We start from the raw sequence: 56,353 nt of genomic DNA on the forward strand, positions 1-56,353 counted from the left end.
CGGGCGCAGCAGGTAATAGCTGACCTGCGACCAACCCCACGCACGCGGCCGCACCAGCGGTGACAGCAGGAAGGTCTTGCCCTGTGCCGGGCTGTCGGCGCCGTGGTTGAGCAGGTGATCGACCACCACCGCGCCGCCGGTGCTTTGCCCGAACAAGTGCCAGGGCTGCGGCAATTGCAGGGCCCGAGCCTGCTCGAACAGCGCCTGCACCACGTGCTGGTACACGGCGAAATCATCGATGCTGGCGCGCGCGCCACTGGATAACCCATGGCCCGGCAAGTCGCAGGCGATGACCACAAAGCCCTGGTCCAACGCCCACTCCACCACATGGCGATACAGGCCCATATGGTCGTAGAACCCGTGGAACATGAACATCGTCGCCACCGGCTGCGGCGGCCACCACACCTGCGCGACCACCGCAAACCCATCGACCTCGAAACGCCCCAGCCGGCTTACCGCCGGCACTTTGCGCGCCGCCAGGTCCAGGCCGTAGAAGCGCTGGTAGACCCGCGCCTCGGCGCTGAGCGGTTGCGCATCCACCAGGGGCCGCAAGCTTTCGCGCAGATGATCAGGGTCAAAGGTAACGGGCATAAAGGGTTCCAGACTGACGGTGAAGATGAATATCGAGCTGCGATATTCATCTGTCAGGACAAGCATGGCAAGCTACGCGACCTGCGAGGATAGATCTGAATGCGACAGCCTTACCGTACCGCCCTGTTCGCCAGCCTGATCCTGATCATCTGCGCCGGTGTGCTGTGGGCGGCCTATGACTGGTTCCAGGGCCGCTACCTGCGCGCGTTCAGCGAACACACGGCGGTGTTCTCCGGCGACGCCCTGCGCCTGCCCGCCGAACTCGCCGGCACGGGCCCGATCCGCCTGGTGCACTTCTGGGACCCGGCCTGCCCCTGCAACGTCGGCAACCAGCAGCACCTGGGCGAATTGATCGAGCAGTACGCGCCCCAGGGCGTGGAATTCTATGCCCTGCAAAAACCTGGCAGCCACGGCCGGTTGCCCGACAACCTGCGCAAGATGAAAACCCTGACCGCCCTGCCCGGTGCCGACCAAGTACCGGCCAGCCCTGCGGTGGGCATTTGGGATCGCACCGGCAAGCTTGCGTATTTCGGCCCCTACAGCGAGGGGCTCACGTGCAATTCGAGCAACAGCTTCATCGAGCCGATCCTGAAGGCCCTGGACAGCGGACGTGAAGTGAATGCCACGCACACCCTGGCGGTGGGCTGCTATTGCGCATGGAGCAAAGCGCCAAACTGAACGCAGGCTGTTCAACGGACAAACTCCAATCACCCGGTCAACCGGCTGCTGTATCGTACGTTTTCGCAGAGAGTGTAAGCGTAGGAATACATGAGCCAGTTAACCATCATCCTCTGGATGCTGAACGTTATCGTCGACACCTCCGGCCAGCTGGCCTTCAAGGCCGCCGCGTCGGCCAGTGCCGAGCATGACGGTATCGCCCACTGGAAACACATGCTCAAGCGCCCGTGGATCTGGCTGGGCGTGATCTGCTACGTCTTCGAATTCGTATTGTGGCTGGCGTTCCTGACGCTGGTGCCGTTGTCGGTCGGGGTGATGCTGGGCTCGATCAACATCGTCGTGATCATGATTGCCGGCCGTTTCCTGTTCAAGGAGAGCCTGAGCAAATGGCGGTTGATCGGCATCATGCTGATCGCCTGTGGCGTGACCGTCGTGGGGTTTGAATGATGAAGCGCTTCTATATCCTCGGTTTCCTCGCGCTGATCGTTTTCGACACATTGGCGCAGGTGAGCTTCAAATTCGCCTCGGTGCACGCCGAGCCGCTGACGTTGGACGCCGCGTGGCTGGTGCGCGTGTTTGGCGCACCGTGGATCTACGGCGCGTTCGTCGGCTACATCGGCGCGTTCTTCACCTGGATGACCTTGCTCAAGTACGCCCCGGTGGGCCCGGCGTTCGCGGCGTCTCACCTGGAGCTGATCAGTGTCACGCTGATCTCCGTGTGGCTGTTCGACGACACCCTGACCCTGCCGAAAATCGTCGGCGGCGCGCTGATTATTGCCGGGATCCTGTGCCTGGCGCGTAGCGAAGACAAAGACAGTCAACAGGTCGAGGTCGAGCCGTCGCAGGCCCCCGCCTCATGACCCGCCGGTGGGAAATCCCACCCACCGCAGGCCTGCCCTTGCGCTGGCGGGATTTGCTCAACCTCTCGGGCGACCTGGCCCCGGCGCTGGCCCGTCAATTTTCGCTGCCACTCCCCACCCTGACCTGCTCCGGCACCGCAGCACTGATTATCGCCCTGCGCGTCTTGCAGCAACGCATGCCCGGCCGCACCCGGCTCATCGTGCCGGCCTACACCTGCCCGCTGGTGGCGCTGGCCGCCCACTACTGCCCGCCGCTGCGCGTCGTACCCTGTGATTTGCAGCCCGACAGCATCGACCTGGACGAGCAGCAACTGGCACAGCTGTGCGATGAAAGCACCTTGGCCGTGGTGGTCACCCACCTGGCCGGGCGCGTGGCGGATGTCGACGCGGCCAAACGCATTGCCGGCGCGGTCGGCGCGGCGATCATTGAAGACGCCGCGCAAGCCATGGGCGCACTCGACGATGGCCGCAGCGTCGGGCTCAAGGGCGATGTGGGGTTTTTCAGCATGGCGCTGGGCAAAGGGCTGACCACCGCCGAAGGCGGCGTGCTGTTCAGTCGCGACCCGGTGCTGCATCAGGCGCTGCACCGCCACTGCCGACAGGACCTGCCCTTCAGCCTGCGCTGGGAGCTGCAACGCAGCGCCGAACTGTGGGGCTACGCCCTGCTCTATCAACCACGCGGCCTGCATTACGTGTATGGCAACGCGTTGCGCAAGGCGCTGGCCAATGGGGATGAAGTGGCCGCAGTGGGCGATGACTTTTCGGTCTACGACATCCCGCTGCACCGCCTGGGCGGCTATCGCCAGAAGGTCGGCGCGGCGGCACTGGCTCGCTTGCCGGACCACCTGCAACAAGGCCGCGCCCGCGCTTTGCGCCGTGCAGCGCGCTTGAACACCTTGCCCGGCGTCACGGTGATCATGGACAGGCCAGGGCAGCAAGGCACCTGGCCATTCCTGATGGTGGTGATGCCCTCTGCAGACGCCCGCGATGCGGCCATGGCCCGGCTGTGGACCTCAGGCTTGGGCGTGACCCGCCTGTTTATCCACACCTTGCCGGGCTACGCCGAGGTACTGCCGCTGTTGCAGCCGGGTGGCGATATCACTCGAGCCCAGGCCTTCGCTGCCCGCACGCTGTCGATCAGCAACAGCCATTGGCTGAGCGATGCGCTGTTCGAGCAGATAGTCGACCAACTCAAGGTTATCGTCGCCAGGCCTGATTGATGTGTGCCACCAGGCGACTGTTCAGAGCGTTCTGCTGCTGTTGCCAGATCTGCACCTGCGCCTCAGGCAAGGCTTCCTGGCCGTCGGACGCACTCAGCCAGCGCTTGAATCGGCTTTCATAGTGGTAGGCCGACACATCGCCGGTGATGTCTGCGCCGATGACCTGGCCCTGGCAAGCGCTGATCAGGTCAGTCAAATGGTGCTCCAGAAACTCACCCTGGTCCCAGTTGGTGTTCACCACCTGCGGGCTCAGCACGTCTTTATCGATGGACAGGTACACCGGCAGCGAGCGGTCAAACTGCGCCAGGAACGCACGCATCAACTCATCCGGGTTGCCGAAGGCGCGATTGCTGCGACCGGCGCCGATCCAGTTCATCCAACGGGTATCGACGTTGACGTTCCAGTAGGTCAACTTGCGCTTGAGCAGCGGCGACCAGTGATTTTCCCAGGCATGGCCCAGGCCGATGTCCTGCGAGCCAATGCCGAGTACATGCACATGCTCGACCTGGCGCAAACGGCTGGCCCAGTAGACCCATGAGCCGCAGTGGATACCGAACGGGTAGCGCATGTTGTCCGGGTGATTGTCACAAATGATCAGCTGGAATTTCTGCTGCATCGGCAGGCGGTTCAGCAACAGTTGGCTGAGGTGGTGATAGTCGCCGCTGCCGGTGAACACACAGCCGTAATCGCTGGGCATCTGCGCGTCCAGGGCCGTTTCCAGCGCATTGAATTGCGCCCAGCGACAGCCAAAACGGATCTTTTCCTGCCAGTCCTGCAGCGCCAGGGTGATCGCGCCGGGAATATCACTGACGGCGCCATCGAAGTCCAGAATCAGCGGGGCTCGGTCCGTGTTCATTCGGTTTTCTCCTGGTGCCACTGCCCCTCGCCTTCAAAGTGATGGCGCAATCGCTTGCCGAGCGTGCGCAACAGTGGGTTGCGTATCCACACCAGGTGGCGGGTCAAGGTGAAGTCCGCGCCGAGGCTGGCCTTGACCTGCGGGTCGGTCCAGCCCGCCACATAAAACTTCAGGCCATTGGCCACGGCGTACTCCAGGTTCACGAACCAGCTGACGAAGTACAGGTTGAACTCCAGCGCCTGCGGGTAGTTGAGGCCAATGTACTTGTCGAGCAGCTTGTCGCCCTCCACGTAGCACAGGTTGTAGCCGATCAGTTCATCGCAGTGCCAATAGCAGAACACGCGCCCGTTGCTGTCGGCGTCCCTCAGCAGGCTGCTGAAGAACTCAGGGGTGAGCAGGTCGAAATGGATCTCGCTCTGGTCGTACACCGCCCGGTACAGCCCATACAAATGCGCCAGCCAGGCTTCATCGTTGAAGCGCGCATCGCCGGTGTCGAGGATCTCCACGCGCAACGCCTCACGACTGCGCAGCTTGCGTCGGATATTGCGACGCCGGCTGTGGGACAAACGCGCCAGGTACTCATCAATCGTGGTGAAGTTGATCGGCACATACGCCAGCGCCTGGCCCTCGAGGCTGATAAAGCCGCGTCGGGTGCAGTCATCGATCAGCGCTTGCGCGTAGCGGTTGTCCGCCTCGCTGAGCAGTGGGGAGTTGCACGGCACGTCTTTGACGATGGTGAGTTTGCGCTGCGGCGCACACCCATGTTGCAGCCACTGCGCGAGGTCCTCGGGCGCCACCCCCTGGGGCAGCGGTGAGTATTCACTGACGGTGGTGCCCACGAAGCAGCTGTCGATTCGCAGCCAGCGGTTCCAGAAGCGATAGCCGGGCCAACCGCGCACACGCTTGACGAACGCATCGTCGGCGGTGGTCAACAGGTCGAACGGGGTAAAGAAATAGGGCAGGCCCTGGTCCGATAGCCGTGCATCAAAGCCCACCGGCGGGTGCTGCAAAAAGCGCCCGATCAGTGACTGCGCTTCCAGGCTGCACGCGTAGGCAACCTGGGGACGGCTGGAGTCGGGCATCGGTTGCATGGCGCAAGTCATGGCAAAAAGCTCAAAGATGACAGGTGCAATAATAGCCGCTTCGGGGCGTTCCCCACTTGAACCTCGGCTGTCGGCGAGACGCATCAAGATGCAATACCAGCATTTCCCGCAGTGTCCACCAAACCGATTAGACTCCCTTGACCTTCAAGGTGAATGACTCAAGGACCGTCCATGAAACGCAGCCTGACCGTGCTCGCTATCCTGATTGCCGCCCTCCTGGCCGGCGCCGGCTGGTATGTCTACAGCAAGCAGCCGACCCGCCAGGGCACCGAAACACTGGCGAACCTGCAAGGCACGGTCACCGTGCGCTACGACGACCGTGGCGTGCCACACATTCGCGCCGAGAACGAGAGCGACCTGTACCGCGCCCTCGGCTACGTGCATGCCCAGGACCGTCTGTTCCAGATGGAAATCATGCGGCGCCTGGCGCGCGGCGAATTGGCCGAGGTGCTCGGCCCCAAGGTGCTGGAGACCGACAAGCTGTTTCGCAGCCTGCGCATTCGCGACCGTGCTGCCACCTACGTGGCGCAACTGGACCATGAGTCGGCGCACTGGAAGGCACTGCAAGCCTATCTGGACGGCATCAACCAGTATCAGGACAGCCACGCCAGTCCGATGGAATTCGACGTGCTGGGCATCCCCAAGCGGCCGTTCACCGCGGAAGACACCATCAGCGTCGCCGGGTACATGGCCTACAGCTTTGCCGCGGCCTTTCGTACCGAGCCCTTGCTGACTTACGTACGCGACCAGTTGGGCAGCGACTACCTCAAGGTCTTCGACCTGGACTGGCAACCCAAGGGTGCGCTCAACCTGGCCGACAGCGACTGGAAGACCCTCGGCGCCCTCGCCTCCCTGAGCGAGCAGGCCCTGGCGGACAACGGCCTGCCGCAGTTCGAAGGCAGCAACGCCTGGGCCATCAGCGGCAGCCGCACCAAGAGCGGCAAACCGTTGCTGGCGGGTGACCCGCATATCCGCTTCTCGGTGCCGTCGGTGTGGTACGAGGCGCAACTCTCCGCGCCGGGCTTCGAGTTGTACGGTTATCACAACGCGCTAGTGCCGGTGGCCTTCCTGGGGCACAACCTGGACTTCGGCTGGAGCCTGACCATGTTCCAGAACGATGACCTCGACCTGATCGCCGAGAAGGTCAACCCGGACAACGCCAACCAGGTCTGGTACCACGGCCAGTGGGTCGACATGACCCACAGTGAGCAGCAGATCGCCGTAAAGGGCCAGGCGCCCGTGACACTGACGCTGCGCCAGTCGCCCCATGGGCCGATCATCAATGACGTGCTTGGCGAGAACGGCGGCAACACGCCGATCGCCATGTGGTGGGCGTTCCTCGATACCCAGAACCCGATCCTCGAAGGCTTCTACCAGCTCAACCGCGCCGACACCCTGGCCAAGGCGCGCGCGGCGGCGGCCAAGGTCTCGGCGCCGGGGCTGAATATCGTCTGGGCAAATGCCAAGGGTGATATCGGCTGGTGGGCGGCGGCGCAGTTGCCGATTCGCCCGGCCGGGGTCAATCCTGGGTTTATTCTCGACGGCAGCACGGCACAGGCCGACAAGCTGGGGTTCTACCCCTTCAGCGCCAACCCCCAGGAAGAAAACCCGGCGCGCGGTTATGTGGTGTCCGCCAACGCCCAGCCGGTATCGCCCACCGGCATGGAGATCGCCGGTTATTACAACCTCGCCGACCGTGGCCAGCAGTTGAACACGCAGTTGAGCGACAAGAGCGTGAAGTGGGACGTGAATAACAGCCAGGCGTTGCAGCTCGGCACCACCACCGCCTTCGGCCCACGCCTGTTGGCACCGCTGCTGCCGGTACTGCGTGAAGTGGTCAAGGATCCGGCGCAGCTGAAACTGGTGGAGCAGTTGGCCACGTGGAAAGGCGATTACTCGCTGGACTCCACCAGTGCCACCCTGTTCAACCAGTTCCTGTTCAACCTGGCCGACGCCACCTTCCACCCGAAACTGGGCGATGGCATGTTCAAGACCCTGCTCGGCACCCGCGTGATCGACGCCGCCTTGCCTCGCCTCGCGGCCAGTGCCGACTCGCCGTGGTGGGACGGTAAGCGCGCCGACACGGTCAAGCTCGCCTGGGACAACAGCCTCGCGCACCTCAAGGCGACCTTCGGCGATGATCCGAGCCAGTGGCAGTGGGGCAAGGCGCACACCCTCACCCATGGCCACCCGCTGGGCTCGCAGAAGCCATTGGACCTGATCGTCAACGTCGGCCCCTTCCCGGCCCCCGGCACCCACGAAGTGCCGAACAACCAGTCGGCGAACATCGGCCCGGCGCCGTGGCCAGTCACGTACGGCCCGTCGACGCGTCGCCTGATCGACTTCGCCGACGTGGCCCACGCCCTCACCATCAACCCGGTCGGGCAAAGCGGCGTGCCGTTCGACAAGCACTACGGCGACCAGGCAGAAACCTACATCGAAGGGGGCTACGAGCAGGCGCATTTCAGTGACGAGGAAGTCACCGCGAATACGCGCGGCACGTTGAAGCTGCTCCCAGCCAGATAACCGCGATCACTGTGGGAGCTGGCGCATCACCTCTGTTTCCGCGAGGGACCGAGGTGCCTGTATCGCAGGCAAGCCAGCTCCCACAGGTCGACCCACGCTCACCCCCCTCAAACCGGCGCCGCAAAGTTGAGCCGGAACTGTTGCGGCGTCACGCCCAGCCGGCGGTTGAACACACTGCGCATGTGCTGCGCGTCACGAAACCCGCATTGGTAGGCGACCGTCTTCAACGGCGCCGGGCTACTTTCAAGCATCACCCGCGCCGCATCCACCCGCGCCCGCTCGACAAACTCCGCCGGAGTGATCCGCGCTTCACGGGCGAACACCCGCGAGAAGTTGCGCGCGCTCATGTTGGCAGCCTTGGCCAGGTCGGCGATGCCCAGGTCTCCGGTCAGGTTGGCCAGCACGTACAACTGCACCAGCGCCACCGCCGAGGTACTTTCAGCGTGAGGCGTCAGGAACGGGCTGAACTGCGATTGCCCGCCAGAACGCTGGGTGAACACCACCAGGCGCTTGGCCACACTCAAGGCGACCTCCGGGCCGTGGTCCTGGGCTAGCAGGTACAACGACAAATCGATACCCGCCGTGACCCCGGCCGAGGTGTAGAGGTTGGCATCCTGCACATACAGCCGATCGGCCTCGACCTGGGCCGAGGGGCACAACCGCGCCAGGTCGGCGGCATCATTCCAGTGGGTGGTGACGGTCTTGCCCTCCAGCAATCCGGCGCGGGCCAGCATGAACGCACCATTGCAGATCGAACCATAGCGTTGCGCCCGGCCAGCGGCGCCGCGCAGCCAATCATCGAACGCCGGGCCGAAATCCTCGAACGGCAATTGCGGGCCACCGGCTACCAGCAGCAGGTCATAGGCCTGCAGCGCCTCGCTGTAATGCCGGTGGGCCTGCAATGACAGGCCGTTGGAGGCGGCCATCGTGCCGTGGCCAAAACCGATGACTTCCAGTTGGTAGTGATCCGGCGGCGCCAGAAAACGGTTGGCCTCGCAGAACACATCCATGGGGCCGGTCACGTCCAGAGACTGGACGCCGGGGAAGATCAGGATGGCGACGGTTTTGCCCATGGGTGGTAAGCCTTGATTAACTGAATGAACACAAATCCCCTGTGGGAGCGGGCTTGCTCGTGAATACGGTATGTCAGTTGATACAGGTGTTGACTGAATCACCGCATTCGCGAGCAAGCCCGCTCCCACATTTTGATTTTCGCAGGCTTCGATGGATCAATCGCCAGCTACACCCTAGCCGATTTTGTCTTGGCACGATGTGGCAGCACATTGGCCGGGATCGCATCCTCGCCGCGATGGCCCGTTCGCGGGTGCGCGACCACACTGGACACCTCGGCGCCAACCCCGGCGCTTGCCTGAGGAGAACGACCATGAGCACCACCATCGCCGGCATCAAGATCCCGGACAGCGCCTTGGCCAAGGCCACTACCGAATACATCCGCGACATCGAATCCGACCTGCTCTACCACCACTCCCGCCGGGTGTTCCTGTTCGGCGCATTGAGCGGTGAGCGCAAACAGTTGGCCTACAACCCGGAGCTGTTGTACGTCGGCGCGATGTTCCACGACCTGGGCCTGGTCGAGGGCCATCGCAGTGACGACGAGCGTTTCGAAGTCGATGGCGCCAATGCCGCCGCCGCGTTCCTCAAGCCCTACGGCCTGAGCGATGACGATATCGAACAAGTGTGGCTGTCGATCGCCCTGCACACTACGCCGGGCGTGCCGCAACACCTGCGCCCGACCGTGGCGCTGGTCACCGCCGGCGTGGAAATGGACGTGCTGGGCATGGACTACGCCGCATTCAGCACTGTGCAGCGCGAAGCGGTGGTGCATGCGCATCCACGGGGTGAGGGGTTCAAGGAGTGCATCATCTGCGCATTTGCCGACGGCTTGCGCCATCGTCCGCAGACCACGTTTGGCAACGTGAAGACCGATGTGCTGGTGGATCAGGAGCCGGGGTTCAAGCCGATGAATTTTGTCGAGGTGATTCGCAAATCGCCCTGGGTAGCCTAACCCCCCGAACCCTGTGGCGAGGGGGCTCGTCCCCCGTTGGGCCGCGCAGCGGCCCCCTTCGGCCACCGCATTCTTTCAGACAGAATGCGGTATCCGGTTTTGGGGCAACTGCGCAGCCCAACGGGGGACAAGCCCCCTCACCACAAAAGCCCGCACATTTCGACCGCGCCGGGTTTTAGACCGGAGCCGGCGCCCGGCGCTTGTCCGGCTGCTGCCAGCCATCGGCCGCCGCCTCTTCAATCGCCTGCTGGATCGCCTTCTTGCGCAGCTCTTCGGCACGGCGGCTGAAGAACCACACCAGGAAGGTCACCAGCGACACCGCCAGCAGAATCAGGCTGGCCACGGCGTTGATCTCGGGTTTGACCCCCAGGCGTACCGCCGAGAACACTTCCATCGGCAAAGTGGTCGATCCCGGGCCCGACACGAAGCTGGCCAGTACCAGGTCATCCAGCGACAGCGCGAAGGACATCATCCCACCCGCCGCCAATGACGGCGCGATCATCGGGATGGTGATCAGGAAGAACACCTTCCACGGCCGCGCGCCGAGGTCCATCGCCGCCTCTTCGATCGACAGGTCCAGCTCCCGCAGACGCGCCGACACTACCACCGCCACGTACGCCGCACAGAAGGTGGTGTGGGCGATCCAGATCGTGACGATGCCACGCTCCTGGGGCCAGCCGATCATCTGCGCCATGGCCACGAACAACAGCAACAGCGACAGACCGGTGATCACTTCCGGCATCACCAGCGGCGCCGTCACCAGGCCGCCGAACAGCGTGCGGCCCTTGAAGTGACTGATGCGTGTCAGCACGAACGCCGCCAACGTACCCAACGCCACTGCCGCCACCGCCGTGTAGCAGGCGATTTCCAGCGAGCGCATCACCGAGCCCATCAACTGGGTGTTGTCCAGCAGGCCCACGTACCACTTGATCGACCAACCGCCCCACACCGTCACCAGTTTGGATTCGTTGAACGAGTAGATCACCAGGATCAGCATCGGCAGGTAGATAAACAACAACCCCGCCACCAGCATGAAGCTTGAGAAACTGAAGCGCTTCATATTTTGCCCTCCATCTCTTTGGCTTGGCTGCGGTTGAACAGGATGATCGGCACGATCAGGATCGCCAGCATCACCACCGCCAGGGCAGACGCCACCGGCCAGTCACGGTTGTTGAAGAATTCTTGCCACAACACTTTACCGATCATCAGGGTTTCCGGGCCGCCCAGCAGTTCCGGAATCACGAACTCGCCCACCACCGGGATAAACACCAGCATGCAGCCGGCGATGATGCCGTTCTTGGACAGCGGCACAGTGATCTTCCAGAAACTGTTGAAGGTGCTCGAACCCAGGTCCGAAGCGGCTTCCAGCAGGCTCTGGTCGTGTTTCACCAGGTTGGCGTACAGCGGCAGGATCATGAACGGCAGGTACGAATAGACCACGCCGATGTACACCGCGATGTTGGTGTTGAGGATCTGCAGCGGCTCGTTGATCAGCCCGATGGACATCAGGAAGCCATTGAGCAGCCCGTTGTTGCTGAGGATGCCCATCCACGCATACACGCGGATCAGGATCGCAGTCCAGGTCGGCATCATGATCAGCAGCACCAGTACGGTCTGCATCTCTTTGCGCGCGCTGGCAATCGCGTAGGCCATCGGGTAGCCGATCAGCAGGCACAGCAGCGTGCTGAAGAACGCCATTTTCAGCGAGCCCAGGTACGCGGCGATGTACAACTCGTCGTCGCCGAGCATCGCGTAGTTGGCCAGGTTGAGCACCAACTGCAGTTTCTGCTCAACGAAGGTGTAGATCTCGGTGTAAGGCGGGATCGCCACGTCGGCTTCGGCAAAGCTGATCTTCAGGACGATGAAGAACGGCAGCATGAAGAACAGGAACAGCCACAGGAAGGGAATGCCAATGACCGCATGACGGCCACTGGGGGTTATTCGTTGCAGGCGGCGCTTGAGCTTCTTCATATTCATGAGCGAAGTACCACGCCGCTGTCGTCTTCCCACCAAACGTAGACCTGGTCACCCCAGGTCGGTCGTTGGCCACGGCGCTCGGCGTTGGCCACGAAGGACTGCACCAGCTTGCCGCTTGGCAGTTCCACGTAGAACACCGAGTGCCCGCCGAGGTAGGCGATGTCGTGCACCTTGCCACTGGACCAGTTGTGCTCGCAGGTCGGCATTTCGGTGGTGACCAGCAGTTTTTCCGGGCGAATGGCGTAGGTCACCGACTTGTCTTCCACCGACGTGGCGATGCCGTAGCCCACGTAGATATCGCGGTCCAGGTCGGCGCACTTGAGCACCGCGTGGCCTTCGGCGTCATCCACCACCACGGTATCGAAGATGTTGACGTTGCCGATGAACTCGCACACCAGGCGGCTGGTAGGGGTCTCGTAGATGTCGATCGGGCTGCCGATCTGGGCGATCCAGCCCAGGTGCATGATCGCGATGCGCTCGGCCATGGTCATGGCCTCTTCCTGGTCGTGGGTCACCATCACGCAGGTCACGCCGACGCGCTCGATGATCTCGACCAGCTCCAGCTGCATCTGCGAGCGCAGTTTCTTGTCGAGGGCGCCCATCGGCTCATCGAGCAGCAGCAGTTTCGGACGCTTGGCCAGCGACCGCGCCAACGCCACCCGCTGGCGCTGGCCACCGGAGAGCTGGTGCGGCTTGCGCTTGGCGTACTGGCTCATCTGCACCAGCTTGAGCATTTCGGCCACGCGGGCGTCGACCTCGGCCTTGGGGATCTTGTCCTGTTGCAGGCCGAAGGCGATGTTCTGCGCGACGGTCATGTGCGGGAACAGGGCGTAGGACTGGAACATCATGTTGATCGGCCGCTCGTAGGGCGGCATGTCAGTGATGTCTTCGCCGTCGAGGTAGATGCGCCCCTCGGTCGGGCGTTCGAAACCCGCGAGCATGCGCAGCAAGGTGGACTTGCCCGAACCCGAACCGCCGAGCAGGGCGAAGATCTCGCCCTTCTTGATTTCCAGGGACACATCGTCCACGGCAATCGTCTCGTCGAACTTCTTCGTGACCCGGTCGATTTTGACCAGCACCTTTTTCGGTGTCTGGTCGCCCTCGAGGGCTTTCTTATAGGCGCCGGAGGCAACTGCCATTTACGAAACTCCCAGAAAAAAAGAGTGCGGTTCACCCGTGGCGGGCGAACCTTGGATAGTTTGAGCTTTAAGCCTTACTTGCCCGTCTTGACCTTGGTCCAGCTACGGGTCATTAAACGTTGCACTTTCGGGGGTAGCTCGAAGTTGACGAATGTCCGGTCGAGAACCGCCTGCGGTGGGTAAACCGCTTCGTCGGTGCGTATCGATTGCTTCATCAGTTTGTCCGACCCCGGGTTAGGGTTGGCGTAACCGACGTAATCACTGACCTGGGCGATCACCTCAGGTTGCAGCAAATAGTTGATAAAGGCGTGGGCCTCTTTGACGTTGGTCGCATCCTTGGGGATCGCCAACACGTCAAACCACAGGTTGCCGCCTTCTTTCGGAATCGCGTAGGCGATGTTCACGCCTTTGCCCGCCTCGGCCGCACGCGCCTTGGCCTGGAACACATCACCTGAGAAGCCCGCTGCCACGCAGATGTTGCCGTTGGCCAGGTCCGAGATGTATTTGGAAGAATGGAAGTAGGTCACGTAGGGCCGAACTTTCAGCAGCTTCTCTTCGGCCTTCTTGTAGTCCTCGGGGTTGGTGCTGTTGGGGTTCAGGCCCATGTAGTTGAGCACCGCCGGCAGCATTTCATCCGCCGAGTCCATGAACGACACACCGCAGGTCGCCAGCTTCTTCATGTTTTCCGGTTCGAACAGCACGGCCCAGGAATCGATATGGTCGACGCCCAGCACTTCCTTCACTTTATCGACGTTGTAACCAATGCCGTTGGTGCCCCACAGGTACGGTACGGAGTACTGGTTACCCGGGTCGTTCTTTTCCAGGCGCTTGAGCAACACCGGGTCGAGATTGGCGTAGTTCGTCAGCAATGACTTGTCGAGCTTCTGGAACGCCCCGGCCTTGATCTGCTTGCCCAGGAAGTGGTTGGACGGCACTACCACGTCGTAGCCGGTACGCCCGGCGAGCAACTTGCCTTCCAGGGTTTCGTTGGAATCAAACACGTCATACACCGGCTTGATACCGGTGGCCTTCTCGAAGTTGGCCAGGGTGTCCGGGCCGATGTAGTCCGACCAGTTATAAACATGCACAGTCGGTGCGGCCTGCACGCTGACAGCCAGCGTGATACCTGCACCTACCAGCAAGGCTTTGCGAAATAAAGAAAATGGCAAGTGGAGGTCCTCTTAAATAGTTGGGCCCAAAGTTGTTGCCCGGCAACAAAACCGGCGCGCAACTTACCCTCGATAAACCGATCCGGCAAAACTTTCTGTCATTTAATGTGTGTGAGGGGGACTTGCCCCCAATGGCGGTGTGTCAGCTTGCACAGGTGTTTCTGATACAACGCCATCGGGGGCAAGCCCCCTCCCACAGGTTTTAAGGCTTACTTGCCCGACTTGATCTTGGTCCAGCTGCGTGTCATTTCACGCTGTGTAGCAGCCGGCAAGTCTGCAATGGCGTAGAGCTTGGCCTGCACATCCGCTGGCGGGTAGATGCCCGGGTCGCTGGTGATGTCTTTGTCGACCAGTGCGGTGGCTTTCTCGTTACCGTTCGGGAAACGTACGCTGTCGGTGATCGCCGCCATTACTTTCGGCTCGAGCAGGTAGTTCATGAACTTGTAGGCGGCTTCGACGTTCTCGGCATCTTTAGGGATGGCGACCATGTCATAGAAACTGCCGGCGCCTTCTTTCGGAATGTCGTAGGCAACCTTGACCTTGCCACCGGCTTCAGCCGCGCGGGACTTGGCCTGCTGGATGTCACCCGAGTAACCCACGGCGACGCAGATGTTGCCGTTGGCCAGGTCCGAAATGTACTTGGACGAGTGGAAGTAGCCGATCGAAGGACGCAACTTGAGGAACAGTTCTTCGGCTTTCTTCAGGTCTTCTTTCTTCTGGGTGTCGGTCGGCAGGCCCAGGTAGTGCAGCGCCACCGGCAGCATTTCGGTTGGCGAGTCGAGGAAGCTCACGCCGCAGCTTTTCAGCTTGGCGATGTTTTCCGGCTTCATCAGCACGTCCCAGGAATCGATCTTGTCGACGCCGAGCGCAGCCTTGACCTTCTCCGGGTTGTAGCCGATGCCGATCGAGCCCCACATGTACGGGAAGGCGTGCTTGTTGTCCGGGTCGCTGACCGACACGGCTTTGAGCAAGGACTTGTTCAGGTTGCCGTAGTTGGACAGCTTGGACTTGTCCAGCTCCTGGTAGACGCCGGCCTTGATCTGCTTGGCGAGGAAGTTGTTCGACGGTACGACGATGTCGTAGCCGGACTTGCCTGCCAGCAACTTGGCCTCCAGGGTCTCGTTGCTGTCAAAAACGTCGTACACCACTTTAATGCCCGACTCTTTTTCAAAGTTGGCGATGGTGTCCGGTGCAATGTAGTCGGACCAGTTGTAGACGTGCAGCACTTTATCGTCTGCCTGGGCCGCGCCCGCCATTGCGCCCATCAGGGACAAGGCGAGGAGAGTCTTGCCAGCGTTCTTCAAACCTAATGCCTTCATTTGGTGATGCTCCAATTTTTTCTTTTTTGGGCCACAGCTCTTGTGTCTGGCAGCCCTTCGAAAGGGCAACAAAACAGGGCGACAGTCTGGCAAGTTCCGGGGCCGGCTTTCAACCAAAGCCCCGTTTTTATAACAACCCAGACGCAGCGCCCGAAGCCGCTGCGCACTGAGCCTAGCACTTAGCCCTGCAATGCCGCCAAAGTCAGGTCCAGGCACTGCCGCGCCTTGGTCACCAGCTCGTCGATTTCAGCCTTGCTGATCACCAGCGGCGGCGAAATGATCATGGTGTCGCCCACGGCGCGCATGATCAGGCCATTCTCGAAGCAGAACGTGCGGCAGATCATGCCCACACCACGGCCTTCGTAACGCTTGCGCGTCGCCTTGTCCTGCACCAGCTCGATTGCACCGAGCATGCCCACACCGCGAACTTCACCCACCAACGGGTGATCAGCCAGCTCCCTCAAACGCTTTTGCAAATAGGGTGCCGTTTCGTCATGCACACGCTTAACAATTTGTTCATCACGCATGATGCGGATGTTTTCCAGGGCGACTGCTGCCGCCACCGGGTGACCGGAATAGGTGAAGCCGTGGTTGAAATCGCCGCCTTCGTTCAGCACCGCGACCACTTCGTCGCGCACGATCAGGCCACCCATCGGGATATAGCCCGAGGTCAGGCCCTTGGCGATGGTCATCATGTGCGGCTTGAGGTCATAGAAATCGCTGCCGAACCACTCACCAGTACGGCCGAAACCGCAGATCACTTCATCAGCGATAAACAGGATGTCGTACTTGGCGAGGATTTCCTTGATGCGCGGCCAGTAGGTGGCTGGCGGTACGATCACGCCACCGGCGCCCTGGATCGGCTCGGCAATAAACGCACCCACGTTGTCCACGCCCAGCTCCAGAATTTTTTCTTCCAGCTGGTTGGCCGCCCACACGCCGAACTCTTCCGGGCTCATGTCGCCGCCTTCACCGAACCAGTACGGCTGGGCGATGTGGGTGATGCCCGGGATCGGCAGGTCGCCCTGCTCATGCATATAGGTCATGCCGCCCAGGCTGGCACCGGCCACGGTGGAGCCGTGATAGCCATTCTTGCGCGAGATAATGGTTTTCTTGTTCGGCTGGCCCTTGATCGCCCAGTAGTGGCGAACCATGCGCAACATGGTGTCGTTGCCTTCGGAGCCGGAACCGGTGAAGAACACGTGGTTCATGCCGGCGGGGGCGATGTCGGAAATGGCCTTGGCCAGTTCCAGCACCGGCGGGTGAGCGGTCTGGAAGAAGAGGTTGTAGTACGGCAGTTCTTTCATCTGCTTGGCGGCGGCGTCAGCCAGTTCATCGCGACCGTAACCGATCGCCACGCACCACAGGCCGGCCATGCCGTCGAGGATCTTGTTGCCTTCGCTGTCCCACAGGTAAACGCCGTGGGCTTTGGTGATGATCCGTGGGCCTTTCTCTTTCAATTGCTTGAAGTCGCTGAACGGCGCCAGGTGATGATCGCTGCTCAAGGCTTGCCATTCACGGGTTTGCGGGTTGTTGCTGGACATACCAATCTCCTAGACATTTCAGGTGAGGGCGCGCCGTTCCCACGGCGCGCCCGGCGCATCAGACGGCGAAGAGCAGGAATTCCCGCTCCCACGAACTGATCACGCGCTTGAAGTTTTCATGCTCGGCCCGCTTGACCGCGACGTAGCCTGTGATGAATTTTTGACCCAGGTATTTCTCGATGGTCTTGCTGTTTTCCATGCGTTCCAGGGCATCCTCGATGGTCAACGGCAGGCGCAGGTTGCGGCGCTCGTAACCACGGCCCACCACCGGCGCACTCGGGTTATGGCCTTCGACCATGCCGATGTAGCCGCACAGCAGGCTGGCGGCAATCGCCAGGTACGGGTTGGCGTCGGCGCCCGGCAGGCGGTTTTCCACGCGGCGGTTCTGCGGGCCGGCATCCGGCACACGCAGGCCGACGGTGCGGTTTTCTTCGCCCCACTCCACGTTCACCGGCGCCGAGGTGTCCGGCAGGAAGCGACGGAACGAGTTCACGTTGGGAGCGAACAGCGGCAGCAATTCAGGGATGAATTTCTGCAGGCCGCCAATGTGGTTGAGAAACAGCTGGCTCATGGTCCCGTCTTCATTGGAGAAGACGTTCTTGCCGGTGGCGATGTCGATGATGCTCTGGTGCAGGTGCATCGCGCTGCCGGGCTCGCCGGTCATCGGCTTGGCCATGAAGGTGGCGGCCACGTCGTGCTTGAGCGCGGCTTCGCGCATGGTGCGCTTGAACACCAGGATCTGGTCGGCCAGGGACAGCGCATCGCCGTGACGGAAGTTGATTTCCATCTGCGCGGTGCCGTCCTCGTGGATCAGCGTGTCGAGGTCCAGCTCCTGCAGCTCGCACCAGTCGTAGACGTCTTCGAACAAGGGGTCGAATTCGTTCGCCGCTTCTATAGAGAAGGATTGGCGACCGGTCTCCGGGCGACCGGAACGGCCGATCGGCGGTTGCAGCGGGAAGTCCGGGTCTTCGCAGCGTTTGGTCAGGTAGAACTCCATCTCCGGCGCCACGATGGGCTGCCAGCCGCGGTCGGCGTAGAGCTTGAGGACTTTCTTGAGCACGTTGCGCGGCGACAGCTCGATCGGGTTGCCTTGCTTGTCGTAGGTATCGTGGATCACCTGGGCGGTGGGCTCGATGGCCCAGGGCACCAGGAACACCGCGTTCTGGTCGGGGCGGCAGATCATGTCGATGTCGGCCGGGTCGAGCAATTCGTAATAGATGTCGTCTTCGACATAGTCGCCGGTCACGGTCTGCAACAGAACGCTCTCGGGCAGGCGCATGCCTTTTTCGGCGATGAACTTGTTGGTCGGCGAGATCTTGCCCCGGGTGATCCCCGTCAGGTCGCCAATCATGCATTCGACTTCTGTGATCTTGTGGTCTTTCAACCAATCGGTGAGCTGGTCGAGGTTGTTACTCATAAATGCCTCTGGGCTGGGTTTCCTGACATCCATTAAAAGGTCAGGCGTTGGTTGACGCAGCATCCGCGTCGTCTCTTCGTTCAGGGTAGGAGCTTACCTGCCATTTGCTGCAGCGTTGCATTCCTCAAGCCAAAGTCGTGCAGAATCATGAGCAGCACCTGGCGCAGGCACCGTTCACAGGCAAATTCGAGGGCAGCAAAGGGGCAAAGAAGAGGTCCGCCCAGGCGTCAAGAATATTGGCCGGGGCGCGGGCGTTCACACAGGATGAATGAACGGATGACAACGCCTGCGTGGAGCAGGCCGAGACGCCAAGTGGCGGCAGGAAACACATGAAGCACCCCGGTATTATTGCTGTTATGGGTTTGAATCGAGCTTAGCCTTGTTCATTTTTTTACACAACACCCCCGTAAAAAATACAACACGGCCCGCTCAAGCCTGCGAGTCCCAAGCCCTTCAAACCCAAAAAACCGCCCCAAAAAGCCCCAAAAAAGCCTTCGTGGCGCTTTTTTAGGGCAAAAAAGGCCTCGCTTGACTTCGGCATGCCGTTCGGGTTGACTGAAACCAGAAAAGATCAATGATTGATATTTTTAACAACAAAGGTGTTGCATCATGTCGGTACCCCCGCGTGCCGTTCAGCTTAACGAAGCGAACGCGTTCCTTAAGGATCATCCTGAGGTTCTGTACGTAGACCTTCTAATTGCGGATATGAATGGTGTGGTGCGCGGCAAGCGCATCGAACGCACCAGCCTCCACAAGGTTTACGAGAAGGGCATTAACCTGCCTGCCTCTTTATTTGCCCTGGATATCAACGGCTCTACGGTGGAAAGCACCGGCCTGGGCCTGGACATCGGTGATGCTGACCGAATCTGTTATCCGATCCCCGACACCCTGTGCAATGAACCCTGGCAAAAGCGCCCTACCGCGCAACTGCTGATGACCATGCACGAACTTGAAGGTGAACCTTTCTTCGCCGATCCGCGCGAAGTGCTCCGCCAAGTTGTAAGCAAATTTGACGACCTCGGTCTGACCATCTGCGCTGCCTTCGAACTCGAGTTCTACCTGATCGACCAGGAGAACGTGAACGGCCGCCCACAACCGCCCCGCTCGCCGATCTCCGGCAAACGCCCGCACTCGACACAGGTCTACCTGATCGACGACCTCGACGAATACGTCGACTGCCTCCAGGACATCCTGGAAGGTGCGAAAGAGCAAGGCATCCCGGCCGACGCCATCGTCAAGGAAAGTGCCCCGGCACAGTTCGAAGTGAACCTGCACCACGTGGCCGACCCGATCAAGGCCTGCGACTACGCGGTACTGCTCAAGCGCCTGATCAAGAACATCGCCTACGACCATGAGATGGACACCACCTTCATGGCCAAGCCTTACCCAGGCCAGGCAGGCAACGGTTTGCACGTACACATTTCGATCCTGGACAAGGACGGCAAGAATATCTTTGCCAGCGAGGATCCCGAGCAGAACGCCGCATTGCGTCACGCGATCGGCGGTGTGCTCGAGACCCTGCCCGCCCAAATGGCGTTCCTGTGCCCCAACGTCAACTCCTACCGTCGTTTTGGCGCACAGTTCTACGTGCCGAACTCGCCGTGCTGGGGTCTGGATAACCGCACCGTGGCGATTCGCGTACCGACCGGCTCGTCCGACGCCGTACGTATCGAGCACCGCGTGGCCGGCGCCGACGCCAACCCTTACCTGCTGATGGCTTCGGTCCTGGCAGGCGTGCACCACGGTCTGACCAACAAGATCGAACCCGGCGCACCGGTGGAAGGCAACAGCTACGAGCAGAACGAACAAAGCCTGCCGAACAACCTGCGTGATGCACTGCGTGAGTTGGACGACAGCGAGGTGATGGCCAAGTACATCGATCCTAAATACATCGATATCTTCGTCGCCTGTAAGGAAAGTGAGCTGGAAGAGTTCGAACACTCCATCTCCGACCTTGAGTACAACTGGTACCTGCATACCGTCTGACGGTTGTGGTGAGCAGGCTTGTCCTGCGTTGGGCTGCGAAGCGGTCCTGGAATGGGCGACTTGGTGTACCTGGTGCATCGGGTTCTGCTTGAAGGGGGCTGCTTCGCAGCCCAACGCAGGGCAAGCCTGCTCGCCACACTGGGTGTGCCTGTCTGTCTGCTTGGTCTGCCCTGTCTGCTTGGTGCCTGTTCGCTTGGTATGCCTGTCTGCTTGGTTGCTGCCTGCCTGGTTGACTGCATGCCACAACAGGCTCACTTGCCACACCTACACAGTCGCCTCACAGGTATGGATCATCCTTAAGCTCTGCGTACAATGCGCTCTGCCTTGTAGGAGACATCCATGACCACCCGCCCCGCCACCCTCGCAAACCCCGCGCCCGCAGCCAGGCACGGATCGACGCGATTCTCGATGCCGCCCGCACCCTGCTGGCCGCCGAAGGCGTGGCGAGTCTGTCGATCTACAGCGTGGCCGAGCGTGCGCAGATTCCACCGTCGTCGGTGTATCACTTTTTTGCGAGTGTGCCGGCGCTGCTCGAGGCGCTCACGGCAGACGTGCACGCAGCCTTCCGGGCGGCCATCCAGGCGCCCATCGAGCATGAGTCACTCCAGCACTGGCGTGACCTGTCCTGCATCGTCGAGCAACGCATGCTCACCATCTACAGCAACGACGCGGCAGCACGTCAGCTGATCCTCGCCCAGCACGGGTTGACCGAAGTGACCCAGGCGGACCGCCAGCATGATCTGGAGTTGGGGGATTTGATGCTCGAAGTATTCAATCGCCACTTCGAGGTGCCGACACTGCCCACGGACGTGGATGTGTTTGCCCTGGCGCTGGAGCTGAGCGACCGCGTGTACGCACGTTCGGTGCATCAGCATGGGCAGATCACTGCGCGCATGGCCGAGGAAGGCATGCGGGTGTTCGATGCCTATGTGGGCCTTTACCTGCCACCCTACCTGCCCAAACGATAAGTATTGCGTTGGCGGGGCCGGCCTTTTCGCCAGCAAACCCGCTCCCGCATTGACCGCATTCCTAGGTTGGAATGCCGTTAAATGTGGGAGCTGGCTTGCCTGCGATAGCGATTTCGAGGGTGCCAATCACAACTTGGCGATCGACACCTCGGTGGATTTCACGAAGGCAATCACTTCGCTGCCGATCACCAGCTCCAGCTCTTTGACCGAGCGCGTGGTGATCACCGAAGTGACGATGCCGGACGCGGTCTGTACGTCGATTTCCGACAGCACGTCGCCTTCGACGATTTCCTTGATGGTGCCTTTGAATTGGTTACGTACGTTGATGGCTTTAATAGTCATGCGATTTCTCCTGGGGTCGAAATAGCTGCAAGTTGTTAGCTACCAGCTGCAAGTCAAAGCACTTTGCTTTCCCTTGCAGCGTGAAGCTGAAAGCTTGCCGCTGCTTTATTGCGCCCAACGCAGTTGCGTAGGCAGCGGTGAAACAGGTTCGGGTTCCGGCGGCGTGCCGGGCAACGACAACACACGGTTCAATACTTCGGCTTCCAGCGCGGCCAGGCGATGTGAGCCCCGCACCCGTGGGCGCGGCAGGTCCACGATCAGGTCGAGACCGATTTCGCCGTCTTCGATCAGGATCACCCGGTCGGCAATCGCCACGGCTTCGCTGACATCGTGGGTCACCAGCAACACGGTGAAACCGTGCTTTTGCCAGAGGTTCTCGATCAATTGCTGCATCTCGATACGGGTCAGGGCATCCAGCGCACCCAGCGGCTCATCCAGCAGCAACAGGCGCGGTTGGTGGATCAGCGCACGGGCCAGGGCCACGCGTTGCTTCTGGCCACCGGACAAGGCCGCTGGCCATTCATTGGCACGTTCCGCCAGGCCCACCGCTTCCAGGGCTTCCAGCGCCTTGGGACGCCAGTTGCCCTTGAGGCCCAGGCCAACGTTGTCGATGATCTTTTTCCACGGGAGCAGACGCGGTTCCTGGAACATCAACCGCGTGTCCTCAATTGCCTCGCTCAGCGGCGCGGAACCGGCCAGCAGCTCGCCGCCGCTGGCTTTGTCCAGGCCGGCAAGCAAGCGCAGCAAAGTACTTTTACCGCAGCCGCTGCGGCCGACCACGGCCACGAACTGGCCGGCCGGAATGTGCAGGTCGATGTCCTTGAGCACTTCCCGCGCACCAAAGGCCTTGCGCAATTTGCGCACCGCCAGCGGGATACCCTTCAACAGGCGTGGAGGTTGTTGAGCGGTCATGCCGCACCTCCTTTATTCACTTGGTAAGCCGGGTGCCAACGCAGCCACACACGCTCCAGGCCGCGGGCGGCCAGGTCGGCGAGCTTGCCGAGGATGGCGTACATGACAATGGCCAGGACCACCACGTCGGTTTGCAGGAATTCGCGGGCGTTCATCGCCAGATAACCGATGCCGGAGCTGGCCGAGATGGTTTCCGCCACGATCAACGTCAGCCACATAAAGCCCAGTGCGAAACGCACGCCCACCAGGATCGAAGGCAACGCGCCCGGCAGGATCACTTGACGGAACAGGCTGAAGCCGGACAAACCATAGCTGCGCGACATTTCCACCAGCGCCGGATCGACGTTGCGGATGCCGTGGTAGGTGTTCAGGTAGATCGGGAACAGCGTGCCGAGGGCGACCAGGAAAATCTTCGCGGTTTCGTCGATGCCGAACCACAGGATCACCAGCGGGATCAGCGCCAGGTGCGGCACGTTGCGGATCATCTGCACCGAGCTGTCCAGCAGGCGCTCGCCCCACGTCGACAGGCCAGTGATAAAACCCAGGGCCAGGCCGATACTGCCGCCGATCACGAAGCCGAGGCCAGCACGCCAGCCACTGATGGCCAGGTGCGTCCAGATTTCGCCGCTGCGGACCAGGTTGATCCCGGCCTCAATCACCGCGCTCGGCGCCGGCAGAATGCGCGTCGACAACCAGCCCGCCGACACCGACAACTGCCACACCGCCAGCAAAAGAATCGGTAGCACCCACGGTGCCACGCGATGGCTCAATTTTTCAAAGTTCATGGCAGCGCCTCAACTCTGTGACGCAGCTTTGGGAAGGATGTCGTTGGCGACCATCTCGCCAAACGGGCTGACGTAACCGGCGCTTTTCGGCAGCTCGGGACGTTCGATATCCAGGTGGGGAAACAGCAGTTCCGCGACGCGATACGACTCTTCCAGGTGTGGGTAACCGGAGAAGATAAAGGTGTCGATGCCCAGTGCGGCGTATTCCTTCACGCGTTCCGCCACGGTTGGGCCATCGCCCACCAGCGCGGTGCCTGCACCGCCGCGTACCAGGCCGACGCCAGCCCACAGGTTGGGGCTGACTTCCAGGTTGTCACGGTTGCCGCCATGCAAGGCAGCCATGCGTTGCTGGCCGACGGAATCGAAGCGCGCCAGGGAGGCCTGGGCACGGGCGATGGTGTCGTCGTCCAGGTGGGAGATCAGTTTGTCGGCGGCTTTCCACGCCTCTTCGTTGGTTTCACGCACGATCACATGCAGGCGAATACCGAAGCGCACGGTGCGCCCCAGCTTCGCAGCCTTGGCCCGCACCTGCGCGATTTTTTCCGCGACAGCTGCCGGCGGCTCACCCCAGGTCAGCACCATTTCCACTTGTTCGGCTGCCAGGTCCTGGGCCGCTTCGGAGGAACCGCCGAAGTACAGTGGCGGACGCGGCTGCTGGATCGGCGGGTAGAGCAATTTCGCGCCTTTGACACTGATGTGCTCGCCGTCGTAATCGACGGTTTCGCCTTCCAGCACACGCCGCCAGATCCGCGTGAATTCCACCGAGGCCTGGTAGCGCTCTTCATGGCTCAAGAATAAACCGTCGCCGGCCAACTCTTCCGGATCACCGCCCGTCACCAGGTTGAACAGTGCACGGCCACCGGACAGGCGATCCAGGGTCGCGGCCTGGCGCGCGGCCACCGTCGGGGAAATGATCCCGGGGCGCAGTGCGACAAGGAATTTCAAACGCTGGGTCACCGGAATCAGCGAAGCCGCCACCAGCCACGAATCTTCGCAGGAGCGACCGGTAGGGATCAGCACCCCACCGAACCCGAGGCGGTCCGCCGCCTGGGCCACTTGCTGCAGATAACCGTGATCAACGGCGCGAGCGCCTTCGGCGGTGCCAAGGTAATGGCCGTCGCCGTGGGTAGGCAGGAACCAGAAAATATTGAGGCTCATGGAGTTGTCTCCTGAAGAAGTCGGATTACGGCGCTTTGGCCACAGTGGCAGGTGGCGTCCAGATCACGTCCTTGATGCTCAAGGGTTTGGGGATCAATTTGAGTTGGTAGAAGCTGTCGGCGATTTTCTGTTGGGCCGCCACCACCTCCGGCGTCAGGAAATGCGCACCGTAGCCTTGGCGTTTCACCGAGGTCAGGGTGATGTCAGCCGGCAGGCCGAGCAGCGGCGCCACTTGTTCAGTGACTTCCTGCGGGTTGGCCTTGGACCATTCGCCCACGGCGCGCACTTCTTCAATCAGCGCCTTGACCACTTCAGGGTGTTTTTCGGCGTAGGGCTTGGTCGCCAGGTAGAACTGATGGTTGTCGGCGATGCCGGTACCGTCACGCAGGGTGCGCGCTTGCAGCTGTTTCTCGGCGGCCGCCTGGTAGGGGTCCCAGATCACCCACGCATCGACACTGCCACGCTCGAACGCGGCACGCGCATCGGCGGGCGGCAGGAAGACGGTCTGCACGTCGGTGTATTTGAGGCCGGCATCTTCCAGCGCACGCACCAGCAGGTAGTGCACGTTGGAGCCTTTGTTCAGCACGATTTTCTTGCCCTTGAGCTCGGCCACCGATTTGATCGTCGAATCTTTCGGCACCAGGATCGCTTCACTGGTCGGCGCTGGAGGCTCATAGGCCACGTAGACCAGATCGGCACCGGCCGCCTGGGCGAACACTGGTGGGGTTTCGCCCGTGACGCCAAAGTCGATCGAGCCGACGTTCAGGCCTTCGAGCAATTGCGGGCCGCCGGGAAACTCGGTCCACTGCACCTGCACGCCCTCGGCGGCCAGGCGTTTTTCCAGGGTGCCCTTGGCCTTGAGCAGCACCAGGGTGCCGTATTTCTGGTAACCGATACGCAAGGTTTCGGCAGCCTGGGCTTGAACCATGGCGCCGAAGGACACAGCCGCAGCAAACAGTGCGACCAGACCACGACGCAAGATGACAGTGCGCATGGCGCTCTCTCCAAATAGTGCGATTAGGGGGTTGGCTGCACCTGCTTGGCCGTTGGCGGCTGAGTAAGGTGAGTACTTCTAAATGGCTGGCTGAGGCTCAGATGCTCCAGCGAGCACTCAACAAACGTTCATTCAACACATGGGGGTCAAGCGGTTTCGGGCGACGGGCCATGGCGCCGTACAGCGTCTCCAGGGCCTCGTGCAAACGGTGTTCGAGCACAGGCACCAGTTGTGCCTGGGCACTGCCTTCGCCATAGGCGATCTGGCTGTCTTCGGCAAAGATGCCGTGAAGCAATTCCTGCGCCTTGAGGGCCGACAAAACCGGCTTCAAGGCGTAATCCACCGCCAGCATGTGGGCGATGCTGCCGCCGGTAGCCATCGGCAACACAATCTTGTGAGCCAGGGCGCGTTCGGGCAGCAGGTCGAGCACGGTCTTCAGCGCGCCCGAGAACGACGCCTTGTACACCGGCGTGGCGATCACCAGGCCATCGGCGTTGGCCACCTGCTGCAACAGGTCAATGACCTTGGGACTGTCGAAGCGCGCGTGCAGCAAGTCTTCAGCCGGGAAGTCCCGTATCTGGTAACTCACCACTTCCACCCCTTTGTCTTGCAACCACTGACGGGTTTTATCCAGCAAGACCCCGGAGCGGGAACGCTGGCTGGGACTGCCTCCAAGTGTTACGACCAACATGCAGGAATTCCTTGAGCAGGTGTCGGCGGTTCGCTGTGTGACGATGGCGCCAAGATGGAACAGACCTTATCAGCAGATTTATATATCTTTAAATCTTATTTTTTCATGTGTTTATTCTTTAAATGCATATGAGAGTTATCAAATCCCAGGCGAAAAAAAGGCCGTCGAAACGGCCTGAAAACCCTTGCTATGTGAGTCGTCGGAACTATTGCTATCGCCGGCAAGCCAGCTCCTACAAATGGAATGCGATCACCTGCAGGAACCGGCTCGCCGGCGATGGCGGTGTCAGCCTTAACGATTAGGCTGAGGGGTAAGGCGCAGATACGGCTTCACCGCCCGGTAACCCTTCGGAAAGCGCTTCTTGATTTCTTCCTCGTCCTTGAGCGAAGGCACGATCACCACTTCATCACCGTCCTGCCAGTTGGCGGGGGTGGCGACCTTGTGGTTGTCGGTCAGCTGCAACGAGTCGATGACCCGCAGGATTTCGTGGAAGTTGCGGCCGGTGCTGGCCGGGTAGGTGATGGTCAGGCGAATCTTTTTGTTCGGATCGATCACGAACAGGGAGCGCACGGTGAGGGTGTCACTGGCGTTCGGGTGGATCAGGTCATAAAGGTCCGACACCTTGCGATCGGCATCCGCCAGGATCGGGAAGTTGACGATGGTGTTCTGGGTTTCGTTGATGTCTTCGATCCACTTGTGGTGCGAGTCCACCGGGTCTACGGACAGGGCGATGGCCTTGACGCCGCGCTTGGCGAACTCATCCTTGAGCTTGGCAGTGAAGCCCAGCTCGGTGGTGCACACCGGGGTGAAGTCCGCCGGGTGGGAAAACAACACACCCCAGCTATCGCCCAGCCATTCGTGGAAACGAATCTTGCCGGCGCTGGAATCCTGTTCGAAGTCGGGGGCGATATCGCCCAGTCTTAGGCTCATGGTGTGGCTCCTGGTGAGTGCTTATGGAGCCCACTGTGCATGGATTGACGATTATTTAAAAAGAATAAATATCGATTTATCTAGACGATAAAGGAATATTAAAAATCTGTTCATTGGACGCCGCAACGGGCGAGGAGCAACATCCGCTTCAAGGTTCGAGAAGGCCTTGAGACGCTGTAAAAAGAGGGGTTCAGGAAGGGCCTGCGGGGGTTTGGCCCGACTTGAAACGCAAGACACCTTGCCCGGCGTAGCGCCGGGCAAGGTTTACAGTCTTACTACAGCTTCACGCTACTAGAACAGTGGCAGCGAGTAGCTGACGATCAGGCGGTTTTCGTCCTGGTTACGCTGGCCAGGAATGTCGTTGCGCCACATGGCGTTTTTCCATGCCACACCGACGTTCTTCAGCGGACCTTCTGGTACGACGTAGGCAACAGTGATGTCACGTTCCCACTCGTTCCCGCCGTCGCCATTGACAGCACGTTGCGGCCGGGTCGAACCGACGTTACCGCGGGTGTCGATATTGTCACCACGCAGGTAGACCACACCGGCGGTCAAACCTGGTACGCCAACCTTGGCGAAGTCGTAGGCGTAGCGAGCTTGCCAGGTACGTTCACCGGCACGGGCGAACTTGGCAATCTGCATGTCGGTGGTCAGGTAAGCCGACGAACCGTCGCCTTGGTTCAACCAAGGGAAGTCACTGTTACCGTTACTGACCTGGTAACCACCACCGAAGGTGTGACCACCCAGGGTGTACAGGAACAAGCCACTGTACAGGTTGTTGTCGACCTTACCTTTGGTGATGGTCGCACCGGCGGCATTGGTGCCGTAGTCACCTGTGGTGTAGTAGTTCGCGTCGTGGCCGTTGGCGCCATCGTCGCGGCTATTGAAATAGCGCAGGTCGGTTTTCAGCACGCCAGGACCGATTGCCCAGTTGTGCAGCAAGCCCAGGAAGTGCTGTTTGTAGAACTGATCCAGATTGCCGTAGTAGTACTGGGCAGTCAGGTCTTTGGTGATTTTGTAGTCGCCACCAGCGTAGTAGAACTTGTTGCTGTCACGGCCAGCGGCTGTACGGCCGTTGGCACCTGCGATAGACAGGTTCTCGACGTTGCTGGAGTTACGACCCTTGACCTTCTCGATCTGACCGGCAACCAGCGTCAGGTCTTTGATGTCGTTCGTGGTGATCTGGCCGCCCTGGAAGGTTTGCGGCAGCAGACGACCATCGTTGGTCACGATAACCGGCAGCTTGGGTTGCAGAGTACCCAGCTTCAGTTCGGTTTGAGAGATCTTCGCCTTGGCGGTCAGGCCCAGGCTGGAGTAGTTGTCAACAGCTTCGCCGTTGGACTTGCTCGGGAAAACCGTGCCGCCGTAAGAACCGGCGTTGCCAGTCGAACGAGCAGTGGCGCCGTTGGTGCCGCCACCCGAATCCAGGCGCACGCCCAGCAGGCCGATAGCGTCAAGACCGAAGCCTACGGTGCCTTGGGTATAACCGGAGATGAAACGCAGGTCGAAGGCTTGACCCCATTCTTCTTGCTTGCTCTGCGCACCGGCCGCCTTGGTAGCGTCATCACGGTTATCGGTGTTGATGTAGAAGTTACGCAGCCCCAGTGTTGCCTTGCTATCTTCGATGAAACCGGCGGAGTTTGCCTGTTGGGCAATCGCAGCTACAGCCACGGCCAACGCCAATGTTGACTTCTTCATGTACCGCTCCTCTCATTTCTAATTTTTGTATTTCTTTGGTCTCGGGTCTGACGCCCTCGATCCACAGATGCGCGATTAGCGCCAGATAGTGACTACCAAGTCAATCGTAACCTTGTGTGTCTACTACCTTCGTCTAATCGCAGTTAATTTGGTCCCTGCAGGGTAATGAGTTTTTCATACACCCAAAAAGAATTGTTTCATTCTTTTTCATACGATTCGGGAATAAGACTTTCCATGGCGCGAACGGGTCAGCATAGACGAGCCGCTCCATAAGCTAATTCCCAAAGGGTATTTGTTAGCGCTTTTTTAGATCGATTAGTGTGGCCGTACCGTTTCATACGTCACCCACGATCAAAAAGGCGACGCCATCATGGCCAAAGGCACATCCTCCCGTCAATTTGTTACAGTTTTTGTGTCACTAATACTTTCTTTTGGTGTCAAAGCCGCCGATTTAACCGTCGGCTACCAAACGGGTATCGATCCCAGCAAAGTCCCGCAGGCCGATGGCCTCTATGAAAAGGCCATTGGCGAGAAAATTGCGTGGCGTCGATTCAACAGCGGGCCGGAAGTCGTCACCGCGATCGCCTCGGGTGATGTGCAAATCGGCAACCTCGGTTCCAGCCCCCTCGCCGCAGCTGCATCGCGCAATCTACCGATCGTCGCGTTTATCGTATCGGCGCAGATCAATACTTCTGAAGCATTGGTGGTGCGCAACGGCAGCGGCATCGACAAACCCGAAGACCTGGTCGGCAAGACCATCGCCACGCCCTTTGTCTCCACCTCTCATTACAGCCTGCTCGGTGCATTGAAGCATTGGGGGCTGGACACCCAGAAAGTCAAAGTGGTGAACCTGCAACCCGCCGAAATTGCCGCCGCGTGGAAACGGGGTGATATCGACGGCGCTTTTGTCTGGTCACCTGCGCTCGGAGAGATCCGCAAGACCGGCAAGACCCTGACAGACGCGGCCCAGGTGGGTCAGTGGGGCGCACCGACGTTTGAGGTGTGGGTAGCACGCAAGGATTTTGCGCAAAAACATCCTGACGTAGTGGCCAGGTTTGCCAAGGTCACACTGGACTCTTTCGCTGACTACGCCGCCCATAAAGATGCCTGGACAGTGGACTCCGAGCCGGTACAGAAAATCGCCAAACTGACAGGTTCAAACGCCGCCGACATTCCAGAGCTGTTGGCCGGTACCACCTTCCCGGACGCCAAGGCGCAGCAGACCGACGCACTGCTCAAAGGCGGCACGGCGAAGGCGATTGGAGAGACGGCGAAGTTCTTGAAGGAACAAGGCAAGGTCGAGACAGTGCTGCCGGACTATTCGGCCTTTGTGACCGACCAATTCATCAAGCCCTGACCCTGTAGGAGCCGGCTTGCCGGCTCCTACAGAATGGGGGTTACAGCGCCTTTTCGAAGATCTTCGAATTACGCTGGTAGTTGTACAGCGACGCTCGTGCCGACGGCAGGCGATCAACACTGCTCGGCACGAAGCCCCGCTCGCGGAACCAGTGGGCAGTGCGCGTGGTAAGCACGAACAAGGTCTTCAAACCCTGGGCCCGCGCACGAGTTTCGATGCGTTCGAGCAGCTCATCACCGCGCCCGCCGTGGCGGTATTCCGGGTTCACCGCCAGGCACGCCAGCTCACCTGCATCCGAATCCGCGATCTGATACAGCGCCGCACAGGCGATGATCATGCCTTCGCGCTCGACCACACTGAATTGCTCGATCTCACGCTCCAGCACTTCGCGTGAACGACGCACCAGGATGCCCTGCTCTTCCAGCGGGCTGATCAGGTCCAGCAAGCCACCGACGTCTTCAATCGCCGCCTCGCGGACCAGCTCGAATTGTTCCTGGGCCACCAGCGTACCGCCGCCGTCCCGGGTGAACAGTTCGGTAAGCAGCGCGCCGTCTTCGGCGTAACTGACGATATGGCTGCGCCCGACGCCGCCACGGCAAGCCTCGGCGGCGGCATCCAACAGCTCGGCCTGGTAGTTGCTGCCCAGGCGTTGCAGGTGCGCCGGCACTTGCTGCGGACGCAGCTCGCGGACCAGGCGGCCATTTTCATCGATCAGGCCGAGGTCGGCGCCGAACAGCAACAGCTTGTCGGCCCCCAGGTCGATGGCGGCGCGAGTGGCGACGTCTTCGCAGGCCAGGTTGAAGATCTCACCCGTCGGCGAATAGCCCAGCGGCGACAGCAACACGATGGAGCGCTCGTCCAGCAGGCGATTGATGCCCTTGCGGTCGACGCGGCGCACTTCGCCGGTGTGGTGGTAATCCACGCCTTCGAGCACGCCGATAGGTCGTGCGGTCACCAGGTTGCCGCTGGCCACCCGCAGGCGCGAGCCCTGCATCGGCGACGAGGCCATGTCCATGGAAAGGCGCGCTTCGATGGCGATGCGCAGGTGGCCGACCGCGTCGATCACACACTCCAGGGTTGCGGCATCGGTGATGCGCAGGCCTTCGTGGTAAGCCGGGGTCAGGCCGCGCGCCTCAAGGCGCGCTTCGATCTGAGGGCGCGAACCGTGCACCAGCACTAGGCGCACGCCGAGGCTGTGCAGCAGCACCAGGTCGTGGACGATATTGCCGAAGTTCGGATGTTCCACACCGTCGCCAGGCAGCATGACCACGAAGGTGCAGTCCCGGTGAGCATTGATGTAGGGCGAAGCGTGACGAAGCCAATTGACGTATTCGGGCATAAAACCTGGGCCTGTAATAAAAAGCAGCCGAAAAAGGATGAATCGTGAAAACGCACAGCGGGCTGATGGTTATCGTCGGAACAGGCTTGGCGACACGCTCGCTCTCCTTCTAAGTACGAACTGGCAAGGGTTAATTTATGCAGGTTTCAGGCAGTAATGTTCGATCAATTCACGCAATAGACGCACTGTAGGCGTCAAGCGTGACATTTCGAGGTACTCGCCCGGCTGGTGGGCGCAGGCGATATCGCCAGGGCCGAGCACCAGGGTTTCACAACCAAGGCGCTGAAGATAAGGCGCTTCCGTGCCGAACGCTACTGCTTCGGCACGATGACCGGTCAATCGTTCCGCAACCCGCACCAACTCGGCGTCTTCGGCTTGCTCGAACGGCGGCACTTCGGGGAACAACGGCGCATAGTCGATCTTGACCTTGTGGCGCTCGGCCAAGGGTTCGAGCTTCTGCCGGATCGCGGCGCGCAGCACCTGCGGGTCCATGCCGGGCAATGGCCGCAGGTCGAATTCCAGGGAGCACTGGCCGCAGATACGGTTGGGGTTGTCGCCGCCATGAATGCAGCCGAAGTTCATGGTCGGCTGCGGTACGCTGAATTGCGGGTTGCGGTACTCGCGCTGCCAGGCCAGGCGCAGGCCGCGCAGTTCGCCGATGGCGTCATGCATGGCCTCCAGGGCACTGTGGCCCAGGCTCGGATCCGACGAATGGCCGCTCTGGCCGAGGATGTCGATGCGCTCCATCATCACGCCTTTGTGCAGGCGGATCGGCTTGAGGCCGGTAGGCTCGCCGATCACCGCCGCACGGCCCAACGGGCGACCTGCCTCGGCCAGCGCGCGAGCGCCGGACATGGAGCTTTCTTCATCACAGGTGGCCAGGATCAGCAACGGCTGCTTGAACGGCTGATCGAGCAACGGCAACACGGCCTCAATCGCCAGCGCGAAAAAACCCTTCATGTCGCAGCTGCCCAGTCCTACCCAGCGGCCGTCGACTTCCGTCAGCTTGAGCGGATCGGTCTTCCACAACGCAGCGTCATACGGAACGGTATCGCTATGGCCGGCCAGCACCAGGCCGCCGGGGCCACTGCCGAAGCTGGCGAGCAGGTTGAATTTGCCGGGGCTGACCTGCTCGATGTCGATGGCGAAACCCAGGTCGCCCAACCAACCGGCGAGCAAATCGATGACCGGTCGGTTGGTCTGGTCGAGAGACGCTTGGGTACAACTGACCGAAGGCGCGGCAATCAGCGCGGCGAACTGCTCTTTCATGGACGGTAATGGCATGCGCGGCCTCTCAACTTCCCGGATGAGCCCCACTATAGAGCCATCTGCACGACACAATAAACCGTTGCGGCGCGTTGCCGGGCTCAGTCCTGTACACTGCACGGCCTTGGCAGCCACTCTTTTCCCCGGCTGCGCTCCCGATCCTGGATTTTCCGGCCATGCAGAAAGAAACCGAAATCAAGCTCCGCGTCAGCCGCGAAACACTCGCCGCGCTGCGTGAGCACCCGCTACTGAAAAAACGCAACAAAAGTGGCTGGGAACGCCGTGAGTTGATGAACCAGTACTTCGACACCCCCGAACGCGACCTGGCCCAGGCCAAGGTCGCGCTGCGCCTGCGCAAGGACGGTGACGACGTGATCCAGACCCTCAAGACCCGTGGCCAGAGCGTCGCCGGTTTGTCGGAACGTAACGAGTACAACTGGGAATTGCCCAAAGCCAAGCTCGACGTGAAGAAGCTCGACGGCGACTGCTGGCCCGAGCAACTGGCCGAGCTGGATAAAAAGACCCTCAAGCCAATCTTCACCACTGACTTCGTGCGTGAACGCGCCGAAATCGCCTGGGGCCGAGGCAAGGCCAAAGTCGTGATCGAAGCGGCCCTGGACCTCGGCCATGTGGTGGTCGGCAAGCAGAAAGAAGAAATCTGCGAGCTTGAACTGGAACTGCGCGAAGGCGAACCGGCGGCCCTGCTGGAACTGGCCGCCGAGTTGGCCGCCACCCTCGCACTGATGCCGTGCGACATCAGCAAGGCCGAGCGCGGCTACCGCCTGTACGACGCCAGCAGCTACTCCCTGAGCCTGCCGGCGCCGCAGCTGCACGCCGAAATGCCGTTGGATGACGCGTTCGCCGCGATCATGTGGCACCTGTTGGGCAGCAGCCAGCGCCTGGCCGAGCAATACCGTTTCAATGGCCACTGGCGCCTGTTGCAGGACTGGGTCGACAACCTCGGCGAACTGCGTGCCCTGATCGGCAGCCTCGGCCAGGCCGCACCGCGTCAATCCACCAGCGAACTGCGCAGCGCACTGGATGCCCTGCTGGAAGACTGGCGCCCGCTGGTGCAGGCCGGTGACGACGATGAAGACATTCGCAAAGCCGCGCCGGAGCAGTTCATCGAAGAATTGGACGACGTGCGCTGGGGCCTGTTCTCACTGAACGCTTCGCGCTGGCTGCTGGCGCGTGCCTGGACGGCCGATCGCAATGTGCGTGGCAACCGCCAGGGCGCCGCGCAAATCACCAACTGGCTGCCGCGCCTGCTCGCCGACGATGCCGTCGCCCTGCAACTGCCGCGCTACCAGCAGCAACCGGAAGACCTCGCCGAGCAACTGCCGCGTATCGAACGCATCCAGGCCTGGCTGCATCATGCCCGCCAGGTGGTAGACATTCCGGAACTGGACCGTCTGTACGGTGAGCTGAACAAGCTGGTGCAACTGGCCAACCAGCCGATCACCGATGAATCGCTGGATGCGCGCATGCACCAGGCGATTGCGGTGTATCAGAACCGCGCGTGGAAGACCCTGCTGCGTCTGTAAGCGCTATCGCCAGCAAGCCGGCGCCTGCATTGGCATGCATTCCCTTGCGGGAGCCGGGCTTGGCCGCGATGCGGCCGGCTCGGTCAGCGCAGGACCGGCAGGCTGGTGGTCGACTTGATCTCGGATAACGCGACGATCGAGTTGACCTCCTGGATCCCCGGCACCATCGACAGCTTTTCGAAGAAAAACCGCTCGTACGCCTCAATATCCGCCGTCACGATGCGCAACAGAAAATCCACCGCCCCCATCAGCACATAGCACTCCAGCACTTCCGGAAACCCGCGAATCGCCTCGGTGAACTCTGTGAAGTTGGACCGCCCGTGGGCGTTGAGTTTGATCTCGGCGAAAATCTGCGTGTTGAGGCCGATCTTCTTGCGATCCAGCAGGGTGACCTGGCCACGGATCACGCCCTCCTCCTTGAGCCGCTGGATACGCCGCCAGCACGGCGACTGGGACAGGCCGACCTGCTCGGCGATCTGCGCGCTGGAAAGCGAGGCATCCTCTTGCAGCAGGGCCAGGATGCGGCGGTCGTAGGCGTCCAATTCGCCGTGCATAAAAATACCTGTTCTGATGCTTATCTTGAATTGATTGAGTTTATTAATCGTCAATTACGCCCATCTTAGATAAGAAATCTCCGGTGGCGAATGTAAAAATTTCTCCAGTCGAATCTGGAGAGTCCGCATGCACGCCGTCGAAACCACCCACCCTGCCACCCGCGTCGATGCATGGGCCGTCAGCAGCGCCCATTGCCAGGCGCATTATCAGATCGTTGCCGAGGCTGAACCCGATGTGGTGTGCCGGGTACTCAACTATTTCGCCCTGCAGTTCCTCACCCCCGCGCAGGTGTCGGTGAACCGCGAGGCAGACCTGCTGTACATCGAAATCGTCATGGATGGCCTGAGCTGGCACCGCGCCCAAGTGATCGGTGAAAAGATTCGAAACCTGATCAGCGTGTGCTCGCTGCACGTGGACCAAGCCGACTGCATAGGGGCTCAGGCGCTGGTGGCAGCGATTCGGTAAAAGGCTGCAATACACGCGGGGAGGAAGATATCCAGGCGCTGGCTAGCGTGTAGCTTACATCCGCTGCCAGCCAGGAAACCCGTATGCCCCTTGACCGTCGATTGGAACTGCATCAACTGCTGCCGGCATTGGTCGACGATGGGCTGGTCACACCCGAGGTGGCGCAACGGTTGGCGACCCTGCCGGCCAGTCATAGCCGGCATCCACTGGAATGCATCGCTGCCGAAGGCCCCTGCCTGGAAACCCTGACCCAGTGGCTGGCCGAGCATGTCGGGCAAGCGTATCTGCGCATTGACCCGCTGAAGATCGACGTGGCGACGGTTGTGCCGCTGATGTCCTACGCCTTCGCCCAACGCCACGCCATCCTGGCGGTCGCGGTGGATGCGCAGACCGTCACGGTCGCCAGCGCCCAGCCCTATATCACCAGTTGGGAGGCGGGACTTGCCCAAGTGCTCAAGCGCTCGATCCAGCGCAGGGTGGCCAACCCGCAAGAGATCCAACGCTGCATCGGCGAGTTTTATCGGTTGGCGAAGTCCGTCAGTGGCGCAGAGCAAAAGGTCGCGACGCCCGGCACTGCAGACCTGCTCAACCTCGGTGCCAGTGACCAGGAGGCAGATGCCAATGACGCGCATATCGTCAATATCGTCGACTGGCTGTTGCAGTACGCATTCGGCCAACGGGCCAGTGATATCCATGTCGAACCGTGCCGCGACCAGGGCCGGGTGCGCTTTCGCATCGACGGGCTGTTGCACGACGTTTATCAGTTTCCACCCCAGGTCACGATGGCGGTGGTCAGCCGCTTGAAAAGCCTGGGCCGCATGAACGTGGCGGACAAACGCAAACCCCAGGACGGTCGGATCAAGACCAAGAGCCCGACAGGTGCAGAAGTTGAGCTGCGCCTCTCGACCTTGCCCACCGCGTTTGGAGAGAAACTGGTGATGCGGATTTTCGACCCGCAGGTGCTGCTCAGGGATTTTGACCAATTGGGCCTTTCCAGCGACGACCAGCAACGCTGGCAGGCCATGACCCGCCAGGCCAATGGCATCATCCTGGTGACCGGGCCGACCGGCTCAGGCAAGACCAGCACCCTTTACACCACGCTCAAGCAACTGGCGACCCGCGAGGTCAACCTGTGCACCGTGGAAGACCCGATCGAGATGGTTGAGCCTTCGTTCAACCAGATGCAGGTGCAGCACAGCATCGGCCTGACCTTCGCCAGCGGCATCCGCGCCCTGCTGCGCCAGGACCCGGACATCATCATGATCGGCGAGATTCGCGACCAGGAAACCGCAGAAATGGCGATCCAGGCTGCGCTGACCGGACATCTCGTGCTGTCGACTTTGCATACCAACGATGCACCGGGTGCCATCAGCCGCCTGCAGGAACTGGGAATTGCTCATTATTTGATCAAGGCTACGCTACTGGGAGTCATGGCGCAGCGCCTGGTGCGCCTGTTATGCCCTCACTGCAAGCGCGCCATGGATGACACCCACGAGGCCAGCGGTTGTGTGGAGTGCCGGCACAGCGGCTACCGCGGCCGTGCCGGGGTCTACGAGGTGATGGTCATGACTGAACACCTCAAGGCCCTGATCACGCCCGGCGCCGATGTGCACGCCCTGCGTCAGGCGGCCATTGCCCAGGGCATGTGCAGCTTGCGCATGGCCGGCATGCACAAGGTAAAGGCGGGGCTCACCTCGCTCGCAGAAGTATTACGGGTAACGCCTGGGGATTCGGTAACAAATCCTTTGCTGGTTGCGCGGTGAAAGCGTCTTTATCGGTCACAACCCCGTTACAATCGGCCGACTGTCGTTTTACTGACATTCTTAGATAAGGAATCGCTATGCAGATCGGAACCGTACTGCTTCTTTTCGTAGGGTTGGCCATCGCCATCCTCTTCATGGGTTTCAAGGTAGTGCCCCAAGGCTACCAGTGGACGGTCGAGCGCTTTGGCCGCTACACCAACACCCTCAAGCCCGGCCTGAACATCATCATCCCGGTCATGGACCGCATCGGTCGCAAGATCAACGTGATGGAAAGCGTGCTGGATATCCCGCCGCAGGAAGTGATCACCGCCGACAACGCCACCGTGCAGATCGACGCCGTGTGCTTCTTCCAGGTGGTCAATACCGCCCAGGCCGCCTACGAGGTCAACAACCTCGAGCACGCCATCCGCAACCTGCTGCAAACCAATATCCGAACGGTGCTCGGCTCGATGGAGCTGGATGCGATGCTCAGCCAGCGTGACGGCATCAACGAAAAACTGCTGAAAACCGTGGATGAAGCCACCGCCCCCTGGGGTATCAAGATCACCCGTATCGAGATCAAGGACATCAGCCCGCCCGCCGACCTGATGGCTGCCATGTCCGGCCAGATGAAAGCCGAGCGGATCAAGCGTGCGCAAATCCTCGAGGCCGAAGGCCTGCGGGCATCGGCGATCCTGACCGCCGAAGGCAAGAAGCAGGCGCAGATCCTCGAAGCCGAAGGTAGCCGTCAGGCGGCCTTCCTTGAGTCCGAGGCCCGCGAGCGCCAGGCCGAAGCCGAAGCGCGCGCCACCCAGGTGGTGTCGGAGGCGATCGCATCGGGCAACGTGCAGGCGGTCAACTACTTCGTCGCGCAAAAATACATCGACGCCCTGGGCAAGCTGGCTTCGGCCAACAACAGCAAGGTCATCCTGATGCCGCTGGAAGCCAGCCAAGTAATCGGCGCGGTCGGCGGTATCGGTGAGATCGTCAAGGCAACGTTCGACAGCAAGAAAGGCTGAGGCCATCGCCATGTGGGATTTCCTGCTGAATTTGTCATTCTGGGATTGGCTGGCGCTCGGCACCGTGCTGTTGATACTCGAAGTGTTCGGCGCTGGTGGCTACCTGCTGTGGATGGGCATCGCAGCAGCCGCAGTCGGCGTGATCAAGTTCCTGGTCCCGCCCTTGGGACTGGAATGGCAGCTGCTGCTGTTCGCCGTATTGTCGATCCTCACGGCGGTGTATTGGTGGAAACGCCAGCGCAGCAGCGCCAAGGTCAGTGACCAACCAGGGCTGAACGAACGTGGCTCCGAGCTGGTCGGGCGCACCTTTGTGGTGCATCAGGCGATTGTCGAGGGTCGCGGCAAGGTAAAAGTCGGCGATGGCGTGTGGATGGTCACCGGTCCCGACAGCCCTGTAGGCGCTCACGTACGGGTAATTGGTCGGGAAGGTGCAGTATTGAAGGTTGAAACTGTTTAGTCAGTGATGGAACTCGGCTGGGCTTACTACAATCATAAAGTACAGATAACCCACCCGGAGTCACCCATCATGCGTCTCAAATATGCTGTCGCAACCCTTGCTGTGCTTTCCCTCCCTGTCGGTTCAGCCATGGCCGACAGCTTCTGGCGCAATGTCATCTCGTCGGGCGCCACCACCGGCTCGACGTACCTGACTTTCAAGGACCACAAGCTGGTGGTCGCCGCACAAGACGACGCCGGCAGCTTTGTTGCCAGCGACGGCGGCATCCGTGGCCCATACCTGGAAGCTGCGATGCAGAAAGTCCGCGCCGATAACCCTGGCCTGCAGGCCACGGACATGGAGCTGGCCAACGCCATCCTCGCGAAAAACGCTGTCACCGAGTGATTTTCACTCCCTGAAGAATGCCGCTGATAAAGCGGCATTTTTTTGCCCGTGACACGACGATTCATTCACGGATGACAGGCTATATTCAGTCTAGCCGTGCAACCATGCCGGTACTGATACCTTGCCTACTCATCGCCAATCTGAAACGGATGCCTTCGTCGTCATGAGCCAACAGCCTTTTCTGCCATTTTCCAAACCCACCATCGATGAAGCCACCATCTCGGCGGTGGGCGATGTATTGCGCTCGGGCTGGATCACCAGCGGGCCAAAAGTGCAGGCATTCGAGGCGCAGCTGTCGGAATACTTTGGCGGTCGCCCGGTGCGTACGTTCAACTCGGGCACCTGCACCATGGAGATAGCCCTGCGCATCGCGGGCATCGGCCCAGGTGATGAAGTCATCACCACGCCGATATCCTGGGTTGCCACGGCCAACGTGATCCTGGAAGTGGGCGCCACGCCGGTGTTCGCCGACATCGACCCGGTCACTCGCAATATCGACCTGGCCCAGGTCGAAGCAGCGATTACCCCGCGTACCAAGGCGATCATCCCGGTGTACCTCGCCGGTCTGCCGCTGGATATGCCGATGCTCTATGCCCTGGCTAACAAGTACAACTTGCGCATCATTGAAGACGCGGCCCAGGCGCTGGGTTCCAGCTGGGATGGCGAGCGCATTGGGGCCACGGGTGACTTCGTGTCGTTCAGCTTCCAGGCCAACAAGAACATCACCTCCTCCGAGGGCGGTTGTCTGGTGCTGAATAACGCTGAAGAAGCGCGCCTGGCAGAAAAATATCGCCTGCAGGGCGTCACCCGCACGGGTTTCGACGGACTCGATGTGGATGTGCTGGGCGGCAAGTTCAACATGACCGATATCGCCGCCGCCATCGGCTTGGGGCAGTTCGCGCATATCGAGAAGATCACCGCCCATCGCCAGAATCTGGCGCGACACTACTTCAAGTGCTTTGGCAGCGACTTCGAGGAAAAGTATGGCGCGCAATTGCCGCCGGCGGACTTCGAGAACAGTAACTGGCACCTGTTCCAGCTGGTGCTGCCGGAGCGTCAGGACGGCCTGCCCGCCCGCGCGACCTTCATGGAGCAGATGCAAGCCCATGGCGTCGGCATTGGCTATCACTACCCGCCGATCCACCTGCTGAGCCTGTATCGGGCGCAGGGATTCAAGGAAGGCATGTTTCCGGTAGCTGAGCGTGTGGGACGCTTGATTGTGTCGTTGCCGATGTTTACGGCGATGACAGAGGCAGATGTGGAGCGTTCGGTGGCAGCCGTCAAGGCAGTGCTGCAAGCCGGCTAGTCACAATCGACCGTGGGAGCTGGCTTGCCTGCGACTGCATCACCTGGGTATCACTGATACACCGAGGTGCCCGCATTGCAGGCAAGCCAGCGCCTACAGGGTTTACTCGCCGATGGCAGCTTTGTAGCCGGCGGCGTCCAGCAGTTTTTCCAGGTCGGCCGGGTTGCTTGGCTTGAGCTTGAAGATCCACGCGCCATACGGGTCAGAGTTCAGCAGCTCAGGGCTACCACTCAGCTCTTCGTTGACGGCAATCACTTCGCCTGCCACCGGGGCGTAGATATCCGAAGCGGCCTTGACCGACTCCACCACACCCGCCTGATCAGTCGCGCCAAACTGGGCGCCAACCTCGGCCAGCTCAACAAACACCACGTCCCCCAGCGCTTCCTGAGCGTGGTCGGAAATACCGACAGTCACGGTGCCGTCAGCTTCCAGACGGGCCCATTCGTGACTTTCAGCAAAACGCAGGTCGGCAGGGATATCGCTCATAATCTGTGTCCTCAAGAAGTAATGTCAGCGGCCTTTGGCCTGCCGGAAATAGTTAGATCAGGGTTTTGCCATGGCGCACGAAGGTCGGCTTGACCACTCGAACCGGGTACCACTTGCCGCGGATTTCCACTTCGGCCCGATCGGCTGTCGCCGTCGGTACACGCGCCAGGGCAATGGATTTGCTCAGCGTAGGAGAGAAACTACCACTGGTGATCTCTCCTTCGCCAACATTGGCGATACGAACCACCTGATGAGCGCGTAAAACCCCGCGTTCTTCAAGCACCAGCCCGACCAGTTTGAACTGCACACCCGCCGCCAGTTCAGCTTCCAGCGCGGCGCGCCCGATGAACTCGCGTTCGGCCGGCTCCCAGGCAATGCTCCAGGCCATGTTGGCCGCCAGCGGCGAAATGTCCTGGTGGATATCCTGGCCGTACAGGTTCATGCCGGCTTCCAGGCGCAGCGTATCGCGGGCGCCAAGGCCGATGGGTGAAATACCGGCACCCACCAGGTCATTGAAGAAGCCCGGGGCCTGATCGGCAGGCAGCACAATCTCCAGGCCGTCTTCACCGGTATAACCGGTGCGGGCGATAAACCAGTCGCCATCGGCCTGGCCTTCAAAGGGCTTGAGCTGGTGGATCAGGGTGGCGCGCGCCTGGGTCACCAGTTCGGCGATCTTCTGCCGGGCGTGCGGGCCTTGAATGGCCAGCATGGCCAACTCGGGGCGCTCATGCAGCTGCACCGGGTAGCTGCCCAACTGCGCCTGCATCCAGGCCATGTCCTGGTCGCGGGTGGCAGCATTGACCACCAGGCGGTAGCCGCTTTCGGTACGGTAGACGATCATGTCGTCCACCACTCCGCCCTGCTCATTGAGCATGGCGCTGTAGAGCGCACGGCCGCAGCCATGCAAACGATCGACATCATTGGCCAGCAGGTGCTGGAGCCATTCCTTGGCCTGGGGGCCGGTGACATCGATCACGGTCATATGAGATACATCAAACACCCCGCAGTCGCGTCGCACCTGATGGTGTTCTTCAACTTGCGAGCCGTAGTGCAGAGGCATATCCCAACCGCCAAAATCGACCATTTTCGCGCCTAGGGCGAGATGCAGGTCATACAGAGGCGTACGCTGTCCCATGGGTTTCTCCTTCCGGGCGTGGCGAAGGTGCGCAGCGTTGCCGTCCGCGCTGGACACCTTGATTTACAAGGCCTGCAGCCACGCACAGCGACTCGATCCGAAAGACGGACCGCACCGAATGCCGCGCATTGTAGCCTCAAGCCGTAGGACTGGCACCTAACCGATTTGCCGGGCAGAGCGTCGGATCAGCCCGATCACCGGCAGCAAGCCCACCAACACCAGGGTCAAGGCCGGTAATGACGCCCGCGCCCACTCCCCTTCGCTGGTCATTTCGAAAATCCGCACGGCCAGAGTGTCCCAGCCAAAAGGCCGCATCAGCAGGGTTGCCGGCATTTCCTTGAGTACATCGACAAATACCAGCAGCGCCGCGCTCAATGTCCCGGGCAGCAACAACGGCAGATACACTTTGCAAAACAGTCGTGGACCACTCACCCCGAGACTGCGCGCCGCCTCCGGCAGGGACGGGCGGATGCGTGCCAGGCTGTTTTCCAGCGGACCATAGGCCACCGCCAGGAAACGCACCAGATACGCCAGCACCAGCGCCGACAGGCTACCCAACAGCAAGGGCTTGCCCGCGCCGCCGAGCCATGCCGACAGTGGCACCACCAGCTCACGGTCCAGGTAACTGAACGCCAGCATGATCGACACAGCCAGCACCGAGCCCGGCAGGGCGTAGCCGACGTTGGCCAGGCTGATGCCGGAGCGAATCGCCCGGATCGGCGCCAGGCGGTTGGCGAACGCCAATAGCAACGCCACGCTGACGGTGATCAGCGCCGCGATGCCACCCAGGTAGAGGGTATGCACGATCAGGCCTGAATAACGTTCATCCAGGTCGAAGCGGCCACGCTGCCAGAACCAGGCGACCAGTTGCAGCATCGGAATCACAAAGGCACAGGCAAACACCAGGCCACACCAACTGCTGGCCGCGAGCGCCTTGAACCCTCGCAAGTGATACAGGGCTTTACCCCGTGGTCGTTCATTGCCTGGGCGGCTGGCACCCCGTGCGCGCCGCTCGCCATACAGCACCAGCATCACCACCAGCAGCAACAGGCTGGCCAGCTGCGCCGCGCTGGACAGACTGAAAAAGCCGTACCAGGTCTTGTAGATGGCGGTGGTGAAGGTGTCGAAGTTGAACACCGAGACCGCGCCGAAATCCGCCAGGGTCTCCATCAATGCCAGCGCCACACCCGCGCCAATCGCCGGCCGCGCCATGGGCAAAGCGACACGCCAGAAAGCTTGCCAGGGCGATTGCCCCAACACCCGCGCGGCTTCCATCAGGCCTTTGCCCTGGGCCAGAAACGCGGTGCGCGCCAGCAGGTACACGTAGGGATAGAACACCAGCACCAACACAATGATCACGCCGCTGGTGGACCGAACTCGCGGCAGGCGCAAGCCGGTGCCAAACCATTCGCGCAGAAGGGTTTGCACCGGGCCGGCGAAGTCCAGCAAGCCGACGAACACAAACGCAAGCACATAGGCCGGAATAGCGAAGGGCAGCATCAACGCCCAATCCAGCCAGCGCCTGCCGGGGAATTCGCAAAGGCTGGTCAGCCAGGCCAGGCTCACGCCCAACAGGGTGACGCCGACGCCAACCCCCAGCACCAGGGTCAGGGTGTTGCCCAAGAGGCGAGGCATCTGGGTTTCCCACAGATGGGACCAGATTTGCGCATCGATGCTTTGCCAGGACAGCAGCAGTACGCTCAGCGGCAGCAGCACCAAGGCAGCGACGGTGAAGACCGGCAGGTACCAGCGGCGTTGGGCGGGGTGGGCCAAGGAGAAGCTCTCAGAAAAATAAAGATTTTGAAGGCGCCGCTAACCAATGTGGGAGCGGGCTTGCTCGCGAAAGCGGTGTATCAGTCACTCAGGTATCGACTGACACGGCGCTTTCGCGAGCAAGCCCGCTCCCACAATTAGATCGGCGGTGTCTTGAAAATTGTACTCAGTTCCAACCCGCCCGATCCATCAAACGAATCGCCTCGGCCTGGCGCTTGCCCGCGACTTCAACCGGCAAGGTGTCGGCGACGAACTTGCCCCAGGTCGCCACTTCGGCCGACGGCGGTACCGCCGGGTTGGCCGGGAACTCCTGGTTTACATCGGCAAAGATCTTCTGCGCCTCAGGCGTGGTCATCCACTCCACCAAGGCCTTGGCGGCTTCCGGGTGTGGCGCGTTTTTGGTCAGGCCGATACCCGACAGGTTCACATGCACGCCACGGTCGCCCTGGTTTGGCCAGAACAGCTTCACCGCGAGCGCCGGGTTCTGCTTGTGCAGGCGGCCGTAATAGTAGGTGTTGACGATACCCACGTCGCACTGGCCGGCGTTGATCGCCTCCAGTACCGCGATGTCGTCCGAGAACACATCGGTGGACAGGTTGTTGACCCAGCCCTTGACGATTTCTTCGGTCTTGGCCGCACCATGGGTTTCGATCAGGGTCGCGGTCAGCGACTGGTTGTAGACCTTCTTCGCCGTGCGCAGGCACAGGCGGCCTTCCCATTGCTTGTCGGCCAAGGCCTCATAAGTGGTCAGGTCACCCGGTTTGACCCGGTCGGTTGAATAGGCAATGGTCCGCGCGCGCAGGCTCAAACCGGTCCAGGCGTGGTTTGAGGAGCGGTATTGCAGGGGGATGTTCTTGTCGATTACCGCGGAGGTGAACGGCTGCAGGATGCCCATTTGCTCGGCCTGCCAGAGGTTGCCGGCGTCGACGGTCAGCAACAGGTCGGCGGTGGCGTTCTCGCCCTCGGCCTTGATGCGCTGCATCAGCGGGGCTTCCTTGTCGGTAATGAACTTCACCTTTACACCGGTCTTCTGGGTGTAGGCGTCGAACACCGGCTTGATCAGTTCGTCGATGCGCGAGGAGTAGACCACGACTTCATCGGCGGCCTGCACGGTGGTGCTGCCGAGAAGGGTGAGTGCCAGGGCAGTCAGGAGGCGCTTGGGTGCCAACATGGGTGCGGTCTCTCATTTGCAAAAAGAAGGCAAATGATAAGGACTCACATTTGGTAACGCTTGGCGGAGGCGTTACCAGATGTTGCACGAGGCGCGCCTCGTCGCCGGCAAGCCGGCGCCTACATAGGTCGCGTTGAGCTCATGGCTTGGCCAGTTCCGGGAGATCGCCGGTCAGGCCCAACGCCTGGCGCACAAACACCGCCTTGGCTTCCGGCATCTGGTCGACCAGCTTCAAGCCCGCATTGCGCAACCAGCGCAACGGCAGTTGGTCGGCCTGGAACAGGCGCTCAAAGCCCTCCATCGCCGCCATCAGTGCCAGGTTGTGGGGCATGCGCCGGCGTTCGTAGCGGCTCAGCACTTTCACATCGGCCAGGCGCTCGCCGCGTTCGGTCGCCGACAACAGCACCTCGGCCAGCACCGCCGCGTCGAGAAAGCCCAGGTTCACGCCCTGCCCCGCCAACGGGTGGATCACGTGGGCCGCATCGCCGATCAGCGCCAGGCCTTCGGCCACATAGCGCTTGGCGTGACGCTGACGCAATGGCACGCAGACACGCGGGTCGGCGCTGATCACCGTGCCGAGTCGCCCCTCAAAGGCGCGCTCGAGTTCACGGCAAAAGCTTTCGTCATCCAGCGCCATCAAGCGTTCGGATTCTGCCGGTGTGGTCGACCAGACGATCGAGCACCAGTCTTCCTGTCCATCGCGCGCCAGCGGCAAGAACGCCAGCGGGCCGGTGTCGGTAAAGCGTTGCCACGCCGTGCGCTGGTGCGGTTGGCTGCTGCGCACGCTGGTGACGATAGCGTTATGCAGGTAATCCCATTCGCGGGTCGCGGTGCCGGTCAGGCGGCGTACCGCGGAGTTGGCGCCATCGGCGGCCACCACCAGCGGCGCGCGCAGCTTGCGACCGTCGGCCAGGGTCAGCAGCCAGTCGTCGCCGGAGCGGCGCATCTGCTCCAGGCGCGCATTGGCCAACAGGCCCAGGTCGCAGTCGTGCAAGCGATCGAGCAAGGCATCCTGCACCACGCGGTTCTCGACGATGTGCCCGAGCACCTCGGCATGCACGCTGGCCGCCGAAAAGTGGATCTGCCCGGTGCCGCTGCCATCCCACACCTGCATCTCGCCGTAAGGGCTGGCACGTCGCGAGACGATGCCGTTCCACACACCCAGGCGTTCAAGGATGCGCTGGCTGGCGGTCGACAAGGCGCTCACCCGTGGCTCGAAGGCGGCTTCGGGGTCAAACGGCTTGACGCTCAGCGGGCTGCCATCCAGCAGCAGCACCTGCAGGCCACTGCCTTGCAACGCCAGCGCCAGGGCGCTTCCGACCATTCCGGCCCCGACAATCAGCACATCTGCGCGCATGTCCATGCTTTAAGCCTGTCTCGCTGGCGGCTTGCGCCGCACGTAAAGGGTTTTGTCGACCCGCGCCACCAGGGTGCCGGAGCCGTCATGAATCTGCACTTTGAGATGCGGCAGGTACTTCTCGCCACCCTCGGTCTGTCGACGAATCTCATCGAGCAAGGCGTCGTCGATGGAAAACTCGGCATACACCGGGCCCTTGCCCGGCGAGACAAAGTCGATGCTCGCGGCCTTGTCCCAGACGATATAGTCGCGGCCCAGGTTTTCCATCAACAGCAGCATGTAGAACGGGTCGACCATCGAATACAGGCTGCCGCCAAACTGCGTGCCCACGTAATTGCGGTTGTACCAGCCCAGGCCCATGCGCACCTTGGCATGCCGAAAGTCGGCACTGAGCACCTGCACACGCACGCCCGCGCCGAGGTACGGCGGGTACAGGGTCAAGAACCAGCGCAGCAGCCGCGCCTTGCCCACACGCCGGGTCAGCCAGCTACGCATTGGGACGCGTGCCCAGGCCCATGGCCTGACGGGCGAACCAGCGCTTGGCCGGGGGCAACAGATCCAGCCCCAGCAGCCCCATATTACGGCCCAGCGCGACCAACGGTTGCGCACTGCCAAACAGCCGCGTGACCTGGTCGGAGAAGCCCACGGTCAGTTGCTGGTCGAGGCGCTGGCGCTCGCGATAGCCTTGCAAGGTCGCCAGGTCACCCGGCACCGCCGGCCCGGCCAACAACGCCTCGGCCAAGGCATTCGCATCACGCAGGGACAGGTTGAACCCCTGCCCGGCAATCGGATGCAGGCTGTGGGCGGCGTTGCCGAGGATCGCCAGGTGCGAGCGCACTTGTTCTTCGGCTTCCACCAGGGTCAGCGGATACAGATGACGCGCGCCCACTTGCTTCAGGGTACCCAGGCGGTAGCCGAACACACCCTGCAGCTCGCTCAGGAAACTGCGCTCATCAAGGTTGGCAAGGCGCTGTGCGTCCATGCCGATGCGGGTCCAGACCAGCGCGCAGCGGTTGTCCGGCAGCGGCAGCAAGGCCATCGGGCCTTCATCGGTAAAGCGCTCGAACGCTTCGCCGTTATGGGCTTCGCTCGGGGTGATGTTGGCGATCAGCGCGCTCTGGTTGTAGGGGCGGGTTTTCACGCCGATGCCCAGTTGCTCGCGCAAGCCGGAGCGGCCGCCATCGGCCAGCACCGCCAGGTCGCACTCAAGCACGGTTTCATCATTGAGGGTCAGGCGATAGCCATCCGGCAGCGGTTCCATGCGCGTGACTTCCGCCGGGCAGCGCCAGCTCACCACGTCTTTGTCCAGGCCCTGCCACAGGCATTGGCCCAGCCAGGCGTTTTCCACCACGTAGCCGAGGGCCGGGACCCCCTCCTCCATGGCGGACAGGCGTGCGGTGGAGAACCGCCCACGGTCCGACACATGAATCTGCTTGATCGGCTCGGCGCGGCGGGAAATGTCCTGCCAGATGCCCAGACGCTGATAGATCTGCCGGGCCCCGAACGACAGCGCCGAAGAGCGCGCATCGTAGCTTGGCTGATAGCTGTCGCCCGGCGCGAAGGGCTCGATCAGCACGATCTTCCAGCCCCGCGCCTTGGCCCCGGCCTGCAACGCCAGCGCCAGGCTGGCACCCACCAGGCCGCCACCGATAATCGCCAGGTTGACCCGGCTCATCGGGCAGCCGCCATCAGTGCTTCAATCTCGGCGACAGCCTTGGGCACGCCGCCGGTTAGAATTTCACAGCCTTGCTTGGTCACCACCACGTCGTCCTCGATACGTACGCCAATGCCACGCCATTTCTTCGCCACGGCCTGGTTATCCGGCGATATATAGATGCCCGGTTCCACGGTCAACGCCATGCCGACTTCCAGCACGCGCCATTCGCCGCCCACCTTGTACTCGCCCACGTCATGCACATCCATGCCCAGCCAGTGGCCGGCGCGGTGCATATAGAACGGTTTGTAGGCTTCGCTGGCGATCAATTCGTCGACGTCACCCTGCAGCAGTCCCAGCTTTACCAGCCCAGCGGTGATGACTTGCACCGTTGCCTCGTGGGCCTGGTTCCAGTGTTTGTTCGGCGCGATCTCGGCAAAGGCGGCTTCCTGGGAGGCCAGCACAATCTCGTAGATCGCCCTCTGTTCCGGGGAAAACTTGCCATTGACCGGCCAGGTGCGCGTGATGTCGCTGGCGTAGCAATCGATCTCGCAACCGGCGTCGATCAGCACCAGGTCGCCGTCCTTGAGCACCGCATCATTCTGCTGGTAATGCAGGATGCAGCTGTTGCGCCCGGCGGCGACGATGGAGCCATAGGCCGGCATCTTCGCGCCGCCCTTGCGAAATTCGTAATCCAGCTCGGCTTCCAGGCTGAACTCGTGCAGGCCGGCGCGGCTGGCTTGCATCGCCTTCACGTGGGCGGCGCAGGAGATTCGCGCGGCCTCGCGCATCACCTTCACTTCTGCCGCCGATTTATACAGGCGCATGTCGTGAAGCAGATGATCCAGGGCAACAAACTCGTTCGGCGGCTGGGCGCCCAGGTGCGCTTTAGAGCGGATCACGTTGATCCACTCCATCAGGTGCCGGTCGAATTCGGCATTGCTGCCCATGGCCGAGTACACCCGGTCGCGACCTTCGATCAGGCCGGGCAGGATGTCGTCGATATCGGTGATGGGGAAGGCATCGTCGGCGCCGAAGTCACGCACCGCGCCTTCGGTGCCGGCGCGCAGGCCGTCCCACAGTTCGCGTTCGGCATTGCGTTCGCGGCAGAACAGCACGTACTCGCCATGCTGGCGACCGGGCATCAGCACGATCACCGCTTCGGGCTCGGGAAAACCGCTGAGGTACTGGAAGTCGCTGTCCTGGCGATAGACATGCTCGACATCGCGATTGCGAATGGCCACGGCGGCGGCCGGCAGGATCGCGATGCTGTTGGGTTCCATCTGCGCCATGAGCGCCTTGCGGCGCCGGGTGTATTCCGCTTTGGGGATATGGATCATGGGCAGAGGGGTGTCCTTTCTTAGTGCAGCGACGGCTTGGGGGCGGCCGGTTCAGCGGACTTCTTGGTCTCGGTGAACAGCAGCAGCGGCGCGACGCGCAGGTATTCCATGACTTCCATGTAGTCGCTTTCGCCGTCTTCGGACTCTTCCAGGGCGTCTTGCACCTGGGAGATGGCCGCCAGGTCCTGCAGCACTTCCTGGGCATCGGAGCTCAGGTCCAAGCCGCCGGCATTCACGCCGAAGCCGTGCAGGAAACCCTGGCACCATTGGCCCAGTGCGGCAGCACGGTCGGCGAGTGGCGCGTCATCGGTCGGCAGCAGCAGGACCACGGTGACGTCATCACCGGTCAGTTCGCCCTTGACCATCTCTTGCAGGCCGATCAGCGCGTTACGCACGTTTTCGGTCGGTTCGGTTTCCAGCAGCTCGGCCACGTCGGCCAGCCAGTTGTCGGCATCGAAGCCCACGCCGGTGCAGCTGCGACCGAGCAACACGCCGTGCAGTTCGGCAGGCGAGCAAGGGTGGCCGCTGGAGCTCAGCAGTTTGGAAAAAGCGTCGTACGGGGAGTTCTGAATGGGCATGGTGAGCTAGGCGCCAGACGGCGCAATGTCTAGAATGGAGCGCTGTATCCTAGCACCGGCAGACGTACCAAGACTATCAAGGGCGTCAGATCGTTTATCCTGCAGTTGCCATTCATCAGACAAATCCAGTGGAACCCAATGGAAGACACCGACCTGCAAGCGCTGATGGCCAGACTCGAATTGCTAATTACTCGGGTCGAGCAACTTAAGAGTCAAAACGGACTCCTATTAGCTCAGGAAAAGACCTGGCGCGAGGAACGCGCTCACCTCATTGAAAAAAACGAAATCGCCCGGCGTAAGGTCGAATCGATGATTTCGCGCCTGAAGGCCCTGGAGCAAGACTCATGAGTTCAAGCAATAGCGTCACCGTGCAGATCCTCGACAAAGAGTATTCGATCATCTGCCCGCAGGAAGAGCGCAACAACCTGGTGAGCGCCGCCCGCTACCTGGACGGCAAGATGCGTGAGATCCGCAGCAGCGGCAAAGTCATCGGCGCCGATCGCATCGCCGTGATGGCCGCGCTGAACATCACCCACGATTTGCTGCATAAGCAGGAACGCCCTGACGTGCAGGCCAGCGGCTCGACGCGCGAGCAGGTGCGTGACCTGCTGGAACGTGTTGATCTGGTGCTTTCCAGCGATTCAGACGCACCCAAGGGCTGATTGCCGAAACGGTTTAGGGTATACTCGCCCCACTCCCTGGCGTGTTTGCCAGTCGGCGATGTCCCTGAGCCGATTCGCACTACCCTGGAAGTTGCACGTTGGGCTGGTGTGCATGTCCGCTAGACGGAAAGCCTTAAAGCCTACTGCTTCTTCCACCTTGAACTTTCGGGTTCAAGGGCTAAGTCGACAGCGGCTCTGTCGGGGAGCCTGAATTCCAAAATCAATGCCAGTCCCAGGACTGGCATTGTTTTATGAGCCGAAAAACCATGACCGAACCTGCGCCGCTTTCCCGTCCGCAACTTCGACGCATGTTGCGCAACGCCCGCCGCGCCCTCACGCCGAGCGAGCAGCGCCGGGCCGCCCAAGGCCTGTATCGGCAACTGGCACAGCACCCGCTGTTTCGCCGGGCCAAACATATTTCCTTGTACCTGCCGACGGACGGTGAAATTGATCCGCGCCCGCTGCTGCGTGCCGCTCAGCGCCGGGGCAAGGCCACGTACCTGCCGGTGCTCAGCGCCTGGCCACGGACCAAGATGGTGTTCCAGCGCGTGCGGCCCGGGGAGAAACTCTTGCCCAACCGTTTTCGCATCCTTGAGCCCCGGGTCAACATCAGCCGGCAACGCAAGGTCTGGGCGCTGGACCTGGTGCTGCTGCCGCTGGTGGGATTCGACGACGCGGGCGGACGCCTGGGCATGGGCGGTGGTTTCTACGACCGCAGCCTGGCCTATCTGGCTCGTCGCCAAAGCTGGCGCAAGCCGACGCTGCTGGGCCTGGCCCATGAATGTCAGAAAGTCGAACGACTGGTGCAGGCGAGCTGGGACGTGCCGTTGGCGGGCACTGTCAGTGACAAGGGATGGTATATCGCACAGGCGCCACTGGAGTCAGCGGCGCCTTGAAAGAAGGGTTAACGCTTGAACGGCTGTGGCTGCTGTTGAGCCAGTTCAACGGGAGCATCGGTCTTGTTCGACCACAGGCTTTGCGCATACCCGGTGGTCACGACACCCAGACCAAACAAAATCACCAAAATCCATAGTAAATCCGGTTTACGTTGCATCGATTGCCCCCCTTCAGGCACCTCGTACACGATGACAACAACGTTCCAAAGTAGTCCGTTGCAGCTGCGTCAAGCTTAAAATCCCGGCATTCTGCGTTAACGTGAACCAACACGCAAACCTTGGCGCCAACCGACTGTCGGTTTGTCATGGAATTGCCTGACAACTTTCCCAATGCCTGTTTCAGGAGCCCAAAAATGGCCTACTGGCTGATGAAATCCGAGCCCGACGAACTCTCCATCAAAGGCCTGGAAAAGCTTGGCGAAGCCCGCTGGGACGGGGTGCGCAACTACCAGGCGAGAAATTTCCTGCGCGCCATGGCGGTGGGTGACCAATTTTTCTTCTACCACTCCAGTTGCCCCGAGCCAGGCATCGCCGGCATCGGCAAAATCGTTGCGGCGGCGTACCCGGATCCCACCGCACTGGAACCCGACAGCCACTATTTCGACGCCAAGGCCAGCGCCGAGAAAAATCCGTGGAGTGCGATCAACGTCGCCCATGTCGAAACGTTTGCCAACGTGCTGGGCCTTGGCTACTTGAAGCAACAGGCCGCACTTGCCGAACTGCCGCTGGTGCAAAAAGGCAGCCGCCTCTCGGTGATGCCGGTCACTGCCGAACAATGGTCGGCGATACTCGCACTGCGCTGATAGAGCAGAACCCTGCAGTCACGCTCCCGGCGCATGCATCTGCACGGTAACCGGGTTAGGCTTGCGCTTCATTTGACCGGTATCAAGGCCCGCTGAGGCAACACCGGTCAAACTAGGACGCTAACGCCGCAGGATGCACCCATGTCGACGAACCACCGCACCTCCCAGCTATTTTCCACGTTGCTGATCCTGTTACTGGTCGCCGCCGGCGGCTTCGGTTACTGGAAGTCCACCCAGGACCGCCTGCCCGAAGGCCTGAGCATGGGCAACGGCCGCCTGGAATCCACTGAAGTGCAGATCGCCGCGAAGATCCCCGGGCGCCTCGCCGAAGTGCGGGTGGATGAAGGCGACAAAGTGCTCAAGGGCCAACTGCTGGCCCGCATGGACACCCGCACCCTGGAGGCCCAGCGCGCCCAGGCTGAAGCCGAGGTGCTGCGCGCCAGGGAAAACTTCGCCGCCGCCGAGGCCAATGTGCAACTGCGCCAGAGCGAGCAATTGCTCGCCAACCAGGAACTCAAGCGGACCCAGGAGTTGTACAAGCGCGGCTTCGCCAGCAGCCAGTTGATCGACCAACAGCAGGCGCGCCAGAACACCGGCAATGCCGCCGTGATTGCCGCGCAAGCCCAGGTCAATTCGGTGAAAGCCGCGATTGGCGCCGCCCAGGCCCAGGTCGCCCAGCTCACCAGCGAAATCGATGACAGCAGCCTGCGCGCGCCCATCGACGGGATTATCCAGCTGCGCCTGGCCGAGCCCGGTGAAGTGCTTGGCGCCGGGGGGCGCGTGCTGTTGCTGATCGATCCGCAGGATCAGTACATGAACCTCTACCTGCCCGCTTCCGTCACCGGTCGCCTGACCGTCGGCAGTGAGGCGCGCGTGCTGCTCGACGCCCTGCCCGATCAGCCGCTGCCGGCCAAGATCAGCTTTGTCGCGGCCAAATCCCAGTTCACCCCCAAGGAAGTCGAAACCCGCGACGAACGCCAGAAACTGGTGTTTCGCGTCAAACTGCGCCTGACCGAACCCAGCGCCGTGCCGCAAGCCAAGCCCGGCATGCCCGGCGCTGGCTATGTGCGTACGGCTGATATCGACTGGCCGGCCAACCTGCAATGACCGGCCTGGCGCTGCACGCCACCGGGATCAACCACCGCTACGGCAAACAACAGGCACTGCTGGACATCGCCTTCAGCCTGCCCGCGGGCACTCGCTGCGGGCTGATCGGCCCGGATGGCGCGGGCAAGTCGAGCCTGCTGGGGCTGATCGCCGGGGTCAAGAAATTGCAGGACGGCCAGTTGGAAGTGCTCGGCGGCTCCATCGCCGATCGTCGTCATCGCAACAGCCTCTACCCGCGCATCGCGTTCATGCCCCAGGGCCTGGGCGGCAACCTGTATCCCGAACTGTCGATCAGCGAGAACATTCGCTTCTTCGCGACACTGTTCGGCCTGTCGAAAGCCGATTGCGACCAGCGCATGCACAACCTGCTGCTGGCCACCGACCTCGCCCGTTTCGCCGAGCGCCCTGCCGGCAAGCTCTCCGGCGGCATGAAACAGAAGCTCGGCCTGTGCTGTGCACTGATCCACGACCCGGACCTGTTGATCCTCGACGAACCCACCACCGGCGTCGACCCGCTGTCGCGCCGGCGCTTCTGGGAACTGGTGGAAACCGTGCGCAGCGAGCGCCCGCAACTGACATTGCTGGTGGCTACGGCCTACATGGAAGAGGCCGAGCAGTTCGAACATTGTCTGATGCTCGACCGTGGCAAGCTGATCGCCGATGGCCTGAGCCGGGACCTGGCGGCGACGACACCCAGCGGCAAACTGGATGAAGCGTTTACGCACTTCCAGGGTGACAGCGCCCACAACAACCAGCCACTGGTGATCCCGCCGAGGGAAAACGCCAACACTGATATCGCCATCGAAGCCCACGACCTGACCCTGCGCTTTGGGGATTTCACTGCGGTGAACAAGGTCAGCTTCGCGATTGGGCGGGGAGAGATTTTCGGCTTCCTCGGTTCCAACGGATGTGGCAAGACGACCACCATGAAAGTCCTCACCGGGCTGATGCCAGCCACTGAAGGCAGTGCCATGCTGCTGGGCAATCCGGTGAATGCCAAGGACCTGGCCACCCGCAAGCGTGTGGGCTTCATGTCGCAGAGCTTCTCGCTGTACGGCGAACTCAGCGTGCGTCAGAACCTGGTGTTGCACGCGCAATTGTTCGACCTGCCCAAGGCCGACAGCGGCCCGCGCATCGATGAGCTGATCCAGCGCTTCGATCTCGGTGACGTCGCCGAGCAGCCGTCCGGGGAACTGCCTCTCGGCCTGCGCCAACGTTTGTCCTTGGCAGTGGCGGTGCTGCACCGCCCGGAAGTGCTGATCCTCGATGAGCCGACCTCGGGCGTCGACCCGGCAGCGCGGGATGATTTCTGGCGGCTGTTGGTCGAGCTGTCGCGCGAACAAGGCGTGACGATTTTCCTGTCCACCCACTTTATGAACGAAGCCCAACGCTGCGATCGCATCTCCTTGATGCATGCGGGCAAGGTGCTGGCCTGTGATACGCCGGACGCGCTGCAGCGGCAGTTCCACGGCGACACCTTGGAAGCCGCATTCGTCACCTGCCTGGAGCAAGCCCAGGGCGAAGCCGAACCCACCGCGCCCGCGCAAACCGTCAGCGAAACCAGCACGCCGCCGGTCAGCAAGCGCGGTTTCAGCCTCTCGCGTCTGTTGGCGGTGGCGAGTCGTGAAGGCAAGGAGCTGCTGCGCGACAAGGTGCGCATGGCGTTCGCCCTGCTTGGGGCGATGTTCATGATGGTGATCTTCGGCTACGGCATTTCCCTGGACGTGGAAAATCTCGCTTTCGCCGTCTACGACCAGGACCAGACGCCGCAAAGCCGCGCCTACCTGGAAGCCTTTCGCAGCTCGCGCTATTTCGCCGAACAACCCGCCATCCGCGACGCCACCGAGTTGCACCGGCGCCTGCAACGTTCGGAAATCAAACTGGCCCTGGAAATCCCGCCGGGTTTCGGACGTGACCTCTACGCCGGTCGCCAACCCACGGTGGCTGCGTGGCTCGACGGGGGCATGCCGTTTCGGGCGGAAACCAGCCGTAACTACGTGGAAGCGGTGCACCAGGGCAATCTCCAGCAACTGGCCGAACTGAGCAGCCTGCCCCGCAGCAGCCAGGCTGCCGTCAAACTCGAAACGCGCTTTCGCTATAACCAGGACGTGGTCAGCGTGAATGCCATCGGTCCGGGAGTGATGGCACTGATCCTGGCGTTTATTCCGGCAATGCTCACCGCCCTGGGCATCGTGCGGGAGAAGGAGCTGGGTTCGATCACCAACTTCTACGCCACACCGCTGACCCGCCTGGAATTCCTGCTCGGCAAGCAGGCGCCGTATCTCGCGGTGAGCCTGGTCAACCTGGCGCTGTTGGTGGCGATGAACCGCTGGCTGTTCGGCGTGCCATTCAAGGGCAGCGGCCTGACCCTGGCATTCGGCGGCCTGCTGTACGTGCTCGCCACCACCAGCATGGGCCTGCTGATTTCTGCATTCACCCGCACCCAGATCGCCGCGATCCTCGGCACGATGATCATCACCAGCCTGCCGACCATCCAGTTCTCCGGCCTGATCGTGCCGCGCTCGTCCCTGGAAGGTGCGGCCGCCTTGATGGGCACGCTGTTTCCGGCCGGGCACTTCCTGGATATTGCCGTGGGCACCTTCACCAAAGCCCTCGACCTGCGCCAGTTGTGGCCGCAGTGCCTGGCGCTGTTCGGGTTTTTCGTCGGGTTCACCGGGCTGAGCCTGGTCATGCTCAAGAAGCAGGAGGCCTGATGCACACGCTCTCTCACATCCTGCGCCTGGGCCTCAAGGAACTCACCAGCCTGCGTCACGACAGCGTTCTGCTGCTGTTTCTGTTCTACGCCTTTACCGTGGCCATCTACATGCCCGCCGCCGGCTCGGTGATTGGCGTGCACAACGCCAGCGTGGCATTTGTCGATGAAGACCACAGTGCACTTTCCCGGCAGATGGCCGAAGCCCTGCAACCACCGGAGTTCCAGACGCCTGCGCCGCTGGCCTACGACCAGTTGGACAAGGTCATGGACAGCGGTGAATACACCTTCGTGATCAACGTGCCGGCAAACTTCCAGGCCGACCTGTTGGCCGGTCGCCAGCCAGGCGTGCAGG

54 protein-coding genes, 1 other RNA gene and 1 pseudogene (2 of these 56 cut by a window edge) are annotated in these 56,353 nt (G+C 61.4%); 24 read left to right on the forward strand and 32 right to left on the reverse strand.

Annotated features, from left to right (window positions below; translation table 11 throughout):
* Positions 1–591, reverse strand: partial view of an alpha/beta hydrolase gene (locus tag JFU04_RS28075; protein WP_201146086.1) — the 5' portion only. It extends 351 nt beyond the left edge of the window; only the first 591 of its 942 coding nucleotides appear in the window; its start codon is at positions 589–591; the stop codon falls past the left edge of the window.
* Between the two features lie 99 nt (positions 592–690).
* Between JFU04_RS28075 and JFU04_RS28080 the strand changes: the two genes are divergently transcribed.
* The 4 genes from JFU04_RS28080 (at position 691) to JFU04_RS28095 (ending at position 3,349) form a co-directional block, all read left to right on the forward strand.
* Entirely contained in the window at positions 691–1,269 is a 579-nt protein-coding gene (locus JFU04_RS28080) for a DUF6436 domain-containing protein (protein WP_201146087.1), read from the forward strand.
* Between the two features lie 90 nt (positions 1,270–1,359).
* Positions 1,360–1,716 carry an EamA family transporter gene (locus JFU04_RS28085; RefSeq protein ID WP_065902270.1) on the forward strand — a complete coding sequence of 119 codons (357 nt, stop codon included), beginning with the start codon at positions 1,360–1,362 and terminating at the stop codon, positions 1,714–1,716.
* The gene (locus JFU04_RS28090) at positions 1,716–2,129 is read left to right on the forward strand and encodes a DMT family transporter (protein ID WP_106802356.1); all 414 of its coding nucleotides are present in this window, start codon (positions 1,716–1,718) and stop codon (positions 2,127–2,129) included. Before JFU04_RS28085 ends, JFU04_RS28090 begins: the two co-directional genes overlap by 1 nt.
* Positions 2,126–3,349: a DegT/DnrJ/EryC1/StrS family aminotransferase gene (locus tag JFU04_RS28095; RefSeq protein WP_201146088.1), complete on the forward strand. Its 1,224-nt coding sequence runs from the start codon at positions 2,126–2,128 to the stop codon at positions 3,347–3,349. The genes JFU04_RS28090 and JFU04_RS28095 overlap by 4 nt, the downstream gene beginning before the upstream one ends.
* Here JFU04_RS28095 and JFU04_RS28100 read toward each other — a convergent pair.
* Both JFU04_RS28100 and JFU04_RS28105 read right to left on the reverse strand, forming a co-directional pair.
* Positions 3,327–4,205: a hypothetical protein gene (locus tag JFU04_RS28100; protein ID WP_201146089.1), complete on the reverse strand. Its 879-nt coding sequence runs from the start codon at positions 4,203–4,205 to the stop codon at positions 3,327–3,329. The genes JFU04_RS28095 and JFU04_RS28100 overlap by 23 nt on opposite strands.
* Entirely contained in the window at positions 4,202–5,308 is a 1,107-nt protein-coding gene (locus JFU04_RS28105) for a GNAT family N-acetyltransferase (protein WP_201146090.1), read from the reverse strand. Before JFU04_RS28105 ends, JFU04_RS28100 begins: the two co-directional genes overlap by 4 nt.
* A gap of 171 nt (positions 5,309–5,479) precedes the next feature.
* Here JFU04_RS28105 and JFU04_RS28110 point away from each other — a divergent pair, with 171 nt between their 5' ends.
* Positions 5,480–7,834, forward strand: coding sequence for a penicillin acylase family protein (locus tag JFU04_RS28110; protein ID WP_201146091.1), 2,355 nt, complete (start codon positions 5,480–5,482; stop codon positions 7,832–7,834).
* Positions 7,835–7,941: 107 nt separating this feature from the next.
* Here JFU04_RS28110 and JFU04_RS28115 read toward each other — a convergent pair whose 3' ends face one another.
* On the reverse strand, positions 7,942–8,907 hold the full coding sequence (locus tag JFU04_RS28115) for a GlxA family transcriptional regulator (RefSeq protein ID WP_201146092.1): 966 nt from the start codon (positions 8,905–8,907) through the stop codon (positions 7,942–7,944).
* Positions 8,908–9,218: 311 nt separating this feature from the next.
* Here JFU04_RS28115 and JFU04_RS28120 point away from each other — a divergent pair, with 311 nt between their 5' ends.
* Complete coding sequence (locus tag JFU04_RS28120; RefSeq protein ID WP_065902282.1) at positions 9,219–9,860, forward strand: HD domain-containing protein; 642 nt, start codon at positions 9,219–9,221, stop codon at positions 9,858–9,860.
* A gap of 175 nt (positions 9,861–10,035) precedes the next feature.
* Here the strand turns inward: JFU04_RS28120 and JFU04_RS28125 are convergent, their stop codons facing one another.
* From JFU04_RS28125 to JFU04_RS28155, 7 genes are all read right to left on the reverse strand, one after another.
* Complete coding sequence (locus JFU04_RS28125; protein WP_065902284.1) at positions 10,036–10,920, reverse strand: ABC transporter permease subunit; 885 nt, start codon at positions 10,918–10,920, stop codon at positions 10,036–10,038.
* Positions 10,917–11,837 carry an ABC transporter permease subunit gene (locus tag JFU04_RS28130; RefSeq protein WP_065902286.1) on the reverse strand — a complete coding sequence of 307 codons (921 nt, stop codon included), beginning with the start codon at positions 11,835–11,837 and terminating at the stop codon, positions 10,917–10,919. Before JFU04_RS28130 ends, JFU04_RS28125 begins: the two co-directional genes overlap by 4 nt.
* On the reverse strand, positions 11,834–12,976 hold the full coding sequence (locus JFU04_RS28135; protein ID WP_065902288.1) for an ABC transporter ATP-binding protein: 1,143 nt from the start codon (positions 12,974–12,976) through the stop codon (positions 11,834–11,836). Before JFU04_RS28135 ends, JFU04_RS28130 begins: the two co-directional genes overlap by 4 nt.
* Before the next feature lie 74 nt (positions 12,977–13,050).
* Complete coding sequence (locus tag JFU04_RS28140; RefSeq protein WP_106802349.1) at positions 13,051–14,145, reverse strand: polyamine ABC transporter substrate-binding protein; 1,095 nt, start codon at positions 14,143–14,145, stop codon at positions 13,051–13,053.
* A 209-nt stretch (positions 14,146–14,354) separates the two neighbouring features.
* A complete protein-coding gene (locus JFU04_RS28145; protein WP_065902887.1) occupies positions 14,355–15,449 on the reverse strand; it encodes a polyamine ABC transporter substrate-binding protein in 1,095 nt (364 codons plus the stop codon).
* Between the two features lie 194 nt (positions 15,450–15,643).
* Positions 15,644–17,008, reverse strand: coding sequence for an aspartate aminotransferase family protein (locus JFU04_RS28150; RefSeq protein WP_065902292.1), 1,365 nt, complete (start codon positions 17,006–17,008; stop codon positions 15,644–15,646).
* Between the two features lie 58 nt (positions 17,009–17,066).
* Positions 17,067–18,425 carry a glutamine synthetase family protein gene (locus JFU04_RS28155; RefSeq protein ID WP_065902296.1) on the reverse strand — a complete coding sequence of 453 codons (1,359 nt, stop codon included), beginning with the start codon at positions 18,423–18,425 and terminating at the stop codon, positions 17,067–17,069.
* Positions 18,426–19,034: 609 nt separating this feature from the next.
* Between JFU04_RS28155 and JFU04_RS28160 the strand changes: the two genes are divergently transcribed.
* Positions 19,035–20,411, forward strand: coding sequence for a glutamine synthetase family protein (locus tag JFU04_RS28160; RefSeq protein WP_003213894.1), 1,377 nt, complete (start codon positions 19,035–19,037; stop codon positions 20,409–20,411).
* A gap of 339 nt (positions 20,412–20,750) precedes the next feature.
* Positions 20,751–21,379: pseudogene (locus tag JFU04_RS28165) on the forward strand (TetR/AcrR family transcriptional regulator).
* A 126-nt stretch (positions 21,380–21,505) separates the two neighbouring features.
* On the opposite strand, the gene JFU04_RS28170 reads toward JFU04_RS28165, so the two are convergent.
* The 8 genes from JFU04_RS28170 to JFU04_RS28205 all read right to left on the reverse strand — a co-directional run bounded on the left by JFU04_RS28170 (position 21,506) and on the right by JFU04_RS28205 (position 28,889).
* Positions 21,506–21,721, reverse strand: coding sequence for a TOBE domain-containing protein (locus JFU04_RS28170; protein WP_003213899.1), 216 nt, complete (start codon positions 21,719–21,721; stop codon positions 21,506–21,508).
* Between the two features lie 105 nt (positions 21,722–21,826).
* On the reverse strand, positions 21,827–22,633 hold the full coding sequence (gene ssuB / locus JFU04_RS28175) for an aliphatic sulfonates ABC transporter ATP-binding protein (RefSeq protein ID WP_201146093.1): 807 nt from the start codon (positions 22,631–22,633) through the stop codon (positions 21,827–21,829).
* A complete protein-coding gene (gene ssuC / locus JFU04_RS28180) occupies positions 22,630–23,418 on the reverse strand; it encodes an aliphatic sulfonate ABC transporter permease SsuC (protein ID WP_065902302.1) in 789 nt (262 codons plus the stop codon). The genes ssuB and ssuC overlap by 4 nt, the downstream gene beginning before the upstream one ends.
* 9 nt (positions 23,419–23,427) lie before the next feature.
* A complete protein-coding gene (ssuD, locus tag JFU04_RS28185) occupies positions 23,428–24,576 on the reverse strand; it encodes an FMNH2-dependent alkanesulfonate monooxygenase (protein ID WP_065902304.1) in 1,149 nt (382 codons plus the stop codon).
* A 25-nt stretch (positions 24,577–24,601) separates the two neighbouring features.
* Positions 24,602–25,570, reverse strand: a complete 969-nt coding sequence (locus tag JFU04_RS28190; protein ID WP_201146094.1) for a sulfonate ABC transporter substrate-binding protein — start codon at positions 25,568–25,570, stop codon at positions 24,602–24,604.
* A 97-nt stretch (positions 25,571–25,667) separates the two neighbouring features.
* Positions 25,668–26,261 carry an NADPH-dependent FMN reductase gene (ssuE, locus tag JFU04_RS28195; protein ID WP_015886424.1) on the reverse strand — a complete coding sequence of 198 codons (594 nt, stop codon included), beginning with the start codon at positions 26,259–26,261 and terminating at the stop codon, positions 25,668–25,670.
* Between the two features lie 291 nt (positions 26,262–26,552).
* Positions 26,553–27,191, reverse strand: a complete 639-nt coding sequence (locus JFU04_RS28200) for a peroxiredoxin (protein ID WP_003213910.1) — start codon at positions 27,189–27,191, stop codon at positions 26,553–26,555.
* A 291-nt stretch (positions 27,192–27,482) separates the two neighbouring features.
* Entirely contained in the window at positions 27,483–28,889 is a 1,407-nt protein-coding gene (locus JFU04_RS28205) for an OprD family porin (protein ID WP_106802346.1), read from the reverse strand.
* A gap of 370 nt (positions 28,890–29,259) precedes the next feature.
* On the opposite strand from JFU04_RS28205, the gene tauA reads away from it, so the two are divergent.
* Positions 29,260–30,246: a taurine ABC transporter substrate-binding protein gene (tauA, locus tag JFU04_RS28210; RefSeq protein ID WP_201146095.1), complete on the forward strand. Its 987-nt coding sequence runs from the start codon at positions 29,260–29,262 to the stop codon at positions 30,244–30,246.
* A gap of 40 nt (positions 30,247–30,286) precedes the next feature.
* On the opposite strand, the gene argA is transcribed toward tauA, so the two are convergent.
* Both argA and argE read right to left on the reverse strand, forming a co-directional pair.
* On the reverse strand, positions 30,287–31,585 hold the full coding sequence (argA, locus tag JFU04_RS28215; RefSeq protein ID WP_065902312.1) for an amino-acid N-acetyltransferase: 1,299 nt from the start codon (positions 31,583–31,585) through the stop codon (positions 30,287–30,289).
* A 135-nt stretch (positions 31,586–31,720) separates the two neighbouring features.
* Positions 31,721–32,869, reverse strand: coding sequence for an acetylornithine deacetylase (gene argE, locus JFU04_RS28220; RefSeq protein ID WP_201146096.1), 1,149 nt, complete (start codon positions 32,867–32,869; stop codon positions 31,721–31,723).
* A 158-nt stretch (positions 32,870–33,027) separates the two neighbouring features.
* On the opposite strand from argE, the gene JFU04_RS28225 reads away from it, so the two are divergent.
* Positions 33,028–34,395, forward strand: a complete 1,368-nt coding sequence (locus JFU04_RS28225) for a CYTH domain-containing protein (protein ID WP_065902316.1) — start codon at positions 33,028–33,030, stop codon at positions 34,393–34,395.
* An 83-nt stretch (positions 34,396–34,478) separates the two neighbouring features.
* Here JFU04_RS28225 and JFU04_RS28230 read toward each other — a convergent pair whose 3' ends face one another.
* Positions 34,479–34,949: an Lrp/AsnC family transcriptional regulator gene (locus JFU04_RS28230; protein ID WP_106802344.1), complete on the reverse strand. Its 471-nt coding sequence runs from the start codon at positions 34,947–34,949 to the stop codon at positions 34,479–34,481.
* Between the two features lie 127 nt (positions 34,950–35,076).
* On the opposite strand from JFU04_RS28230, the gene JFU04_RS28235 reads away from it, so the two are divergent.
* The 6 genes from JFU04_RS28235 (at position 35,077) to JFU04_RS28260 (ending at position 40,323) form a co-directional block, all read left to right on the forward strand.
* Positions 35,077–35,415 carry a hypothetical protein gene (locus JFU04_RS28235; protein WP_201146097.1) on the forward strand — a complete coding sequence of 113 codons (339 nt, stop codon included), beginning with the start codon at positions 35,077–35,079 and terminating at the stop codon, positions 35,413–35,415.
* 83 nt (positions 35,416–35,498) lie between these two features.
* Positions 35,499–37,178 carry a GspE/PulE family protein gene (locus JFU04_RS28240; RefSeq protein WP_201146098.1) on the forward strand — a complete coding sequence of 560 codons (1,680 nt, stop codon included), beginning with the start codon at positions 35,499–35,501 and terminating at the stop codon, positions 37,176–37,178.
* Between the two features lie 77 nt (positions 37,179–37,255).
* Positions 37,256–38,176, forward strand: coding sequence for an SPFH domain-containing protein (locus tag JFU04_RS28245; protein WP_010564478.1), 921 nt, complete (start codon positions 37,256–37,258; stop codon positions 38,174–38,176).
* Between the two features lie 10 nt (positions 38,177–38,186).
* Positions 38,187–38,633: an NfeD family protein gene (locus tag JFU04_RS28250; RefSeq protein WP_065902326.1), complete on the forward strand. Its 447-nt coding sequence runs from the start codon at positions 38,187–38,189 to the stop codon at positions 38,631–38,633.
* Positions 38,634–38,702: 69 nt separating this feature from the next.
* Positions 38,703–39,017 (forward strand): DUF2388 domain-containing protein, encoded by a 315-nt coding sequence (locus JFU04_RS28255; protein ID WP_003176799.1) that lies wholly within the window; start codon positions 38,703–38,705, stop codon positions 39,015–39,017.
* A 163-nt stretch (positions 39,018–39,180) separates the two neighbouring features.
* Positions 39,181–40,323 carry a DegT/DnrJ/EryC1/StrS family aminotransferase gene (locus tag JFU04_RS28260; protein ID WP_065902328.1) on the forward strand — a complete coding sequence of 381 codons (1,143 nt, stop codon included), beginning with the start codon at positions 39,181–39,183 and terminating at the stop codon, positions 40,321–40,323.
* 102 nt (positions 40,324–40,425) lie between these two features.
* On the opposite strand, the gene gcvH is transcribed toward JFU04_RS28260, so the two are convergent.
* The 9 genes from gcvH to JFU04_RS28305 all read right to left on the reverse strand — a co-directional run bounded on the left by gcvH (position 40,426) and on the right by JFU04_RS28305 (position 49,817).
* The gene (gene gcvH / locus JFU04_RS28265) at positions 40,426–40,809 is read right to left on the reverse strand and encodes a glycine cleavage system protein GcvH (protein WP_065902330.1); all 384 of its coding nucleotides are present in this window, start codon (positions 40,807–40,809) and stop codon (positions 40,426–40,428) included.
* Between the two features lie 52 nt (positions 40,810–40,861).
* Positions 40,862–41,944: a glycine cleavage system aminomethyltransferase GcvT gene (gene gcvT / locus JFU04_RS28270; RefSeq protein WP_201146099.1), complete on the reverse strand. Its 1,083-nt coding sequence runs from the start codon at positions 41,942–41,944 to the stop codon at positions 40,862–40,864.
* Positions 41,945–42,100: 156 nt separating this feature from the next.
* The gene (locus JFU04_RS28275) at positions 42,101–43,717 is read right to left on the reverse strand and encodes an ABC transporter permease (protein ID WP_201146100.1); all 1,617 of its coding nucleotides are present in this window, start codon (positions 43,715–43,717) and stop codon (positions 42,101–42,103) included.
* Positions 43,718–43,883: 166 nt separating this feature from the next.
* Positions 43,884–44,888, reverse strand: coding sequence for an extracellular solute-binding protein (locus JFU04_RS28280; protein WP_106802340.1), 1,005 nt, complete (start codon positions 44,886–44,888; stop codon positions 43,884–43,886).
* Positions 44,889–45,027: 139 nt separating this feature from the next.
* Positions 45,028–46,245 carry a 2-octaprenyl-3-methyl-6-methoxy-1,4-benzoquinol hydroxylase gene (locus tag JFU04_RS28285; protein WP_201146458.1) on the reverse strand — a complete coding sequence of 406 codons (1,218 nt, stop codon included), beginning with the start codon at positions 46,243–46,245 and terminating at the stop codon, positions 45,028–45,030.
* Between the two features lie 9 nt (positions 46,246–46,254).
* Positions 46,255–46,740: a DUF4442 domain-containing protein gene (locus tag JFU04_RS28290; protein WP_120450427.1), complete on the reverse strand. Its 486-nt coding sequence runs from the start codon at positions 46,738–46,740 to the stop codon at positions 46,255–46,257.
* Complete coding sequence (gene ubiH / locus JFU04_RS28295; RefSeq protein ID WP_065902342.1) at positions 46,733–47,920, reverse strand: 2-octaprenyl-6-methoxyphenyl hydroxylase; 1,188 nt, start codon at positions 47,918–47,920, stop codon at positions 46,733–46,735. The genes JFU04_RS28290 and ubiH overlap by 8 nt, the downstream gene beginning before the upstream one ends.
* On the reverse strand, positions 47,917–49,239 hold the full coding sequence (pepP, locus tag JFU04_RS28300) for a Xaa-Pro aminopeptidase (protein ID WP_065902344.1): 1,323 nt from the start codon (positions 49,237–49,239) through the stop codon (positions 47,917–47,919). Before pepP ends, ubiH begins: the two co-directional genes overlap by 4 nt.
* 20 nt (positions 49,240–49,259) lie before the next feature.
* A complete protein-coding gene (locus tag JFU04_RS28305) occupies positions 49,260–49,817 on the reverse strand; it encodes a YecA/YgfB family protein (RefSeq protein WP_201146101.1) in 558 nt (185 codons plus the stop codon).
* Between the two features lie 138 nt (positions 49,818–49,955).
* Between JFU04_RS28305 and JFU04_RS28310 the strand changes: the two genes are divergently transcribed.
* The 4 genes from JFU04_RS28310 to JFU04_RS28325 all read left to right on the forward strand — a co-directional run bounded on the left by JFU04_RS28310 (position 49,956) and on the right by JFU04_RS28325 (position 51,375).
* Complete coding sequence (locus tag JFU04_RS28310) at positions 49,956–50,165, forward strand: TIGR02449 family protein (RefSeq protein ID WP_007982902.1); 210 nt, start codon at positions 49,956–49,958, stop codon at positions 50,163–50,165.
* Positions 50,162–50,479, forward strand: coding sequence for a cell division protein ZapA (locus JFU04_RS28315; RefSeq protein WP_003176812.1), 318 nt, complete (start codon positions 50,162–50,164; stop codon positions 50,477–50,479). The genes JFU04_RS28310 and JFU04_RS28315 overlap by 4 nt, the downstream gene beginning before the upstream one ends.
* 30 nt (positions 50,480–50,509) lie before the next feature.
* Positions 50,510–50,688: non-coding RNA, 6S RNA (gene ssrS, locus JFU04_RS28320), on the forward strand.
* Between the two features lie 57 nt (positions 50,689–50,745).
* The gene (locus JFU04_RS28325) at positions 50,746–51,375 is read left to right on the forward strand and encodes a 5-formyltetrahydrofolate cyclo-ligase (RefSeq protein WP_201146459.1); all 630 of its coding nucleotides are present in this window, start codon (positions 50,746–50,748) and stop codon (positions 51,373–51,375) included.
* Positions 51,376–51,383: 8 nt separating this feature from the next.
* Here the strand turns inward: JFU04_RS28325 and JFU04_RS28330 are convergent, their stop codons facing one another.
* The gene (locus JFU04_RS28330; protein ID WP_010207387.1) at positions 51,384–51,533 is read right to left on the reverse strand and encodes a hypothetical protein; all 150 of its coding nucleotides are present in this window, start codon (positions 51,531–51,533) and stop codon (positions 51,384–51,386) included.
* A gap of 195 nt (positions 51,534–51,728) precedes the next feature.
* Here JFU04_RS28330 and JFU04_RS28335 point away from each other — a divergent pair, with 195 nt between their 5' ends.
* From JFU04_RS28335 to JFU04_RS28350, 4 genes are all read left to right on the forward strand, one after another.
* Positions 51,729–52,178, forward strand: a complete 450-nt coding sequence (locus tag JFU04_RS28335) for an EVE domain-containing protein (protein WP_106802337.1) — start codon at positions 51,729–51,731, stop codon at positions 52,176–52,178.
* A 141-nt stretch (positions 52,179–52,319) separates the two neighbouring features.
* Entirely contained in the window at positions 52,320–53,285 is a 966-nt protein-coding gene (locus JFU04_RS28340) for an HlyD family secretion protein (protein ID WP_201146102.1), read from the forward strand.
* Positions 53,282–55,999 carry a ribosome-associated ATPase/putative transporter RbbA gene (gene rbbA, locus JFU04_RS28345; RefSeq protein WP_201146103.1) on the forward strand — a complete coding sequence of 906 codons (2,718 nt, stop codon included), beginning with the start codon at positions 53,282–53,284 and terminating at the stop codon, positions 55,997–55,999. The genes JFU04_RS28340 and rbbA overlap by 4 nt, the downstream gene beginning before the upstream one ends.
* Positions 55,999–56,353, forward strand: the 5' end (the start) of a protein-coding gene (locus JFU04_RS28350) for an ABC transporter permease (RefSeq protein ID WP_065902356.1). Its footprint extends 764 nt past the window's final position; the window shows 355 of its 1,119 coding nt (coding positions 1–355); the start codon lies at positions 55,999–56,001; its stop codon lies off the right edge, out of view. The genes rbbA and JFU04_RS28350 overlap by 1 nt, the downstream gene beginning before the upstream one ends.

The organism is Pseudomonas sp. TH21 (assembly GCF_016651025.1).
Classification (GTDB): Bacteria; Pseudomonadota; Gammaproteobacteria; order Pseudomonadales; family Pseudomonadaceae; genus Aquipseudomonas; species Aquipseudomonas aylmerensis.

Bases quoted from the DNA above. Each gene is read 5' to 3' on its own strand.
- JFU04_RS28080 (WP_201146087.1), top strand. From the start codon at position 691: ATGCGACAGCCTTACCGTACCGCCCTGTTCGCCAGCCTGATCCTGATC.
- JFU04_RS28085 (WP_065902270.1), top strand. From the start codon at position 1,360: ATGAGCCAGTTAACCATCATCCTCTGGATGCTGAACGTTATCGTCGAC.
- JFU04_RS28090 (WP_106802356.1), top strand. From the start codon at position 1,716: ATGAAGCGCTTCTATATCCTCGGTTTCCTCGCGCTGATCGTTTTCGAC.
- JFU04_RS28095 (WP_201146088.1), top strand. From the start codon at position 2,126: ATGACCCGCCGGTGGGAAATCCCACCCACCGCAGGCCTGCCCTTGCGC.
- JFU04_RS28100 (WP_201146089.1), bottom strand. From the start codon at position 4,205: ATGAACACGGACCGAGCCCCGCTGATTCTGGACTTCGATGGCGCCGTC.
- JFU04_RS28105 (WP_201146090.1), bottom strand. From the start codon at position 5,308: ATGACTTGCGCCATGCAACCGATGCCCGACTCCAGCCGTCCCCAGGTT.
- JFU04_RS28110 (WP_201146091.1), top strand. From the start codon at position 5,480: ATGAAACGCAGCCTGACCGTGCTCGCTATCCTGATTGCCGCCCTCCTG.
- JFU04_RS28115 (WP_201146092.1), bottom strand. From the start codon at position 8,907: ATGGGCAAAACCGTCGCCATCCTGATCTTCCCCGGCGTCCAGTCTCTG.
- JFU04_RS28120 (WP_065902282.1), top strand. From the start codon at position 9,219: ATGAGCACCACCATCGCCGGCATCAAGATCCCGGACAGCGCCTTGGCC.
- JFU04_RS28125 (WP_065902284.1), bottom strand. From the start codon at position 10,920: ATGAAGCGCTTCAGTTTCTCAAGCTTCATGCTGGTGGCGGGGTTGTTG.
- JFU04_RS28130 (WP_065902286.1), bottom strand. From the start codon at position 11,837: ATGAATATGAAGAAGCTCAAGCGCCGCCTGCAACGAATAACCCCCAGT.
- JFU04_RS28135 (WP_065902288.1), bottom strand. From the start codon at position 12,976: ATGGCAGTTGCCTCCGGCGCCTATAAGAAAGCCCTCGAGGGCGACCAG.
- JFU04_RS28150 (WP_065902292.1), bottom strand. From the start codon at position 17,008: ATGTCCAGCAACAACCCGCAAACCCGTGAATGGCAAGCCTTGAGCAGC.
- JFU04_RS28155 (WP_065902296.1), bottom strand. From the start codon at position 18,425: ATGAGTAACAACCTCGACCAGCTCACCGATTGGTTGAAAGACCACAAG.
- JFU04_RS28160 (WP_003213894.1), top strand. From the start codon at position 19,035: ATGTCGGTACCCCCGCGTGCCGTTCAGCTTAACGAAGCGAACGCGTTC.
- JFU04_RS28170 (WP_003213899.1), bottom strand. From the start codon at position 21,721: ATGACTATTAAAGCCATCAACGTACGTAACCAATTCAAAGGCACCATC.
- ssuB (WP_201146093.1), bottom strand. From the start codon at position 22,633: ATGACCGCTCAACAACCTCCACGCCTGTTGAAGGGTATCCCGCTGGCG.
- ssuC (WP_065902302.1), bottom strand. From the start codon at position 23,418: ATGAACTTTGAAAAATTGAGCCATCGCGTGGCACCGTGGGTGCTACCG.
- ssuD (WP_065902304.1), bottom strand. From the start codon at position 24,576: ATGAGCCTCAATATTTTCTGGTTCCTGCCTACCCACGGCGACGGCCAT.
- JFU04_RS28190 (WP_201146094.1), bottom strand. From the start codon at position 25,570: ATGCGCACTGTCATCTTGCGTCGTGGTCTGGTCGCACTGTTTGCTGCG.
- ssuE (WP_015886424.1), bottom strand. From the start codon at position 26,261: ATGTTGGTCGTAACACTTGGAGGCAGTCCCAGCCAGCGTTCCCGCTCC.
- JFU04_RS28200 (WP_003213910.1), bottom strand. From the start codon at position 27,191: ATGAGCCTAAGACTGGGCGATATCGCCCCCGACTTCGAACAGGATTCC.
- JFU04_RS28205 (WP_106802346.1), bottom strand. From the start codon at position 28,889: ATGAAGAAGTCAACATTGGCGTTGGCCGTGGCTGTAGCTGCGATTGCC.
- tauA (WP_201146095.1), top strand. From the start codon at position 29,260: ATGGCCAAAGGCACATCCTCCCGTCAATTTGTTACAGTTTTTGTGTCA.
- argA (WP_065902312.1), bottom strand. From the start codon at position 31,585: ATGCCCGAATACGTCAATTGGCTTCGTCACGCTTCGCCCTACATCAAT.
- argE (WP_201146096.1), bottom strand. From the start codon at position 32,869: ATGCCATTACCGTCCATGAAAGAGCAGTTCGCCGCGCTGATTGCCGCG.
- JFU04_RS28225 (WP_065902316.1), top strand. From the start codon at position 33,028: ATGCAGAAAGAAACCGAAATCAAGCTCCGCGTCAGCCGCGAAACACTC.
- JFU04_RS28230 (WP_106802344.1), bottom strand. From the start codon at position 34,949: ATGCACGGCGAATTGGACGCCTACGACCGCCGCATCCTGGCCCTGCTG.
- JFU04_RS28235 (WP_201146097.1), top strand. From the start codon at position 35,077: ATGCACGCCGTCGAAACCACCCACCCTGCCACCCGCGTCGATGCATGG.
- JFU04_RS28240 (WP_201146098.1), top strand. From the start codon at position 35,499: ATGCCCCTTGACCGTCGATTGGAACTGCATCAACTGCTGCCGGCATTG.
- JFU04_RS28245 (WP_010564478.1), top strand. From the start codon at position 37,256: ATGCAGATCGGAACCGTACTGCTTCTTTTCGTAGGGTTGGCCATCGCC.
- JFU04_RS28250 (WP_065902326.1), top strand. From the start codon at position 38,187: ATGTGGGATTTCCTGCTGAATTTGTCATTCTGGGATTGGCTGGCGCTC.
- JFU04_RS28255 (WP_003176799.1), top strand. From the start codon at position 38,703: ATGCGTCTCAAATATGCTGTCGCAACCCTTGCTGTGCTTTCCCTCCCT.
- JFU04_RS28260 (WP_065902328.1), top strand. From the start codon at position 39,181: ATGAGCCAACAGCCTTTTCTGCCATTTTCCAAACCCACCATCGATGAA.
- gcvH (WP_065902330.1), bottom strand. From the start codon at position 40,809: ATGAGCGATATCCCTGCCGACCTGCGTTTTGCTGAAAGTCACGAATGG.
- gcvT (WP_201146099.1), bottom strand. From the start codon at position 41,944: ATGGGACAGCGTACGCCTCTGTATGACCTGCATCTCGCCCTAGGCGCG.
- JFU04_RS28280 (WP_106802340.1), bottom strand. From the start codon at position 44,888: ATGTTGGCACCCAAGCGCCTCCTGACTGCCCTGGCACTCACCCTTCTC.
- JFU04_RS28285 (WP_201146458.1), bottom strand. From the start codon at position 46,245: ATGCGCGCAGATGTGCTGATTGTCGGGGCCGGAATGGTCGGAAGCGCC.
- JFU04_RS28290 (WP_120450427.1), bottom strand. From the start codon at position 46,740: ATGCGTAGCTGGCTGACCCGGCGTGTGGGCAAGGCGCGGCTGCTGCGC.
- ubiH (WP_065902342.1), bottom strand. From the start codon at position 47,920: ATGAGCCGGGTCAACCTGGCGATTATCGGTGGCGGCCTGGTGGGTGCC.
- pepP (WP_065902344.1), bottom strand. From the start codon at position 49,239: ATGATCCATATCCCCAAAGCGGAATACACCCGGCGCCGCAAGGCGCTC.
- JFU04_RS28305 (WP_201146101.1), bottom strand. From the start codon at position 49,817: ATGCCCATTCAGAACTCCCCGTACGACGCTTTTTCCAAACTGCTGAGC.
- JFU04_RS28310 (WP_007982902.1), top strand. From the start codon at position 49,956: ATGGAAGACACCGACCTGCAAGCGCTGATGGCCAGACTCGAATTGCTA.
- JFU04_RS28315 (WP_003176812.1), top strand. From the start codon at position 50,162: ATGAGTTCAAGCAATAGCGTCACCGTGCAGATCCTCGACAAAGAGTAT.
- JFU04_RS28325 (WP_201146459.1), top strand. From the start codon at position 50,746: ATGACCGAACCTGCGCCGCTTTCCCGTCCGCAACTTCGACGCATGTTG.
- JFU04_RS28330 (WP_010207387.1), bottom strand. From the start codon at position 51,533: ATGCAACGTAAACCGGATTTACTATGGATTTTGGTGATTTTGTTTGGT.
- JFU04_RS28335 (WP_106802337.1), top strand. From the start codon at position 51,729: ATGGCCTACTGGCTGATGAAATCCGAGCCCGACGAACTCTCCATCAAA.
- JFU04_RS28340 (WP_201146102.1), top strand. From the start codon at position 52,320: ATGTCGACGAACCACCGCACCTCCCAGCTATTTTCCACGTTGCTGATC.
- rbbA (WP_201146103.1), top strand. From the start codon at position 53,282: ATGACCGGCCTGGCGCTGCACGCCACCGGGATCAACCACCGCTACGGC.